We start from the raw sequence: 54020 nt of genomic DNA, 5'->3' as shown, positions 1-54020 counted from the left end.
CGTGAAGCGTGGCGTCGGGGACCCGCCCGCGGACCGCGGGCCACGCCTCGACCAGCAGGTCCACGCCCTTGTGGTCGCGGGCCTCGCACACCGTAATCGCCCGGTTCGCGCCGAGGTCGGGGGTCGCCTCGTCGAGTCGGTCGGCAACGTCGGGTTGGACGTAGGGGTGGACGGGGCGGACCGGCGTCTCGGGCGCGAACGACCGAACGTGGTCGGCGACGAACGACGAGACCGCCAGCGAGCCGTCCACGTACCGCCGGACGAGCGCCCGGACCACCGTCGCGTCGAGGTAGCGGTCGGCCCGGCGCGCGAGGGCCTTCGGCAGTGGGTCGGCGGCGAAGTCGTAGCTTTCGAGACCGAAGACGTTGTGGGCGGCCAACAGCACGACCACCGCGTCGGGATGGGCCGACTTGATGACCGGCGCGGCGTACACCGCGTCGGCGTTCTCCAAGACGTACACGTCCCGTTCGGGGAACGACGACCGGACCGCGGCCACCGCGTCCTCGACTAGCGTGCCCGAGAGCGGGCCGACCGAGACCGGGGAGAACAGAAGCGGGTCGGCACCGATGGCGTCCTGAAACCCCCGGTGAGCGGGGTGGCCGTAGGCGGCGTCGTCCTCGTCGTGGGCCGGGTGTCCGAACGCGGGGTACACCCATCCGACGCGAGGCGACTGGTTCATGGTATCATCTCCGTACTCCGTTATTTCAATCTTTGTATCACGGTCGAAACGTCGTCGTCGGCCGCCCGGACCAGTCGGACCACCGGGCCGAGGTCGAGACCGGTCCTGTCTTCGAGTTCCGCGACGAGGAGCGCGTCCTGTCGTTCGAGTGCGCCGAAGACGGCAATCGGGTACGTGACCGCCGCGGCGACTGCGCCGACCGGGACCGAGAGTCCCGTGGAGGCAGTCGCGGCCGCCGCGCCGAATCCGACCGCGAGCGTCCACGTCGCGGGGCGGAACACCGCGCGTGTGAACGGGTGGAGACCGAACCGCGAGTAGAGGAACCCACTGCCGAGAACGTCGCTGACGAAGACCGCGACGGTCGAAGCCATCGCCGCGCCCGCGATGCCGTAGGTCGGGACGAGCAGGTAGTTGAGCGCGACGTTCACCCCGGTCTGGGCGACGAGGACGTAGTTGACCACCCGGTTCGCGCCGAGACCCACCAGCGACCGGGCGTTGAGACCGAACAGGACCGCGAGGAAGTTGCCGACCACGAGTATCCGGAGCGCGGTCGCTCCGTCGCGGTAAGAATCACCGAACGCGAGACCGATGACCGACTCGGGGAACGCGAACAGGACGACGAACAGGGGGACCCCCGCGACCACCATCCACTTGGTCATCGCCTGATAGGTCCGGCGCATCTCGGCGCGTTCGCCCTGCTCTTGGAGTCGAGTCAGGACCGGCGGGAGCAGAAAGCCCACGGTGACGAGGACAGCACTGAAGAGGTTCGCCAACTGGAACGCGATGTTGTACGCGCCGATACCGGCCTTCGACCCGAAGTAGCCCAGCATGTAGATGTCCACGTTGGCGACCAGAAAGCCCATGCTCTGGAACAGCGCCAGCGGGAGCGAGAACGCCAGCACCGACCGGTACATCGGGGTCGGCGCGACATCGAAGTCGGGGAGCGTGCGCCGGGCGAACCAGAGCGCGGCGACCCCCGCCAGCGCGATGGCGGCGGTCTGTCCGGCCACCGCACCGGCCGCGCCCGCCCCGGCGACGACCAGCGCCGCGATTAGTCCGAACCGGGCCGCCGGACGGAGCAACTGGTTCACGTAGGCGTGAGCGCGGGCGTCGCGCGCGCCGCGGGCCAGCGACACCGCGATGCTCCCGAGGACCGAGAAGGGGACGCCGACCGCCGCGATGCGGAGCAGAACCGCCAGCGACGGGTCGTGGAACGCGCGGGTCGCAATCGTCGGCGCGAGCGCGAACACCGCCGCGCCCGCGAGCAGACCCGAGACGGTGCCGACGCCGACGGAGGCCCGGACCACGCCGCGGGCCTTCGCCGGGGTGTCCTCGTGGTGGGGAATCTCGCGCATCACGCCGTCGTCCATCCCCAACTTGGCGACGAGGGTGGCGACGTTCACGACGGTCAGCGCCAGAACCACGTCGCCGTAGGCCGCCTCCGTGAGCAGGCGAGCCATGGCGACTTGGGTGAGAAAGCCGAACCCGAGCGCCACGAACTTGCTCGCCGAGACCAGCACGCCGCCGGAGACGACGGTGGCCAGCGAGTCGGCCACGCCGTCGCCGTCGTTCCCTCCGGCGTCGTTCCCTCCGCCGTCGCTCATGGCTGGCGGGCGAGGCGACGAGTCGTTCGTCCGAACACGTCCGGGACAGGTCCGGCCACTGTTATGTAGTTTGCCGATTCGGTTCGCGGCGGGGACGGACGCGTGGCCGTTCGACGTGCGCGAAGGCAGAATTTTATTTCTGTTTTAGAAATAGGAAAATCGTTGTTTGGAGATTATATACAATGTTTAAAGATAGCTAAAGTTGTCCAAAAGACCCGGCGCGCGCTGGCGCGACCGCGAAGCGTGTCGCGCCATCGTCGCGCGAGGGACGAGCATCGCAGGGAGCGGAGCGACCGAGAAGCGCAGGAGGTTGGGGAGGACGAGGCGCGGTGCTGTGCGGTGCGGTCTTCATCGGTTCAAGCCTGAAGCTAGTCTCTGGCGTTACTCCGGTGTCTGCTGTCGCGGTTGCGGTGCGGTCTTCATCGGTTCAAGCCTGAAGCTAGCCACTCGGTCGCGTTCTAACGGTTCGCGGTTGCTGTGGGGTCCCGTCGCCTCAATCCTAAAACGGACCGCCAGCGTCACGTCCCAAGTGCGCAGTCGCCGCATCGACTCACCCGCAGTCGCCACACCAACTCACGACGAAACCGTCCACCTCCCGACCCCTCAAAATCTAAAAATCTATAAGCGGACCGCCACACCTCGGACACGATGAACTTGGGTCTGGTCGTGTTGGACACCCTCCGGCACGACGTGTACGACGACGTGATGGGCGACCTGTCGTCGCTGGCCGACCACACCTTCGAGCGGACGTACTCCACGTCGCGGTGGACGGTGCCCGCCCACGCCTCGCTGTTCACCGGCCTGTACCCCTCGGAGGTCGGGGTGGGCGCGCGGAGTCGCCACCTCACCACGCCGCGCCGGACGCTGGCCGAACGACTCTCCTCGGCGGGGTACGACACCGCGGCGCTGAGCAACAACGTCCACATCGACTCGTTTTTCGACTTCGACCGGGGGTTCGAGACGCTCCACCGCGGTCCCGCGCTCCGGGACCGACCGGAGGACGACCGGAGCGAGTTCGACTGGGAGGGGCTCTTTTCGCGACTCGACGGGAGTCGGTTCCGACCGGCGCGGGCGGTGTGGGAGATTCTGCGGAGCGACGCGCCCACCCTGCCGACGCTCCGGACCGGCGTCGAGATGTTCCGGTCGCCGCCGGTGAATCGGGCCACCAACGACGTGAGTTGGGCCTTCGACGCGATGGATGCGGTCGAGGACGCCGACGACCAGTTCCTGTTCGCCAACCTGATGGCGTGTCACTACCCCTACGACCCGCCGGAGGGGTACGCCGACTGCGAACCGCTCCATGTCCGGCCCCACGAGTTGGCGCTCCGCGAGGAACCCGTCAGCGACGAGGAACACGCCCGCCAGTGGGAGTGTTACCGCGGCGCGGCACGGTACCTCGACGACGAACTCCCCCGACTGCTCGACGCGGTGGACTGGGACCTGCTGTTCGTCGTCTCGGACCACGGCGAACTCTTCGGCGAACACGGACTTCGGGGCCACGAGTACGGCGTCTACGAGGAGTTGGTCAGAGTGCCCGCAATCGCAATCGGCGACGCCGTGCCAGAGGGGACGACGAGCGCCGTCACCAGTCTGCTCGACGTGCATCGGACCCTGCTCGAAACCGCGGGCGTGGACGTGCCAGACGACGTTCGCGGGCGCAACCTCTTCGAGGACGACCTGACCGACCGCGCGGCGTACGCCGAGAGTTCCGGATGCGGTCACTACTCGCCCGACGCGACCGGAGTCGCCGCCAAGATTCCCGCCTCGTGGGACGAACCCCACTACCTGCTCCGGACCGACGACGCCGCCTTCCGGGTGGACAAGGACGGGGAACGCGCGTTCGACCCGGAGACCGACGCCGAGTTGCCCGACCGGAAAACCGACCTCCGCGAGCGCGCCGAGCGTCTGCGCGCGGCGCGCGGCGACTACGCGGGCGAGGCGGGCCGAGAGGTCACCGACGAGATAGCCGACCGACTCGAACACTTGGGGTACGCGTGACCGACGAAACCCTCGCCGTCCGGTTCTTCACGCTGACCGACGCACAGGCGTCCGAACACATCTACATGGGCAACCTGAAGCGGGCGCTCGAAGACCGCGACGTGGTGGCGGTAGACGACTGGCGCGAGGCCGACGTGGTTCACCTCTTCGAGGTCAACTTCTTCACGCGCGACGCCCTGCTCGGCGGGGAACTCGCCACCCTCCTGCGCATCCTCCGGTCGGACACGCCGGTCGTGGTCTCGACCGACGACCTCTACTTCATCGACCGGCCGGAACTGACCGCCCGGCCGCGACTCTACGGTCTCAACCGCCGGACTCAGCGGTGGTTGTTCGAGCGTGCCGACCGCGTGGTCGCCATCTCCGAGAGCGTCGAGCGTGCGCTCCCCGTCCCTCACACCGACGTAATCCGCCACGGCGTCACCGACGAGTATTTCGCCGAATCGCCGGACGGCGATTCGGCGAGAGCGGAGTCCCGCGGCGGCGATTCGGCGTCCGCCGAATCGCCCGCCAGCGGACCGGGCGACGCCGAGCCGTTCGTGTTCCACGCGAGTCTCGCCTCCAAGCGCAAGAACCCGGAAGCGGTCCTCGAAGTTGCCGACCGACTCGACGCTCGCTTCGTCCTCGCGGGCGGCGGGTGGGAGGAGAAGGTGCCCGACCGACTCCGCGAGGCGAACGTCGAGGTCCGGGGGTACGTCCCCGAGACCGAACTGGTCGAGTTGTACCACCGCGCCGCGGTGTTCTACTTCCCGACGTTCCACGAGGGGTTCGGCCTGCCGGTCCTCGAAGCGATGGCCGCGGAGTGCGGAGTCGTCACGTCCGACGCCTACGCGGTCCCGGAAGTCGCGGGCGACGCCGCGGTTCTCGCCGACCCCCGCGACGTGGACGAACACCTCGCCGAGATTCGCCGACTGCTGGACGACGACGACGCGCGCCGGGAACTCGGACGCGCCGCGACCGAACGCGCCCGCGAGTTCTCGTGGGAGACGGCCGCGGCCGAGACCGAAGGGGTCTACCGCGACGTTTCGGTGACGTTCAACAGGAGTCGAAGCCGTCGGTAGGGAGGCCCCGACGCGTTGTCGCCGCGGTAGAGGCGGAAGTACAGCGTCTTCCGACCGGGGTCGGTCGGCGAGAACGAGACCGACAGTTCCTTGGTTCGCTCGGATTCGACCGGGACGGTCCGCGAAGTCAGCGTCCGGTTTTCCAGAGCCAGCGCGACGGTGTAGGTCCGGTCGCGGTGTTCGTGGTTGGAGATGCCCACGATGACCGTTCCGGACTGGCCGACGGTCAGGTTCGTGGGATAGCCCTCGGCGTCACCGTCGTCGTCGAGGACGTAGAACTCGGTGTACGGTTCGGTCGGGGTCGGCGGCGAGACGGCGACGGCCATCGCGCCGAGAACGGACGCGACGAGAGCCAGCGCGAGTAACCACGTGACGAAGCGATACCCGCGGCCTTCCACGTCGTCACCCTCCAGTTCGACCGAACGTCTCAATCCAGACAGAAACTACTATGCGACCGGTCTTCGGACATCCTCTGCGTCGGTCGATAATGCGAAGGGACGACATACTCCGGGACGTTCGTACCAAGTTGTCGAAACAGTCGGTAATAAATCTACTGTCGTCCCCTCTCGCGTTCGCGGTCGTCGCCGCCGGAGCGGGCGAGTGGCTACTGTACACCGACCGAATCACCTACGCGCTGTGGGGCCACTTCCTCGCGCTTTTCGCCTGCCTGTTCGCGCCGTTGCTCGTGGACGACGACGACCCCGCGATTCGGTCGTTCGTCCTCGTCCCCCTGTTCAGACTCGTGAACCTCGGCATGCCGGTATTCGTCGCCGACACGCTCTACTGGCTTCCGCTGGTGTACGGGTCGCTGTACCCCGGTATCTACGTCCTCGCTACCGCCGAGGACACGCCGACGCTCGGGTGGAACGTCCGGGTCGCGGCCGCGTTTCTCCTCCCGAGCGTCTTCCTCGGCGGAGTCCTCGGCCACGTCGAGTACGCGCTACTGGAACCCACCCCGCTGGTCGCTACGCTGACGCCGACGAACGCAGTCGCGGTGGCCGTCGTCATGGTCGGGTTCGTCGCGCTGGTGGAGGAACTCGTCTTCAGGGGTCTCGTCCAACCGACGCTGGTCCACCGAATCGGTACGTGGCCGGGACTGGCGGTGACGAACCTGTTGTTCGGCGCGATGCACTCGGCGTACGCCTCTCCCTCGACCATCGCGTTCGCGGCGGGTCTCGGTCTGGTGTTCAGCCTCGTCTACGAGGCGACGGAGAGTCTGCTCGTCACGACGGCCATCCACGGGACCTCGAACGTCTTTCTGTTCGCAATCGTGCCGCTGTACGGTCCGCTACTCCCGGTCGTGTGAGAACGAAGCGCGCCCGGCGAGGACCGTCAGTCCTGCGCTTGGGCGAGCATGCTGAAGAAGAACGAACTGAAGATGGTCTGGGTGCCGAGGACGATGGCCGTGAACGCGACCATGCTCCGGACCGCGAACGGAACCGTGTCGTAGCCACTCGTGGCCCACTGCGCGACGACGAGGGTCACGTACACGGTGCCGATGCTGTACAGCAGGAGACCCATGCTGGCCCCGTGTTCGAGTTTGAACTTGGCACGAATCCAGTTGGTGATGAAGTCGCGGGGGCGCTTGATGGGGTCGGCCGCGATGGAACTGAACACCGCGAGCGTCGCAATCTGGAAGCCGATGATGGTCAGCAGGCTCCCGGCAATCATGGAGTTGATGCCCAGCGTGGCGTTCCCGAGTCGGGCGTCGGCCAGCGTGAGCGCCATCGTGAGGACGCCGAACAGGAAGAACGCGAGACCCGGCACCGAGAAGAGATAGCTCGGCGCGTTGATGAGCATGAACTTGACGTGTCGCCACCCGTCGCGGAAACTGTCGAGGGTAGCCTCGCCCTCGCGTTCGTGGTAGGTTATCGGAACCTCCTCGATTCGCAAGCCCTTGGCGCTGGCCTCCATAATCATCTCGCTGGCGAACTCCATCCCGTCGCTCCGGAGGTCAAGTCGGTCCAGTACCTCGCGGTCGATGACGCGGAAACCGCTGTGAGCGTCGCTGACGCCCGCGTCGTAGAAGACGTTCAAGAACTTGGTGAGAAGCGGGTTCCCGACGTACTGGTGGAGCGGGGGCATCGCGCCGGACTTGATTTTGCCGTCGAGACGACTTCCCAGAACCATGTCGGCGTCTCCCTCCCGGACGAGTTCCAGCAGTTTCGGGAGTTCCTCGAAGTCGTAAGTCGTGTCGGCGTCGCCGATGACGACGTAATCGCCTCGTGCGCGCTCGAAGGCGTACTTGTACGCGTAGCCGTAACCCATCCCGTCGGGCGTGACGACTCGCGCGCCGAGTTCGGCCGCGATTTCGGGCGTTCGGTCGGACGAACTGTCGCTGACTATTATCTCGCCCGTAACGTCGAGTTCGACTAGCGCGGACTTCACCTGCTCGATACACTTTCGGACCCCGGCCTCCTCGTTCAGCGTGGGCATGACGACGCTGAGAGTCGGCCGCGGTCCGTTCTCCGAAGACACGAGAAGTTCGTCGGCCGTGGCCGTGCCCGGCGCGTCGCGTTCCGTGTCGGTCGTAGACGGGTTCGCGGTGCGGTTCGCTTGCATCTGGTCGGTCATGTTCGGTTCTCTATCTCGACACCTGCTGGTGGTTGCTCGCCGACCCGACTAGCTCCGGGCGTGAGCAGACCCCCGGTCGTGCCCGCCCGAAAAATATTGATTTTATTACAAATGGCATCCAACGTTTATCAGGCCCTAATTATCCGACTATGCTCTCGTTAGCATATTTAAATCTACTGGAACCATAAAATATTACATACTCTACCTGTTTCGTCACGTGATGTCCCCCGCGACGAGAGTTGTTCGGAACGATGGCGGAACGGCCGCCGCTGGCGAGGACCGTCGGGCCGGAAAGTGTGACAGCCGTCGTCTCCGTCTCGGAACCGAATGATTTTCGTCAGCGAACTCATAGGCCCAATCAGTGACACGCCTCCCAGACTGGCTCGGAACCGGGCACGAGCGCCGCGCTAAACTGTTCGCGTGCTTCGCGGTCGTCAGTCTCGCAGTTGCGACCGTCGGCGTTCTCGCGGCCCCGGACCAACCGCGCGTAACCGTCGCCGACGAATCGCCCGAGAACAACACTCTCGTCGCGTTGCAGGGGTACAAAAACGAGGGGAGAGCGGTCGAACTCTCGCCCGAGGGGGCAGTCGTCTGGGAGTACGACGACCCCGACGACGTGTTCGACGTGGAAGCGCTCGGTCCCGACCGAGTGCAGGTCTCGACCGCCGACGAGCGACCGGACGCCGAGTGTCCGGCGCGCTACCGCAACGACGGGTTCGAGAACTGCGTCCTGAACAGTCTCCGGGTCGTAGAGCAGTCGAACAACGAAGTCGTCTGGAACTACTCGTGGTACGACGCGGAACTCCACGAACACGAACTCCACGACGCCGACCACTACACCGTGGCGAACGGCACGGACCGGTGGGTCTTGGTGGACATGGGCAACGACCGCGTGTTCGCGGTGAACCGCCAACACGAAATCCTCTGGGAGTGGAACGCCACCGACACCTACGAGATGCCCGACAGGATGGGTCCGGAGAGCGACTGGACCCACATGAACGACGTTGACCGCCTCCGTCCGGGCGTCTTTCAGGTCAGCCTCCGGAACTTCGATACCGTCATCGAACTCCACGTCGAGAACGGGTCGAGTCCGGACGAACGCGACGTGACGGTGAAACCGGTCGTCGGCCCGAACCAGTTCGCCGGGAAGGGCGACGTACTCTACGAACAGCACAACCCCGACCGACTCGCCGACGGTCACTTGCTGGTCGCCGACAGCGAACACGACCGAGTGGTCGAACTGAACCGGTCGGGCGAAATCGTCTGGGAGTTCGGCGGGAGCGCCACCCTGAACTGGCCGCGGGACGCCGACCGCTTCTCGAACGGCCACACGCTCGTCACCGACTCCTACAACGACCGGGTGGTCGAAGTGGACGAGAACGGCGACATCGTGTGGGCCGTCGAGACCGGCGGACTCCCCTACGAGGCCGACCGACTCCCCGGCGAGGGGAGTAGCGACCGACCGACGGCCACCGACGCGGACCTCGCCGACGGCGGCCGGGAGTCCGTCGTGGAACGCTACCTCGGCTACGCCGTCGCCATCTCGAAGTACGTCCTCCCGACCGGGATGGGCGGACAGGTCGTCCCCCTCGTGTTGGCGGTCGTCTCGCTTCTCGGCGCGGCGATTGAGGGCGTCCGGTGGCGCGGAATTCGGGGGTAGGGCAGGGGACGAAATTTTTCGGCTCGCTTGCGGGGCCGTGGTACAGCAAGAGCATCTGGTCGTCGGTGCCACGGGTTCGGTCTCGAAAGGGCCGCCCGCTCGCGGTTCCGCGAGCGGGCGGGCTTTTTCCACCCACGGCGGTCGTTCGGCCGAGCGCTCACCGGTGGCTCTGGGGCCACTGCTCGGAACGACGCTCGCACGCTCGGCGCTGGAGACTGTTTTCTAAACGTTTGAGATAGAGATATACTGCTAAGAGAAATGACTACCCACGTCTAAGACTACAAAACTTGTCTCTGACAGGTGCCACAGAGGTTCTCTTCTTTCACGTCCACTTCGCGGACGGTCGGCGAGAAGTTCATCACGCACCGCTTGTTGTCGCAGTGTTCGAGACCGAGCGTGTGACCTATTTCGTGGACGACCTCCTTGCGAACCCGGTCGGAGAAGATTTCGGTGGCGCTCTGGTTCGAGAATCCGCCGTCGCTCGAAGTCTGGAGTCGGTAGGTCGAGATGACACTTCCGTTGCCGTCGAGGTACGCCAGACCGAAGACGTAGTTTCGGCGGCGGTAGAAGAGGTCTTTCGGCGTGATAGCGATGTTCTTCTCGCCGGAACCGATGCGGCCCGCGAGTTCGATGAACTCCTCGGCGCGGTACTGGTCGCGTTTCTCGTCGTGTGCCCCGGTGGGGACCGACTGGGAGTCGTGAATCGTGACTTCGCAATCGTAGACGGAACGCAGAGCAGTCGAGGCTTGCCGCTTGACCTGCGCGGACACGTCCCCGACCGGGACGACATCAACGAGCATGGGAAACACTATGCGGGAGCGGCCCATAAACTTCCCGCCATGCGACACCGGACCAATCGGGCGCTCATCGGTCGTCTCTCGGAGTTCGAACGCCTCGTGGAGGTGGGCGTCGGAAACCGGACCGACGTGGCGGCCGGACTCGCAGACGCCGGGAAACGAGTCGTTGCGACCGACGTACACCCCCGCGAAGTGCCCGATGGCGTCCGCTTCGAGCGTGACGACGTGTTCGACCCCGACCCGGCGGTCTACCGGGACGCCGAGGCGGTCTACGCGCTGAACCTCCCGCCGGAACTCCACCGGCCGACGCTGGAAGTCGCCCGACGCACGGACGCCGCCTTCCTGTTCACGACGCTCGGCGGCGACCAACCCGCGATTCCGGTCTCCCGCGAGACGATTCCGGGCGAGACGGTTTTCATCGCGCGGGAGTAACGGAGTGAGAACTGTCTGGAACGGCAAAACAGAACGTAACCGGGACGAGGGTTACTCGTCTTCGTCGCCCGGACGGCGGCCCTTCGAGACGACTTGGCCGTCGAAGACGATGCGTGAGACCCGTTTCCGTCTGTCGTCTTCGCTTTCGATTTCGCTCATTCGTGTTCACGAATACCTCCTATAGAGTGAAATAGGTTGACATTCGTACTCAAGACTCGAAAACGACCGGCGGGACCATTCACCCGCCACACCGCTTATTGCCGAACCAGTTCAAATCGGGGCGTGACCGTCGCTCCCGACCCCGCAGAGATTTTCGACCGGGCGGTCGAGGAGGGCGAGCGCCGCCTCGACCAGTCGCTACTCGAACTCGTCGCGACCAGTTTCATCGCCGGGTTCACCGTCGTCTTCGGCGTCGTGGCGCTCGGCATCGTGGAGGCGCTCGTCGAACCGCGCTACGGCCACGGTGCCGCCAAACTCGCGGGGTCGCTCGCGTTCGGTGTCGCGCTGGTCTTCCTCGTCGTCGGCCGGACCGAACTCTTCAACGAGAACTTCTTCGACCCGGTTGCGAAGGCAGTCGCGGCCGACGACTCGTGGCTGGTCGGCCCGCTCGTCCGCCTGTGGACCGTCACGTTCGCGCTCAACTTCGTCGGCGGTAGTCTCTTCGTCGCCGTCCTGTCCGTCGAGGGCGCGCTTCCGACCGGGACGCCGGACGCCCTCGTCGGTTTCGCCCACGAGTTCGTCCACCGCCGGACGCAGGCCGAGTTCGTGAAGGGCATCGTCGGCGGGACGCTGGTCACTCTGCTGTCGTACCTCCTCGAAGCGGTCGACAGCGTGGGGAGTCGAATCGCCTTGGCCTACGTCGTCGGCGTTCTCCTGACGCTCGGCGTCTTCGACCACGTTATCGTCACGATGCTCCACGTCGTCTTCGGCATGTTCCTCGGCGCGAGCATCGGTCTCGGCGAGTTGGCCGTGACGACGGCCGTCGTCACGGCCGGAAACCTCGTCGGGGGTCTCGGGTTGGTGACGCTCACGCACGTCGCCCAGTGGAAGGGTGCCCGCGAGTCCGACGGGTGACGACCGAGCGAACCGGCGTCGTCCGGTACCGCGCGACATCGCCGGGTAAGTGATACGTCAACACGACCCTAACCTTATACTCTCGAACCGTGTAGTCATCTCATGGGCACCTGCAAGCGATGTGGCGAGAGAATGACGGGCGACCGAAGTTGCTCGTACTGCGGCAACACCTACTGCCCGGAACATCAACTGCCCGAGAAACACGACTGTTCGGGCGTCAAAAACTGGGACACCGAGGGCGAGCGCTTCGACAGCGGATTCGGCAAGTCCGACGACTAGCTTCCCACCGCGACCCGCCGCGACGGACGACTCAGGATTTTCGAGCGGTCACGATTTCGGCGGCGTGCCGGTGGGGTTCGCCGCCGGAGTCGTCGTCGAAGACGAGCGCCGACTCGTCCAACACGTCCCAGTCGTCGTAGTAGCCCCGGAGTTCGCCCTGCTCGTAGAAGTGTTCGTTGTCGCCCCAGTCCGGCGGCGTCGGAACCTCGGGATGGTCCACGAACGCGAAGACGGCGTGGACGCCCCCCGGTCGGGTCGCCTCGTGGAAGTGGTCGAACTGCGCGGCGCGGTTCTCGGGCTGGAGATACTGGACGGTCCCGATGGAGTAGAACAGGTCCACCGTCTCGGGGAGTTCGAGGTCGTTCACGTCGCCGACTCGGGTCCGGACCTCGACATCCCGGTCGGCGGCGAGTCGCTCGGCCTTCTCCAGTCCTTCCGCGATTGGGTCGATGGCGTAGACCGTCGCGCCTCGCTCGGCGAAGAACACCGCGTCTCTCCCCTCGCCCGCGCCCACGTCCGCGACGACTGCTTCCTCGGGGTCGGCGAGGTGGCCGAGCGCCGTCTCCGCGAGGTCGTTGGGTTCCGTCCCCCAGTAGTAGTCGTCTCGGCCGTACAACTCGCCGAGTCTGTCGTGGTCCATGCGACGACTCCGACCGACCGAGCTAGAAGTGTTGCGGTTTCCGTCGGAAGACCCTTGAGCGCCGATTCACTACCACCTCGCATGCAAGCAGACGCGGTCGTGCTGGACATCGACGGAGTAGTCGTGGACGTGGCCGACTCCTACCGGCGGGCAATCGTGGAGTCCATCGCGCACGTCTACGGCGACACCATCGAGAAGGAGGCCATCCAGTCGTTCAAAGACGCTGGCGGGTTCAACAACGACTGGGAACTCACCTACGCCGCGGCGCTGTTCGTCCTCGCGCGCCGCGAGGGACTGGAGACGGACCTCGAAACGTTCACCGACCGAATCGCGGCGCGCCGGGCCGCCAGCGACGACGCCGAATCCGCTGACGGACTCGACGCCGCCGAAGCGGTCGTGGACGACGCGCTGTCGCCGGAGGCAAGCGAGCGCGCACGGGCCGACTGGGACCCCGAGCGACTCCGCGATGTCTTCCAGCGACTCTACCTCGGCGCGGACCTCTACGCCGACATCGAGGGCGCGGACTCCGACCCCGGCGGCGCGGACTCGGAACTCGACGCACCGGGATTCATCCACGACGAACCCGTCCTGCTCGAATCCGAGACGCTCGACGCCCTCGGCGACCGACCGCTCGGCATCGTCACCGGACGGCCCGCGGACGAGGCCGACATCGCCCAGCGACGGGCGAATCTCGACGTGCCCGACGACCGGCGGTTCACGATGGACGACTGGGAGCAGGGCAAGCCCCATCCCCACGCGCTGGTCACGCTAGCCGGGCGATTCGACGCGGACGCGGTGGTCTTCGTCGGCGACACCTTAGACGACGTGAAGACCGCCCGAAACGCCGACGACGAGGACCCCGGCCGCGAGTACGTCGGCGTCGGGGTGCTGACCGGCGGACTGACCGGCGAGGAGGGCCGCCGGAAGTACGACGAGGCGGGCGCGGACGCCGTACTCGACTCGGTGAACGACCTCCCGGACCTGCTGGAGTAGGGTTTTATCCGGCCGCCGTACGCTGACTTCGGACATGGATTGGTCCCGACTCGGGGGCGCGGTTCCCGACGCCCTCGTGATTTCGTTCGTCCTCGGTGCGATTCTCTCGCCGCCCGACCCGTTCACCCAGTTGCTGTACGTCGGCCCGACGTTCGTCGTCGCACTGCTGGCTCTCTCCCGGTACGGCCAGCGGTCCGTCGGTCCGTGGTGGCGTCGGTACCTCGTCTTCGTGGGCGGTACCGTCGTGGTTGCAATCGCCGGGGGCGCGCTAGCGCTCGCGGTCGGCCGCGCGGACGCCTCGGGCGTCCGCGCGGCGTTCACGCTGGCCGGGGTCGGGTTCGGCGCGTGGCTGGCGTACTTCGGCGGATGGGCCGCGCTGACGAGTCGAGACCCGTAGCGTCCGCGGCCGCACGGCCGCGGACGCAGGCCCACGACCGCTCGCGCCCGACGGTCGTTCCCGACGCGCGCCGGAATATCTGTACGTTGCTAAAAGCAATAAATAGTTGTCTTAGAAAGTTCTATAGAATTTCCCGCCGTGACCTCGCACGTTGCCGGAGTCAGGAAACCTTACTTTCCGTCCGCCCGGAGTAGCGGGTATGCGAATCGCACTGCTCGGCGGGACCGGCGACATCGGACAGGCCCTCGCGCTCCGGTGGGCGCGAGACACCGACCACGAGATTCTCGTCGGGTCCCGAGACCCCGAGAAGGCCCGCGGGAAGGCCGACGAGTACGAGACCGAACTCGACAGTCTGGGCGTCGAGCGCGAAATCAAGGGGTTCGCCAACGAGATGGCGGCCGACCGGGCGGACGTGGTGGTGCTGGCGGTGCCCGCGTTCCACGTCAAAGACACCGTAGAGGCCGTCGCCGACCGCATCGAGGACGCCGACGTGCTGGTCTCGCCTGCCGTCGGGATGAACCGCGACGAGGACGGCTTCCACTACAAGCCCCCGAAGGCCGGGAGCGTCACCGAACTGGTCGCCGACGTTGCGCCCGAGGGCGTTCCGGTCGTCGGTGCCTTCCACAACCTCTCGGCCGACCGGCTCGCCAACCTCGACGTGGAACTCGACCTCGACACGCTGGTCGTCGGCGACGACGAGGACGCGGTGGAGACCGTGCGCCAGTTGGCCGACCAAATCGACGGCCTCCGGGCGCTTCGGGCGGGTAGCACGGCCAACGCCGCGGAAGTCGAGAGCATGACTCCTCTTCTCATCAATATCGCGGTAGAGAACGAGGGTATGCACGACGTGGGCGTGACGTTCGAGTAGCGCGCCGGAACCGGCGCGGCCGACTTTTTTGAACTCACTCCGCCTCTACCGGCGGTTAAGCCGGTCTTACTCCGGTCGATAGGAACCCGCACACGAGAAATCAAGCGTTGAGACGCCTCGATACGCACCCTGTTACACCGACACGGTTATATGGGTGGTGTGCATTAGCATACCATGTATGGCGACCGCACCGACCGGCGACGACGTTTTCGACGAATTCCTGTCCGAGCGTGGCCACGAAACTGAGACTGTCGGCTGGCAGGAGGACTACAACAAGAAACAGTGTCCGGAGTGCGGCGGACTCCACGATACGTCCGCGAGCGAATGTTCGGTATGCGGTTGGCGACCGTAGTTTCGGTCGCGTCACTCTCGCTGTCGTACAGCGCGCGAGTATCTGACCTGCAACACGTTTTTTCGACGTTCGATGCGGCGCAAGCGGCGACAATCGGTTTCCGACTACGGACCCTACAGCACGTATGGTCCGATTCTCGACGCTCGTCATCCTCGCCGGAGTCGTCCTGTTGTTCGTGCCGATTCCGCCGATTGCGACCATCCTCGGAATCGTCACGATTGCGGTCGGCGTCCTGATGCGATGGCTCGGGTGACGCTCGCTCGGCGAACGCCCACGTCGAGAGCAGGTGCCATCGTCCCCATCGGGGGGTTCCGGACTTCATGCACCCGGCGGGGAAGGTCTCGAAGTAATCAGTAAGACATAATTATAAAATATTTGTTTTTACAGTCAGGAACCGTATTCAGGCGTTGTATCCGGTAGAATCGGCCGTTCGAGACGTTCGAGTCAGTGTCGATAGAAATATAGTGTAAGATTTCCGTAGTGGCACAAGAGAAATGCCTGAGTGCCAGAACTGTGGGTCGTTCGTGACGGACGCCTACGCGCGAGTATTCACCCCGCGCGAGGTAGACAACCCGCGAGTGTGCCCCGAATGCGAAGACAAGATTCGAGACGGAAGCGAAGTGCGCGAGGCGCGGTCGCCCAGAAACACTTCGTAACGCCCTGTAGACACCGTTCTCCTTCCGAAACGGCAGTCCCCGCGTAGCCCCGCGACCCTCCCGTCGAACGGTCGCTCCGATTCACATCGTTTTATGAGTGCGGGGACCATGGGGTGGTGTAATGAGTCAGGACACGGACGAACGTGTGACCCGACTGTTCGGTGGTCCCGGAAGCGGGAAAACCACCGAACTGCTCGACCGGGTCGAAGCTCTACTCGACAAGGACGGCGTCGGCGTCAACGACATTCTGCTGGTCTCGTACACCCGAGCGGCCGCTAACGAGGTCCGCGAGCGTCTCGCCGAACGCCGGGACCTCAACCCGCGTTCGCTTCAGGGGTCGGTCTGCACGATGCACGCGAAAGCCTACGAACTGCTCGACCTCTCGCGGAGCGACGTGGTGGGCGAGTCCGACAAGAAGGAGTTCTGCGAGGACTTCGGCATCGAGTTCGAAGACGAGTACAGTGGCGCAGGTCGTCGGACCGCACGCTCTACCACGCTCGGCAACAAGATAATCGCCACCAGCCAGTGGCTTCAGCGGACCCGCCGGGACGTGTCCGACTGGTACGACGTGCCCTTCCAGTGGAACGACGAGGAGGTTCGCCTGCCGCCGGACATCGACCCCAACGCTCAAGAGGGCAACAAGTACACTCCGACGTGGCCCAGCGACGACGACCGACTCGACGTGCCCGAGGCCATCCGCGGGTGGCGCAACTACAAGGGCGAGAACGACCTCGTTGGCTTCGCAGACATGCTCGAACGGGTCCGCCAGCGGTCGCTCCTCCCGAACGTCGATTACCTCGTCATCGACGAGTTTCAGGACATCACCAGCCTCCAGTACGACGTGTACGAGGAGTGGAAACCCCACATGGAGGAAGTCCTCATCGCGGGCGACGACGACCAAGTGGTCTACGCGTGGCAGGGCGCGGACCCCAAACTCCTGCTCGAAGAGGAAGGCAACGACGTGATTCTCGACACGTCCCACCGCCTCCCCTCCGAGATTCTGCAAGTCGTCCAACAGGAAGTGCGTCACATAGACGAGCGCCAAGAGAAGAACCTCTCGCCGCGCAAGGAGGGCGGGACGGTCGAACAGGTCGATAGCCCGTCGATGCTCGAGCTCGTCCGGAACGTCAGGTACACCATCGAGGAACACGACGGCACCCTGATGATTCTGTTCCGGGCGCGCTACCAGATGTTCCGGTTCATCGACGAGTTCATCGACGAGGGCATCCCGTTCAAGTGTCTGACCGACCAGCGGATGTGGACCGACCGACTCCAGCAGTACGTGGACGCCGTCGAGAAGGTCGAGAACGACGACCCCATCACGGCGCTTCAGGCCCGACGCCTCGCCGACATGCTTCAGGACTCTGCGTTCGGCACCAACGAACGCGACGAGTTGTTCGACGCGATAGACGACCGAAAGGAGGAAGCGGAGACGGACGACCTCGCGGAAATCGAGGTCGAACCCGACTTCGTGACCGACTTCGCGCCGTTCATGCCGGGTCCGGCCTCGGCCGCCGACATGGTGCGGAAGGTCACGAGTTTCCAGAAGAACTCGATGCGGGCCTACTTCCAGAGCGACTATCAGGGCATGGCCGCCGACCGGGTGCGCCTCGGCACCATCCACTCCGCGAAGGGCCGCGAGGCCGACCACGTGTTCGTCGCTACGGACCTGACCGAGAAGGTGGTAGAACAGATGGCCGCCACGGTGGACGGCGAAGTGGACGGCGAGGAGTTCACCTCCACGACCGACCCGGTGCCGGTGCTGACCGACAACGAGCGACGGGTGTTCTACGTCGGGATGTCTCGCGCGCGCGAACGTCTCGTCATCATGGAGAATCTGGTCGGCGGCGCGCCGACCCTGCCAATCGACGTGTTGCTCTACAACGAGCGAAACGAGAAGGACCTCGAAGACGCGCTGGCGGAAGTCTCGGAAGCGACGCCGCAGTGAGACGCGGGTAGCGTAGCGCACTGCGACCCCTTTCTCTCGATTTCGACCGGACGCACGAACTACTTCGACCGACCACCCGGCGCGCGCGAGCGCGACCCGCGAGTGGTCGCGCCCATCCGCGCGAGGGACGAGTAGCGCAGGCCGTAGGCCGAGCAACGCAGGCGGTTGGGGAGGTGTGAGGTTCGCGGTTGCGGTGCCGTGCGGTCTGATTGGTTCAAGCCTGTAGCTAGCTCTCTTTAAATCGCCTCTGTCGTTGCCGTCGCTTCCCTTCGAGAAACGCTAGCCATCCCGACGCAAGCAGTCGAAGCCACCGACAAAATCGCCGAAACGGCGTGACTCACTCCTCGTCGTCCGGCGTCTTCGCCACTTTCCCGACCGTCTTGCGCGCCACCGCGCCGGGAACGTCGGTCGGCGTCGTCAGGTACTCCTCTAACACGACCATCATGACCGCGACGACAAGGAATCCGCCGCCGAGGATGGTCTCGCCATCAAGGAGGAACTGGACGCCGAGCAGACCGACCGGAAGCGCGAAGACGAGCGTCGCCGCGAGTTGGAGCGTACCGATGATGCCCGGTTTGTTCATCACCTGTCGGTTCCGGGCGGGCGGTCAAAAACCCCGCGGGCGAACGTCGCGAGACGGCTTCATGTTTCCCTAAGCAATAGTAGTATTTGTTTGATAACTCTACATAATTCCTTAAGCATTGAAAAGGTAGTCGTTCGGAGGTTCGCGAGATGTTCAGAGACCGCGACAGCGCAACACCTCGTTCGGGACTGCGTGACCACCGACCGCGACCGCATTGCGACGGCACCGCGACTGCGACCGCAGGAGTATCTGGGAAGCTAGCTACTCCGTGAGCCAATCAGACCGCACCGCACGGACCTCACGCCTCCCCAACCTCGTCGGCCGCCGGAGGCGGCCGACTCCCTCGCGCGGATGGGCGCGCCACGGAGGCGCGCCCGCGCGCGCCGGGTGGAGTAAGATTGGGGCACGCCCCGGCCGCCGTTCACGGCCCGATACGCCGCACGAGACGCCGAGAAAGTCCGTAGCGTCGGCGGTGGTCGTCGTCCAGCGTCGAACGCTCGCGCGACCCCTCGCCGACTCCGCAATCCTTTTCACCCGACGAGACCCACAAATCTGGTATGTTTACCGGAATCGTTGAGGAGTCGGGCGCAGTGCGGGACGTGACCGTGACCGACGAGGGCCGTCGCCTCCGCATCGAGGGCGAGGAAGTCACCGGGGACCTCGAACGCGGCCAGAGCATCAGCGTCAGCGGCGTCTGCCTGACCGTCGAGGAGTTCGGCGACGACTGGTTCGAGGTGTTCCTCGCCAGCGAAACCGTCGCAAAGACCTACCTCGGCGAAGTCGAGGCTGGCGACCCGGTGAACCTCGAACGCGCGATGCCCGCCGACGGGCGCTTCGACGGCCACGTAGTGCAGGGTCACGTCGATACGACCGCCGAGGTCGTGGCCGTGCGCGAGGTCGGCGAGGACTGGGAGTACGAGTTCGCCGTCCCCGAGGGGTTCGGCAGATACGTCGTGGACAAGGGGTCGGTGACGGTGGACGGCATCAGTCTCACGGTGGCCGACCGCGGTGACGACGCCTTCTCGGTCGCCATCATCCCCGAGACCCGCCGCGTGACCAACCTCTCGGAGAAGGAACCCGGCGACCCGGTTCATCTGGAGGTGGACGTAATCGCAAAGTACGCCGAACGACTGCTCGACGACGCTGGCTTCGAAGTCGGCGGCGCAGAAGTCCTCGGGACGCCCGAGCGGTGACGAATCGGGATAGAGGGGGCTACTCGGAGTCGCCTTCGGGATACTGACTTTCGGTACGTCGTCCCTCCGAGGCGTCCGCGGCGCGCCGACTCTCCGAGTACCCCTCGGAGGTCTCGTAGTCCCCTGCGCCGTCGGTCGATTCCTCGAAGTCGGCCCGGTCGCGTCCGACGCTTTCGTCCGCGAAACTGACGCTCGTACCCATGTCCACCTGCCGGTAGGCGTTCCGGTAGTGCGAGAGTTTCCGGTAGAGCAGGTAGCCGAACACGCCGTCGTAGACGACGACGAACCCGAGGAACGCCACGCCCGGTGCGACAGCGAGTCCCAACGCGTCGAGGAGCGGGTTCAGGTACGTCACCAGCGAGTTGTAGGTTCCGTGGATGAACGCCGCGATGAGCAGGCCCTTGACCACGATGGGACCGGCGTTCTCCCGGTTGAACTTGGCGAGACCGAGATAGTAGCCAGCGAACGCCGAGTAGATGACGTGACCCGGACCGGCCAGCAGGCGGACCGCGGCGGTCTGGCCCGCCGACGCGATTTGCTGAGAGCCGATAGTGCCCACGTCGGCGATGCTCTGGGTGATGTAGATGGCGTTTTCGATGGTGGCGAAGCCCAGTCCAGCCATCGCGCCGTACACCGCGCCGTCGATAACCGCGTCGAATCGGTCGCTCCGGAAGGCGTAGAGCCGAATCGCCAGCCACTTCACCACCTCTTCGACCGGCGCGACGACTAGATAGAAGAACAGCACCATCCCGACGACCGGAACGAGCGTAATCGCGCCCGCCAGCGTGTTGATGATGGCGGCGAATCCCGCGAACAGCACGCCGAGCAGGAACGTCGCCACCAGAAGCGAGAGCGGTTCGGAAGTCGTCACGTCGGCGTACCAGATGTAGGCGGCGAGACCGAACGCCGGGACGACCGACATGAGGACGAACGCGCCGATTATCGGGTCGCTGATGGCCGCCAGTCCGGTCAGCGCGAACTGGGCGACGAGGATGACGAGCGCGAGTAGGACGACGATTACGTGGCCCAACCGACGTAAACTGCGATACACCCCGCCTGACAACTTGTCGAGCCAACTCCGGGACTCCCACGTGGCGATGTCGTAGAGGTCCGCCGAGTCGGTCGCACCTTCTTCTATCGGGTCGCGTTCCATCGCTCGACGTTACGAATCCCAGAACCAATTATCTGGCTCCCGAAGGACCTTTGATTCCTTAATTGTGATAATACACCATTAAGACTCTCAGGGGAACGCTTAACAACCAGAATCGGCCAGATATTTTGACAAGATGACGTACCGAAGCGAAAGTCGAGGACTCCTGTACACAGCACCGCCGAGCGGCGACGAGAACGACGAGAACGACGAGATTGCGCAAGCAGAGGAACCCGCCGAGGAAGAGCGCGAGATGCCCGACCTCGGAACGACGAGCGCCACCACCGACGCCAACTGGACCGGCACCGTCCCCGCCGACGACTGAGAGACTCTCCCGAATCGCTACACCGAAGGCACCGCCGCCCGACCGTTCTCATATGAGCTTCGACCCCCGCACGCGACGCGCGCTACGCGAGGCGGGCGTCTCCGAAGACGCTCTCCGAGAGGCGTCGGACGCCGCGGCGTCCGACGCCGAGCGAACGGCCGGGACGATTGAATCGTTCTTCGAGGACCGGGATGTCGTCTACTCCGACATGGACCTGACCCACAGCACTTCCGAGTATCCCGAACACGCGGTCGAGTACGCCGACCTGTTCACCCACAGCGCCGACGTACGCGGGTGGCTTCGGTTCGACTCGTGGGGCGTCTACGTCGAGGGCGGCCGGGTGCTGAGCGACGAGGTGGTCGAGTTGACCCTCGGCCCGACGGTCCACGAGCGAGTCCGGTTCGCAACCGACCGCGAGGAACTATGACCGGCGTCCGCATCCGCGGTATCTACACCACCGCGCTGACCCAGCGTCTCCGCGAGTCGTTCGAGGTGGTGCAGGCCTCGCCACCCATCCGGCGGCGCTTCGACGCGAACTTCCCGAGTAAGGAGTACGACGCCAGCGTCGGGACCACGGACGACCGGCAGGGCGCGGGCGTGACCGGCGACCCCGAGGCGGTCGAAGCGGTCGCCGAGAACCTCGCCGAAGTCGGCGTGGACGCCTTCCGATGGTCGGACCCGGCCCCGCGCGGGGCGGTCTTCGACGCCGCGGTGAGCGACACCCTCGGTGGCGGCGCAGTCGTGGACCTCGGCGACCGAGAGGGCTACCTCTCGTTCGGCAGAATCGACCGGCGAATCCACGAGGGCGACCGAGTTCGGGTGCAGGTCCACGACGCCGCGCCGCCGTGGGCCGACCACCGGCCCGACCTCGGCACCGAGATACAGGCGTTCGGCGGAGTCGCCAGCCTCTCGAAGGGCATCGACAAGGTGGTGGCCTCCGGCGACGAGGCGACCCGGACCGAACTCGCCCGGACGACCCAGATGCTCCCGACCGAGGTACCCGACGACTGGGGCGTCCGGTGGGAGTACGCCGCCGAGGACGCGGGCATGGACGCGATGGACGACGCCCTCGGCCGGGCAGTCGCGCAGGCCGAGACCATCGACGCCGCGCTCGCGGACGCGCCCGACTCGCCCGAGGACGCCGAGGGCGGCGACGTGCCCCGGAGACTCGCCGCGCCCGAGACGACGACGTGGTGCTGGTTCGGCCGCGAGTCCAGATTCGGCTTGGACGAGGCCCGCCGCGAGGTCACGACCACGATGCCGGGCCACCACCGGGTGAAGGCCGCCCGCGCCTCGGCCAGCGCCGCGGTGGACTTCGTGGAAGACCTCTGGGCCGAGACCGAGGGTCCGGCCGACGGCGACGACTTTCCGACGGGCGCGGCCCTCCGGCAGTTCGGGCCGAGCGAGGGCGACCGCCTCGAAATCCGCCACGGCAAGCCCGACGGCCGGTGTTTCTCGCTCGGCCGCGGCGAGGTCACGCAGTGTTCCCCCGGCGAGGGGAAGGTCACGGTCCGCAGACAGATGTCGGGCCGAGGGACCTACGACGCACTCGGCACGACGCGCGAGTCCGGCGACGTGGCGGTCACGAAGTTCCGCGAGGGCCGGTGGTGGTATCCGACGGTCTACCGGAGCGAGGACGGCGCGAAGAAGGGAACCTACGTCAACGTCTGCACGCCCGTCGAACTGTTCCCCGACGCGGCGCGCTACGTGGACCTCCACGTGGACGTAGTGAAGTTCCCCGACGGCGAAGTCGAACGCGTGGACGACGACGAGTTAGACGAGGCGGTCGAAGACGGTTACGTCGCTCCGGAGTTGGCCGAGAAAGCCCGAAGCGTGGCGGGTAGGGTCGAGCGCGCCCTGAAGTAGAAGTCGGAGCGTCAGCGAGTGAGTTTCTCTCGACTGACCTTCACGCCGGTCGGGGTGACGAGAATCTGGTCGTCGCCTTTCTGTACGATGTCGCCGTCTACCTCGCGGGCGACCTGCTGGAGTTCGTTGGTGATTCGCTCTACGGTCGTGTCTTCGGTCCGTAGGCGGGTGATGTCGGCGACCACGAGGTCGCCGTCGTAGATAGCGTCCTTGATGGCGATTACGTCCTGCTGGCCCTGTATCTCGGCGATGTGGACCTGCATCGCGGCGTCACCAGACGCCGTGTCGAAGTCGTCGAGATTGAGTTCCACGTAGTCCTCGGCAGTGTGTGCGTCCCGGTCGCCGAGGATTTTGTTCATGAAGCCCATAGGGATATGGGCCGAGCGAAGCGGTATAGTTCTTACGTCAGACGGAAGTCCGTCGTCGTCACGCCCGAACCCGTAAAATTCGTCACTGAATCAATTATATTATGCGTCTTATGGAAACACTTAACATGGTTCGGCGTAGTTTACTACCAGATGGCTGATAATAGAAACGGCGTTTCGAGACGTAACGTGCTGAAAATCGCTGGCGGGTCGATAGCGGCGGCCGGACTCGCCGGACTCGGGAGTGCGAGCGGCGAAGTCGAAGTCAACGTCGGATTCTCGTCCGAGCGCGGCCGACAGGAGACCCTCGACAAGGCGAACGAGACGGTCCGGGAGTTCGACTCCATCGATGTCGTGACCGCCAAGATGCCCGCAGTGGCGGCCAAGGGCCTCCAGAACAACCCCAACGTGCGCTACGTCGAAGAGAACGGCACGGTGGAAGCGCTGGCCCAGACCCTGCCGTGGGGCATCGACCGCGTGGACGCGGACGTGGCACACAGCAACGGTAACACCGGTAGCGGCGCGGACATCGCCATCCTCGACACCGGTATCGACTCCGACCACCCCGACCTGCAGGCCAACCTCGGCACCGGGAAAGACTTCTCGGGCAAAGGGACGTGGGAGGACGGCGACGGCCACGGCACCCACTGCGCCGGGATTGCGAACGCCGTCAACAACAGCGAGGGCGTCGTCGGCGTCTCGACCGAGGCCACTCTCCACGCTGGCAAGGTGCTTGGCGACGACGGAAGCGGGTCGTTCTCCGACGTTGCCGCCGGTCTCGAATGGGCCGCCAATCAGGGCTACGACGTAGCCAGCCTGAGCCTCGGCGCGAGTTCCGGGTCGACCACCGTCAAAGACGCCGTGGACTACGCCTACAACAACGGCGTGCTGGTGGTCTCTTCCGCTGGCAACTCCGGTCCGTGTAACGAGTGCGTCGGCTATCCGGCCGCCTACAGTAACGCCGTCGCAGTGTCTTCGACCGACAGCGACGACACCCTGTCGAGTTTCTCCTCGACCGGTTCCGAGGTCGAACTCGCCGCACCGGGCGGGAGCATCTACTCGACGTACGCGGGCGGCGGCTACGACACCCTCTCGGGCACGTCGATGTCCTGCCCGCACGTCTCGGGCGCGGGTGCCCAACTCATGGCCAACGGCGCGAGCAACACCGAGGCCCGGAGTACGCTCCAGAACACCGCCGAGGACCTCGGCCTGTCGAGCAACGAACAGGGCTACGGTCTCCTCGACGTTGAGGCCGCGCTCAACGGCGACAGCGGCGGTGGCGGCACGGGCGACACCGCACCGTCGGTCGATTCGCTCAGCGTCAACAACCGGAGCAACGGCGGTTGGGCGCGCTTCGAGGTCAGTTGGAGCGTCTCGGACGCCGACGGGGACCTCGCGTCGGTGGACCTCGCGCTCACCCAGTCCACTACGGTCGATTCCGCGACCACCTCGGTCAGCGGGTCCAGCGCGTCCGGGTCGGACAAACTGCAGGAGAAGAAGGGCAGTGGCACCTACGACGTGACGCTCACCGTCACGGACTCGAAGGGCAACACCGCCACCCAGACGACGACCGTCACGGCCTAATCGAGCGCCGGACCGTCACGACGCCGCGGCGTCGTTCTTTTTTGCGGAACGCTATCGGCATCAGTCCGACGGCCGAGGATGAGGATTCAGACATATTTGCCCATTCTTTAGCAATATATAGTTATGTAGTGAAAACGCAGAATTATGTGTCTCGGGAGCGCGCGACTCTCGGTCGCGCGCTCCCGACCTGCGCGCGAGGAAGGCCGGAGCGTCCATCGACGTTGAGGAGGAGGAGGAGAGCGCCGCCGATTCCTACGAGTACTGATACATCAAAAGAGGCGTAATTCGCCGTCAAGCCCTATAGAACGACTTAATTTCATTCTATTACAGAAATTATTAAGTGTATGGAGATATAATGAAATTATCGATGTCAGAGAAAAACAAGGGTGTTTCGAGGCGTAACGTACTGAAAGTCGCTGGCGGAGCCATGGCCGCGACGGGCGTGGCCGGTCTCGCTGGCGCGAAAGGCAAAGTCGAAGTCAACGTCGGGGTCCGAGGCAAGCGTGCCCGCCGTGCCGCAGAGAACGCGGCCGACCACGTGGTTCGTGACTTCGACTCCCTCGACGTGATGACTATCCGCGCGTCGGCGAAGGCCGTGAAGGGTCTCGCAAAGCGCAAGAACGTGCGCTACGTCGAGAAGAACGGCACGGTGGAAGCGCTGGCCCAGACCCTGCCGTGGGGCATCGACCGCGTGGACGCGGACGTGGCACACAGCAACGGCGACACCGGTAGCGGCGCGGACATCGCCATCCTCGACACCGGTATCGACTCCGACCACCCCGACCTGCAGGCCAACCTCGGCACCGGGAAAGACTTCTCGGGCAAAGGGACGTGGGAGGACGGCGACGGCCACGGCACCCACTGCGCCGGGATTGCGAACGCCGTCAACAACAGCGAGGGCGTCGTCGGCGTCTCGACCGAGGCCACTCTCCACGCTGGCAAGGTGCTTGGCGACGACGGAAGCGGGTCGTTCTCCGACGTTGCCGCCGGTCTCGAATGGGCCGCCGACCAAGGCTACGACGTAGCCAGCCTGAGCCTCGGCGCGAGTTCCGGGTCGTCCACCGTCAAAGACGCCGTGGACTACGCCTACAACAACGGCGTCCTCGTCGTCTCCTCGGCCGGTAACTCCGGACCGTGTAGCGACTGTGTGGGCTATCCGGCCGCCTACAGCAACGCCATCGCAGTGTCTTCGACCGACAGCGACGACACCCTGTCGAGTTTCTCCTCGACCGGTTCCGAGGTCGAACTCGCCGCACCCGGCGGAAGCATCTACTCGACGTATCAGGGTGGCGGCTACGACACCCTCTCGGGCACGTCGATGTCCTGTCCGCACGTCTCGGGCGCGGGTGCCCAGCTCATGGCCAAGGGGCAGACGAACACCGAGGCCCGGAGTACGCTCCAGAGTACGGCCGAGGACATCGGTCTCGGCAGTAACGAGCAGGGCTACGGTCTCCTCGACGTTGAGGCCGCACTCAACGGCGACACCGGCGGTGGCGGCGGCGACTGTCTCGACGCCACCCAGTGGCCGTCGGGAACCGGTTCCAGCGGTGCCGAGAACATCGACACCGTTGCCCTCGGCGGAGATGTCTCGAAGAGTTCGGCGGACAACGCCTACGAGGACTTCACCTGCGCGGGTCCGGTCACGGTCAGCCCCGGCGGGTCGTTCGACATCTCGCTCGACTACTCCGACGGCGGATTCGACAGCCACTACGCGAACGTCTACGTGGACTGGGACCAGAACAAAGACTGGTCCACCGCGACCGAGACGGTCGTCATGCAGGACGTGAGCGACGACACCAGCACGTACACCGCGACGGTCGACGTGCCCAGCGACGCCCCGACGGGCGAGACGCTCGTCCGCGTCCGCCTCAGTTGGAACGCCTTCGACGGCCCGTCCGCAACGGGCGAGTACGGCGAAGTCAACGACTTCACCGTCGAAGTCCAGTAGAGCGACGACACCGACGTAACGCGACGAGCGAGGAGTCAGGTTCCGACCCGTCCCGACTGCCGGGACGACTCATTTTTTGCCGCGCCGTCGATTGCGACGCGGGATTGTCAGTCCGTCACCAATCGGCGAACTCGACTTCTAGCGCAATAGAACGGTGGCGACGTTTCAGACGTTGAACTCGTACAGTTCGTCGCCGACATAGTGAACCGACGAGACGACTTTCCCCTCGCTACCCACCATGTCCGACCCTTCGGTCTGGGCGCGGCCGACGGCCAGCACCTTGCCGTGGGACTCCTCGGCGATGACCACGAGGTCGCCCGACGAGATGTCGTCGTCGGCCTCCACGATGCCGGGGCGCATCACGTCCGCGCCGTCGCTGACGAACGATACCGCCCCCGCGTCCACGGTGACGACGTGGGTCTCGGGCGGGTACTGGTTCGCGCCCCGGACCGTCAGGAAGGGTTCGTCCTCGTAGTAGAGAACCGCGGGGTTGCCGTCCACCAACACGAGGTCGAACTCGGAGTCCTCCAACTCCACGAGTTCGTAGGTGTCGGCGTCCAACTCGACGCCGAGTCGGTCGGCGAGTCGCTGTTCGATGTCGCCCACCTCGTCGCTCCGAAGGTGGTGACGAGATTTGACTTCCATACTCCAACGTATCGCTTCAAGGCTTAATACTCTCGCCTTTCGTACGAACCCGGATTTCAGATAAAGGTAAAAACCCGCCGGTCATACTCCCACCTATGAAGGCAAAGCGCGAGTACCGGGACCGCGAGGAGGTCGAAGTCGCGGTACTCGACGCCCTCGTCGACCGGAACGAGGAGGGGATGACGGTGTTCGAGATTCGCTCGCACGTCGAGTCCGACATCGACGAACTGGAGACCGCGCTGGCCAATCTCAAAGAAGACGACCTCATCACCGCCAACGACGGCGACCACCGGACGCTCATCAAACCCGACGAGCGCGTGATTCCGGACCCCGACGAGGAAGTCGAGGAACCGTCGTTCGTGGACAAGATTATCGAGCGACTACCGCTTTAGTGAAATTTCTTCGGAAGAGGAAGGACTATTCTCGGGAGGGTGACGTTTGGCGAGTTGCTGGCGACAGTAGAACGGTCGGCCAGAAGCTAGCTTCAGACTTGAGCCAAGGAGTTACCGCAACCGCTCCGCACCGCGAGGGCCTCACACCTCCCCAGCCGCTTGCGGTCCTCGGCCACGGGCCTGCGGTCCTCACCCCTCGCGCGGTTGGCGCGGCGACGAGCCGCCGCGCCAGCACGCGCCGAACAGAAAATCCGCCGGGCGCTCGCCGACGGAACGGACCTCGAAATGCGCCGGAGAACGGATGCTCCGCGCTCCCGGATTCCGACCTTTTAATCCCGTCCCGGCCCGAAACCGACGTAGAGATGACTGTCATCGAGGACGAGCAGACCGACCTCGGGGCCGAGTGGACCGAAGTCGGCGACCGGCGAATCCCCGCCGACTACGGCCGACCGGACCGCGCCCACGGCGCGGTCCGGCGGGTCGTCGGCGTCACCGAGATGCCCTACGGCGTGGTCGCCGTCCGCGGCGACGACCGGGTGGAGTACGTGGACAACGTGGTGTCCAACGACGTGCCGACCGAGGACGGCGAGGGTGCCTACGCCCTCCTGTTGGACCCCCAAGGCGGCGTGGAGTTGGACATGTACGTCTACGACGCTGGCGAGCAACTCCTGTTGTTCGTCCCGCCGGGCGAGGCCACCGACCTCGCCGAGGAGTGGCGCGAGAAGGTGTTCATCCAAGACGTGGAGATAGACGTTGCGAGCGACGACTTCGCCGTGTTCGGCGTCCACGGCCCGAAGGCGACCGAGAAGATAGCCAGCGTCCTCAACGGCGCGAGCGCACCGGAGCGACACCTCTCGTTCGTCCGCGGGCGGATGTCGGAGGTGGGCGTCACGGTGATTCGGACCGACGCGCCGACCGGCGAAGAGGGGTTCGAGGTGGTGTGTGCCACCGGCACGACGGTCAACGAAACCGGCGAAGAGCGCGCGAACGCCGAACTCGTCTTCGACGCGCTCCTGACCCAAGGATTGAACGCCGCGCCGTTCGGCAGGCGGACGTGGGAGTCGCTGACGCTGGAAGCGGGGACGCCGCTGTTCGAGACCGAGTTGCGGGGCCGGATTCCGAACGTCGTCGGTCTCCGGAACGCGGTGGATTTCGAGAAAGGATGTTTCGTCGGCCAAGAGGTCGTCTCGCGCGTGGAGAACCGCGGCCAACCGAGTCAGCGACTCGTGGGCCTGCGTCCCGAGGCGGTGCCCGAGTCGGGCGCGGCCGTCTTCCGCGGCGACGAGGCGGTCGGCGAGGTGACGCGGGCAGTCGAGAGTCCCACCGACGGCGGACCCGTCGCGTTCGCCGTCGTGGACTTCGAGGTGGGCGAGACCGGTGAGAGTGACCCTGCGCTCTCGGTCCGCGTCGGCGGCGAGGAAGTGGCCGCCGAACTCGCGGCCCTCCCGTTCGTGGAGGGGAGCGACCGGTCGGCCCGGATTCCGGAGTACTAGTTCCCCTCGATGGCGTCCACGACCATCGCGGCGGCGACGACGGCCTCCTTCGGCACGGTGGCGGCGTCGTCGATGGTCACGTCGTACTTGTCCTTGAGCGAGAACTGGCCCTCGATGGCCCCGACGTGGCGGCCGTCGTCGTCGGTAATCTCGTACTCGTGGGGAATCAGACTGAACAGGTCGTGGACGGCGCGCAGGAGCGACACCACCTTGCTCTTGGAGGCGATTTCGGCGATTCGATTCCCGGTGTCGGGGTCCCGAAGCGCCCACTTGTCCACGAACAGGGTGAACTGGTGTTCCAACACGACGACGGTCTCGTCGGTTTCGTCGTCTATCAGCGCGTAGTCGCCGCTGAAGTCGAGGACGCCGCCAGCCTTGACGGTGAACGCGGGATTCCCGTCGGCGTCCACGAAGGGGAACTCCTCTTTGAGTTTGAACATCTTCTGTTTGCCCTTCAGGACGAGTTCGCCGTCGCTGTTGGACGCCTCGTACTTGTTGCGAATCAGCGATTGAACGACGCGGTACTCGTCGTCGGTCAGGTCGAGGGCGGCGATGTCGGCGGCCATGCGCGGGAGTTGTGCGTTTCGCGGTAAATACTTTCTTGGGGAGGCGTCGGTTCGGGCGTGCTACTTCCCACCCCGATTGGGTAAGATTTATTGATTCGCTAAACGCCACGCAGAATACGCTATGTTGGAGACGGAGAGAGCCACGTACGAGATTACACGTCGGCAGAACGACTACTTCTGGCTCGAAGTGCTGGAGGGAGGCGACCAAGGCATCCGGGTCTCGGTGCCAATCAGCGACGAAACTTACGACAACGACGTTCGAGAGGAAGTCAAACGTCTCGACGAAGGGCAAATCGTGGAAGCCGTCCTCGTGAGCGAAGACGAAACGAGACCGGACTGGAAGTTCGAGGAAGTACGTCTCGCCGAGGACGAGCGAAATCCGTCGCGGGTTCGAGCGAACCCGTAACTTGACCTGCTCCGTCTCTTCGTCTCCGTTCGTCGGTCCGTCAGTCCAGTCGTGAGTGACTTTGCCATCGTTAAAGAAATAAAAATACGTCCTAAGGAACGAACTATCAGTCTAAAAGAAACCTCAACCGTACTCCCGAGCGACCACGCCGACGATTGTCTTCGTGAACCCGAGGACGATGGGACCGACGAAGATGCCCGTGAATCCGAACACCACCAGTCCGCCGAAGATGCCCACGACGAGGATAGCGGGATTGAGGTTCGCGCTTCGCCCGCCGAGGACCGGGCGGAGGTAGTTGTCGGTGAGGTTGACGACGCCGAACCCGTAGACCAGCAGTCCGACCCCGCCGAGCAAGTCGCCGGTGGCGAGCAGAAACACCCCGGCGGGAATCCAGATGAACATCGACCCGACGAACGGGAGCAGACCGAGGACGACGGCGAACACCGTCCAGAAGAGGACGTTCGAGAACCCGAGGACGAGTAGCGCGAGACCAGTGAGGACCGCCTGTACGACCGCGATGACGCCCTGCGTGATGAGGACCGCGTAGGTCAGGCGGTCCAAGTCCGCGAGTAGGCGGTCCTGCACGTCGGCGGGAAGCGGCGTCACCTCGCGGAACCACGCCACGGCCGAGTCGCCTCCGACCAGCAGATAGTAGAGCAGGAACCCCAGAATCGTGACGCCCACCGCGGCGGTAGAGGCCCCGCCGACGACGGCGACCGACTGCTCCAGAATCCGGCCCGCGCCCGACCGGACCGCACCCACGAGGTCCTGACCGAGGTCGCTGGCGAGCAGTTCCTGTAGAAATCCCACGTCGATGTCACCCGACTGGACGGCCTCGACCACCGCCAGCGCCTGTTGGAGGACGACTTGGAGCATCAGGACGAACGGCAGGACGAACAGCACGGTGGACCCGACCATGAGGACCACCGCCGACTTCCGGGGACCGATTCGCGGCGCGAGGCGGCGCTGGAGGGGATAGAGCGCGTAGGTCAGCAGAATCGCCAGCGCGACGTAGGTGAAGAACGGTCGCACGACGAGGAGCGAGAGGTAGACGGAGAGTGTGAGCAAGAAGAGAGCGAACGCTTTCTGGGCGTCCATGCCCGACGAGTACGACGACCGGCGAGAAAAGTTCCCCGGCGGTCACTCGGTGGTCTCGAAGGCCTCGACGGTCTCCGAGGAGACCGTCTCGGGAGCGAACAGGGTGACGACATCGCCCGCTTCGATGACGGTATCGCCCTTCGGCGTGAGTACCGCGTCACCGCGTTCGATGCTGATGACCAGCGAGTCGTCGTCGAGGATACCCGAGTCGTTGGCCGCTTCCAGCGTCGTTCCGGTGACGGCGGCGTCTTCGGGGACGGTGAACTCGATGACTTCGGCACCGCCGGTCAGACTCTGCACGTCGGCGAACGACTGGCGCGAGGCGTCGTCGTCCGACCCGAAGGGGTGGTAGGGGTGGAACAACTCGTCCTGTACGATGTCCTCGCGTTCGAGGTCCAGACCGAGACTCGACAGTTCGCGCGCGATGCGAGTGATGTCGTCGGTTCCGGTGCCGACGGCGGTGACGACGAGGTTCTCGCGTCCGGCCATCAGTTTGCGGACGTTCACGACGCCCGAGACTTGCAGGGCCTCCTGTGCGAGTCGGTGGCGGTCGGCGACCGCCACCGTGCAGGTGAACTGGTTGACGATTCTGCTGTCGGTCCGCTCGTAGTCGATGTCGGCGTGGTAGCCTTGGATGATGCCCGCCTCCTCCATCTGGCGGATTCGGTGGCGAATCGTGGCCGGGGTCACGTCCACTTCCTCGGCAATCGTCGGGGCCGTCGTGTTCCGCGCGTCGTCGGCCAGATGATAGAGGATGCGTTTGTCGATTTCGTCTATGCGATAGCTCATGTCCGCGTCTACTGCCGGAGTCGATAAAAGCCCCGCCTTTCGGGGTCCACACTCCGAGGAACGGTCTCGTGCGAACTGACGGGGAGCGAGTACGAATCAGGTATGGAAAATATAGGAGGCCATAATTTGGGTATCGAAAATAGACGGCGGCAGATTTATCCGATAACGGTTCGTGTGTTGCCCTATGTCCGAACTAGAGGACATCGGTTCGACGCCGTTCGACCGGATGGCGTCGCACATGGAACACGAGGATTTGGTCTGCTCCGAGTGCGGATACGACGACGAAGACGGCAGTTGGCGGGCGCGGACGACGGGCGGACAGGTCCTGTACACCCACGTCTGTCCGAGTTGCGGGGCAATCCGAAAACGGACCTATCACCTCGACCGTGACTGACTGCCAGTTACGAGTCGACGGGACCAACGAAGTCCCACCGAAGCGTCGGTTCCGAGTCGGCGTCTACCGGTGGCCGTACCCGAATCCGATAGAGGTAGGGACCGTGCGGGCAGTCGTCACACCCCTCCGGACAGGGTTGTTCTTTGAGGACTTCCGTGTGGCCGTCGCGTTCGCGCACGTCGAGAATCCGCTCGCCCGGACGCTCCTCGACGAGGGCCGCTGGCGACGGGGCGGGTGTCGAGAGCGACTGTGCGTAGGAGATGACCGCCCGCAGTTCGCGGCCGTCGAGGGCGGCGAGTCGGGACGCGAGGTCCGCCGGAACGTCCGAAGGCGGGTCGCGCCGAGCGTCGTCAGAGCTGTCGTCGTCTCGTGACATACCCGCTTATGCCGAGTTTATCCACTTACAGTTACCGATTCGAAAACCACATTTTTAAGCCATTTGGGTATCCGAATACCATCCATGTACATCATCGTCGTCGGGGCCGGTGACATCGGCTCCCAACTGCTCGGACTGCTCACGCGCGAACGCCACGACGTGGTCGTCGTAGAGAAAGACGAAACGGTGGCGAACAGGGCGGCCGAGAACTACGACTGTCTCGTGTTGAACGACGACGCGACCACGATGGAGACGCTCCGAGAGGCAGGCGGCGAACAGGCCGACGCCATCGTCAGCACCACCGGGTCCGACGCCACCAACGTCATGGTGATGTTGCTCGCCGAAGAGCTAGAGATTTCCTCGCAGGTGTCGGTCGTCCACAACCCCGAACACGAGAGCCTGTTCCGGCAACTGAGTGTCAACGTCCTCGAAAACCCCCAGAACCTCATCGCGGAGTATCTCTACCGGGCGGTCCAGCGACCCTCGGTGCAGGACTTCATGCATCTGGCCGACGGCGCGGAAATTTTCGAGATTACGGTCGGGAAGGAGAGTCCGCTGGCCGGTCGCACCCTCGCCGAAGCGACCGACGCCGACGTGCTTCCCGACGGCGTTCTCGTGGTCGCTATCGAGCGCAACCAGTCGGTCGTCCTGCCGAAGGGCGACACCGTTCTCCGGTCGGGGGACCTCGTGACCGTCTTCTCGAAGCGCGGATTCGCGGCCCCGATTATCGAGGTGTTCGCTGGGGAGCGAGCGGCCGCGAACGTCTGAGCGCGACCCCGCGAGTCGGTCGGCGTAGTCACCCGTCTTTCCGATTACACTCCCGTTAAGTGCCCTCAATCCCTGTTACCTGTTGATGAACGAGACGGCACAGCGCACGCAAACGCATTCTCTGGGGACACGAAAACGATGAGCAAAGACTACATCGACGTGAAGGGGGCGGAGGAACACAACCTGAAGGACCTCGACGTATCCATCCCGCGCGAGCAGTTCAACGTGGTGACGGGACTGTCGGGGTCGGGCAAGTCGTCGCTCGCGTTCGAGACCGTCTACGCCGAGGGCCAGCGCCGGTACATCGAGAGCCTGTCGGCCTACGCCCGCAACTTCCTCGGCCAGATGGACAAGCCGCAGGTCGAGAACGTCGAGGGCCTCTCGCCCGCCATCTCCATCGACCAGAAGAACGCCGCCAACAATCCCCGCTCGACGGTCGGCACCGTCACGGAACTCCACGACTACTTCCGCCTGCTGTACGCCCGCATCGGGACGCCCCACTGCCCGGAGTGCGGTCGGGAAGTCGGCGAGCAGAGCGCCCAGAACATGGTCCGGCGCGTCCTCGAACTCCCCGAGGGTACCCGCGCCAAAATCGCCGCGCCGGTCGTCCGCGACCAGAAGGGCGCGTTCGAGGACCTCTTCGACGAGTTAGTCTCGGAGGGCTACTCCCGCGTCGAGGTGGACGGCGAGGAGTTCGACCTCACGATGGACCGGCCCGACCTCGACAAGAACTACGACCACGACATCGACGTAATCGTGGACCGGGTGAAGGTCTCTCCGGAGGCCCGAAGCCGAATCACCGACAGCGTGGAGACGGCCTTGGAGGAAGCCGACGGCGTGCTGAAGGTCGTCCTGCCCGACCCGCCGAGTTCGGCCGCGGCCGAACTCGGCGGCGCGACCGCTCGGTCCACGGGGGACCTCGCTGGCGAGTCCGACGACCGCCTCGTCGTGGAGTTCTCCGAGGAGTTGGCCTGCACCCACTGCGGCATCGACTTCCGGGAGATAGAGACCCGAAGCTTCTCGTTCAACAGTCCCCACGGCGCGTGCCCGGAGTGCGAGGGCATCGGCGAGACCAAGGAGGTGGACGAGGAGTTGGTGGTCCAAGACCCCTCGAAACCCCTCAAGCACGTCTTCGAGCCGTGGAGCTACAACCGGACTTACTACCGCAGGCAACTCGACAACGTGGCCGACCACTTCGGCGTGAGCGTGGACACTCCCTTCGAGAACCTGCCCGAGGACGTGCGGGAGGCGTTCGTCTGGGGCACCGACGAGAAAGTCCACTTCGAGTGGACGACCAAGAACGGCACCCGCGAGAAAGACGAGCGATTCGAGGGGGTCATCCCGAACCTCGAACGTCGATACGTCGAGACGGATTCGGACAGCACCCGCGACCACATAGAGGAGTACATGGCGGTCACGGAGTGTCCGGAGTGTGAGGGGACCCGCCTCAACGACCAGAGCCGGTCGGTCCTCGTGGACGGCACTTCGATTACGGAGGTCAACGAGATGTCCATCGGGGACGCCTTGGACCACTTCGAGGGGTTGGAGAAAACGCTGGACGACCGCGAGACCAAAATCGCCGAGGAGATTCTGAAGGAGATTCGCGCCCGTCTCGGCTTCATGGAGGAGGTCGGACTGGAGTACCTGACGCTGGACCGCGAGGCTTCGACCCTCTCGGGCGGCGAGAGCCAGCGCATCCGACTCGCCACCCAAATCGGGTCGGGTCTCGTCGGCGTCCTCTACGTACTGGACGAGCCATCTATCGGGCTTCACCAGCGGGACAACGACCGACTTCTCAATACGCTCGAAGAGTTGCGGGACCTCGGAAACACCCTGCTCGTGGTCGAACACGACGAGGCGACGATGCGCCGGGCCGACAACGTAATCGACATGGGTCCGGGACCGGGCAAGCGCGGCGGCGAAGTCGTCGTGCAGGGCGACGTGGACGAAGTGATGGACTGCGAGGAGTCGCTGACCGGCGACTACCTCACGGGCCGAAAGGAGATTCCCGTGCCAGACGACCGGCGGGACACCGACGAGCGTCTCACGGTCGTCGGCGCGCGCCAGCACAACCTGAAGGACCTGAACGTGGCCCTCCCCGTCGGCCAGTTCACCGCGATTACCGGGGTCTCCGGGTCCGGGAAGTCCACCCTGATGCACGACATCCTCTACAAGGGACTCGCCCGCGAGATGAACGACAACACCTCGGTAGACCCCGGCGACCACGACGCCATCGAGGGAATCGAGAACGTCGAGAAAGTCCGACTCATCGACCAGTCGCCCATCGGCCGGACCCCGCGGTCGAACCCCGCGACGTACACCGGCGTCTTCGACTACATCCGCGAGTTGTTCGCCGAGACGAAACTCGCCAAACAACGCGGCTACGAGAAGGGTCGGTTCTCGTTCAACGTCAAGGGCGGCCGGTGTGAGGAGTGTGGCGGACAGGGGACCGTCAAAATCGAGATGAACTTCCTGTCGGACGTGTACGTCCCCTGCGAGGAGTGCGACGGGGCGCGGTACAACGACGAGACGCTGGACGTGACCTACAAGGGCGCGACCATCGCGGACGTGCTGGACATGTCCGTCGAAGAGGCCTACGACTTCTTCGAACACGACCAGCGCATCGCCCGACGACTCGGCCTGCTGAAGGACGTGGGGCTGGACTACATGAACCTCGGCCAACCCTCCACGACCCTCTCGGGCGGCGAGGCCCAGCGGGTCAAACTCGCCGAGGAACTCGGGAAGAAGGACACCGGCGACACGCTCTACCTGTTGGACGAACCCACCACGGGTCTCCACAAGGCCGACGAGCGAAAACTCATCGAGGTCCTCCAGCGACTCGCCGACAAGGGCAACACCGTGGTCGTCATCGAACACGAACTCGACCTCGTGAAGAACGCCGACCACGTAATCGACCTCGGACCCGAGGGCGGCGAGAACGGCGGCGAAGTCGTCGCGTCCGGAACTCCCGAAGCAGTCGCCCGCGACGAGGACTCGCACACCGGGCGATACCTCCGGGACATGCTCCCCGACGTGGAACTGGACGGACCGCGGGCGGACCGCCGGGCCGCGCCAGCCACCGACGACTGACGGTTCGTTCTTAACTTGCCCGTTTCAGCTCGAATATCGTCGGCTTAACTCCGGGAATTCGTCTGTTACCACCAAAAAATGACAGTTAGTTTATAGTCAAGGCGGGCTAAGTACTGGATAACAAAGTGTGGGCCGGATGAAACTGGCGTACCGTGATGGGATGGGTGGCGGTGGCACCGACGCAACAAGGGATTGAGCGACTTCGGTAGTATGAGTTCGGCTGATAAATCACCGGGGCAAGAAACACTGTCCGAAGACCTCATCTTCGACGTGTTGAAGAACCGGCGACGGCGATACACGCTGCATTACCTCAAACAGCAGGACCGTCCGGTCGAGCTGAGCGAACTCGCCGAACAGGTCGCGGCGTGGGAGAACGACACGACCGTCGAGGGGTTGTCGGCCAACGAGCGTAAATCGGTCTACACCTCCCTGTATCAGACGCATCTCCCGAAACTGGCGGACGCGGGTATCGTAGATTACAACCAGAACCGAGGGGTAGTAGAGCTATCGGAGAACGCGGCCCAACTGGAAGGGTATCTCCGGCCGCAGGACGACTTTCCGTGGATTCGGTACTACCTCGGTCTCGCGGTCGTGAGCGCGGTTCTCGTCCTCGGGGACCTGCTCGGCGTCCCGCCGTTCGACGCGATTCCGGACGAGATTTGGGGCATTCTCATCGTCGCCGCGTTCGCGGTTTCGGCGGCGACTCACTACCTGCGACGACGACAACTCGCTCAGCAAGAGGCACCCCCGAACGTCGAGGGGTAGACCTAACACGTCGAAGGGAGCATAGAGCGGAGAATACTTGGGCCGGAGGGTAGTACGCCCGAGCGATGTACGACTTCGTAGTCGTCGGAGCGGGTCCCGCCGGGTCGCGGTTCTCCCGACGGGCGGCCGAACGGGGGTACGACGTGCTGGTACTCGAACGCGGCGAGGTCGGTAAGCCGCTTGCCTGTTCGGGCCACGTCAGCACCGACATCTGGGATTTCACACCCGAGGGTGCGCGCGAGGACCTCCTCCAGAACGAGGTGTACGGCGCGCGCTTCCACGTCGGCGGACCGGAGAGCGCCGACTACCAGTTCTACAAGCGCGAGGTCGTCTCGAACGTCATCGACCGCGTAGGACTCGACCGACGACTCGCCGAGACCGCACGGGAGGCGGGCGCGGACCTCCGGGAGAACCACAGCGTCTCGGGCGTCGAGGAGTACCGCGACCACGTGGAGGTGACGGTCAACGCGCCCGACGGCACCGAGACGTTCGAGGCCCGGATGGTCGCCGGATGCGACGGTCCGGTCTCGCGGGTCCGGTCGGAACTCGGCCTGCCCGACCCCGGCGAGAAACTACAGGGCGTGCTGGCGTTCTCGGAGGAAGACGACCCCGGCGACTACGTGGACGTTCACCTCACCGCGCCGCGCTTTTTCGCGTGGCGCATCCCGCGCGGGGACTCGGGCGTCGAGTACGGACTCGCGGCCCCGCCGGGGTCGGACCCGACCGCGAAGGAGTTGTTCTCGGAGTTTACCTCGGAGTACGACGTGGAAACCACTCACTTCTGCGCCGGGATGATTCCGGTCGGTCCCGCCGAGAAGGTGACGAGTCGCCGCGGGTTCCTGATTGGCGACGCCGCCGCTCAGACCAAGCCGTTCACCGGCGGCGGCATCCTCTACGGCATGACCGCCGCGGACCACGCCGCCCGCGAAATCGACCCCGAGCGTCCGGGGACGCTGGCCGCCTACGAGGACGCGTGGCGCGACGACTTGAGTACCGAAATCAAACTGGGCCACTGGATACGGAAGGCCTACTCGTTGCCGGAACCGGTCCAGCACGCCGGACTGGCGGTGTTCGAGGGCGAAATCGGCGTCCACATGGACAAGCCGACCTCGTTCTTCTCGAAGGAGCATCTGAAGAAGTTGTTGTCGCGAGCATGAGAAACGGCGATTCGAAATACCACGGACCGCGACTTCGAGCAACTCTGTGAGGACGAGGACTTCGAGTACGTCAATCCCGTTCCAGAGACAGTTCTGGAGGAATTTCACGCCGTAGGCACGTAAGCCGCGACGGTAATCCCAACAAACACGTACCGCCCGCGACACCTCCCGGTATGCTCGTTCGAGACGCCATGACGACCGACGTGGTGACGGCGGCGGCCGACGCCTCGGTCCGCGAGGCGGTCGGCCGGATGCTCCGCGCGGGCGTCGGGAGCGTCGTCGTCACCCGCGAGGGGAACCCGGCGGGGATTCTGACCGAGACCGACGCGCTGAAGGCTGGCTATCACGCGGAACGGCCGTTCGGCGAGATTCCGGTCTCGAAGGCGGCGACCGACTCGCTGGTGACGACCTCGCCGGGGACGACGATTCGCGGCGCGGTCCGCCAGATGCGCGAGAACGACGTGAAGAAGCTGCCGGTGGTGGACGGGATGGAAATCGTGGGGATGCTGACGATGACCGACGTGGTGCGCGCACAGGAGAACCTCGTAGACGAGGCGGTTCGACTGGAGGAACGACGGCAGGGGTGGACGAGCGAGGGGAAGTCGTGGGGCGGGGACGACGACTGAAGTGGACCAACTGTGTTTTCACTATTTTTACCGGAGTAGTGTACTCACGCTATATCAGAACTAACACTGTTTTGTGACCGTCTACATTAAATAGACTAAAAGAAATCGCAGAGAGATAGCATGAGTGGAGTGACGGAAATAAAGCCGAGAATGTACACGGAGGACCTCTCGGAGGAAGAACGGCGCGAAGAGTACTCGCTGTCGGAAGAAGACGTAGCAGAACTCCGGGCCCGAATGTTCGGGACGGCAGACGTAGAAGACGAATAGGCTCCGCTCGATTTTCGTCGGTAACTCGGGGAGTCGTCACACCCGCTCTGGCAACCACCCGCCGTCCACCTCGACGTTCTCGCCGCTGACGTACCCGCTGTCCTCGTCCACGAAGAACAGCATCGCCTGAATCACGTCCTCGAAGTCGGCGGGTCTGCCCCGCGGGAGTTCGTCGGGGAACTCGTCGGAGTTCTCGACCACGTAGGGCGAGACGGCGTTGACCGTGATGCCCTCGTACTGGGTGTCGTTGGCGAGCATCCGGGTGAACATCAGCACGCCCTGCTTGGCGATGAAGTACGGCGCGTTCTTCGGACTCACGAGACCCTTCTCCGCGCTGGCGTACCCGACGTTGACGATGCGACCCCACGCCTCCTCGCGCATCTCCGGCAGGGCGCGCTTACAGCAGAGGTAGGTTCCGTTGACGTTGGCTTGGAGGACGGTGTTCCACTGCTCGAAGGAGATGTCCTCCCAGTGGCGCGGCGCGAAGGGACCGACGTTGTTGACCAGCACGTCCACGCCGTCAAGTTCGTCTTCCACGGCGTCGAACATCGCGTCCACGTCGTCGGGGTCGGCCACGTCGCCCTGTACGGTCGTCGCCGCGGGTGCGCCGCGTTCGCGGGCGGCGTCCGCGACTTCCGCGGCGGCGTCGGCGCTGGAACGGTAGTGGACCGCCGCCGACGCGCCTCGCTCGGCGAGCGCGAGCAACAACTCCCGGCCGACGCCCTTCGCGCTTCCGGTCACGAGCGCTGTCCGTCCGGTCAGGTCAGGTCGTATCATGGCTTGGAGTTTGGCGTCGGCGTATTTCTGCGTTGAGGCTTCGGCGCGGAGAGCCGCGGAGTAACATTATCCGTTTCTTTAGAATTAAAATTCGTTGCTCAGAATGTATTTCCATTTCTTTCGCCCGTGTTCAGGATTCCGGTCGGCCGTCGCTTCTGAAACGAAGCGACGGCCGACCGGAGGGCCGCGACCGGCGGACGGGGACGGACCGCGGCGACTGGCCCATCAAAAATCGTCGCGGCCACATACCATTAATATCGAGACGGTACACCATTCAGTATGGCATTAGAAACCATACTGCTCGCGGTCGGACCGGGAGACGCCGACCGCACCGAGGAACTGGCCCGAGCGGTCGTAGACGTAGCGGGACCGTCGGGCGCGAACGTCGTGTTGGCCCACGTCTTCACCGACGAGGAGTTCGACGGCGTGGTGAGTCAACTCGACTACGACCCGGCGGGCGACATCGACCCCGACGAGGTGGCCACGCGCCACGCCACGGTTCGGCACCTCACCGACGCCTTCGACGACGCGGGCGTCTCGTACCACGTCCGGGGCAGAGTCGGCGACCACGGCGAGACCATCGTGGAGTTGGCGAACGAAGTCGGCGCGGACCGCGTGGTCGTCGGCGGACGCAAGCGCTCGCCCACCGGGAAGGCCGTCTTCGGAAGCACGGCCCAAGAGGTGATGCTCAACGCGCCCTGCCCCGTCACGTTCGTCCGCGGCGACTGACTTTCCGGGGCGTTTTTTCGGGTGTCGTCTGCGAGTTCTGTAGTCGCTGTCATCGGAGTCGTCGCTGGTGGTTCTGTGGTCGGTGTTGTTGTGGTCTCTGTAGTCGCGGTTTCTGTGGTTGCAGTCTGTGTCGTCGGCGTCGTCTCTGTCGTCGGTGTTAGAATTGCTGTTCCTGTCGTCGCTGTCGTCGGAGTCGTCGCTGTGGTTGCGGTCTCTGTCGTCGGAACCGGAGAAGCGGAAGCCACCGTCCCTTTCATCCACCGGCGGACGAACCGCGTCCGCCGAGGTCACACTCGCTTACTCGCGGTTGCACCGTTCGCAGTCGCGGCGCGGAGCGCCGCGCACCGCTCGCGCAGACACCCAAACCGGCCGTTGGTGGGCCGGGCGCTACTGGCGGTTGGTGGGCCGGGCGCTACTGGCGGTTGGTGGGCCGAGCGCTACTGGCGGTTGGTGGGCCGAGCGCTACTGGCGGTTGGTGGGCCGAGCGCTACTGGTGGAAGTCGCACCGAGCGTTCGCCGGTGGTTGGTCGGGCCGGGCGTCGCGGCGTCGAACTCCGGGTTTCGCGCGTCCTACTCCCGAGACCGGGCCTTCCACTCGCGCTCCTGTCGGCGCTCGGCGACGTGGCGGCGGCCGTCGGCCACCGACTCGCGGGCGTCGGTACCGAATTGCTCGGCGTGGGCCAGCGGCCCGTCCTGAAACGCCTCCAACACGCCGTAGGACCACGTGTCGCCGACCACCCCGCGCGGGAGCAGGTCGTCGCGCAGGCCGTCGGCGAGTTCGTCGTATCCGGCCTCCCGCAGGGCGTCTTCGGCCTCCGCGAGGTGGTCCATCGCGTGGCCCGTCGCGTGGTGGAACTGGACGAGGTGGCCGTGCGCCCGGTGTAGCCACTCTACGCCGAGTTCGACTTCGTGGAGCGCCTCGACTTCCGCGTCCGAGAGGTCCGACCCTGCGGAGTCGGGACCAGCGGGGTCGGCGTCGGGCGCGTCGTCGCTGTCTGAACCCATGTACCTCGTTACCACCCACCGTTTGTTAACCCTATCGCGGTCCCTCGACTGCCGTCGTGGTGAGCCGCCGACAGAACAGCGCCACGAAGTGTCATACTCGTCGCCGAGTAAATGCTTGTAGTTAAGTGCGGCCGGACCGTCCTACCGGGGTGAATGGCGTACTACGCGGGCGTTGACCTCGGTGCGACGAACGTCAGGGCGGCAGTCGCCGACGACGAGGGGGACGTGGTGAGCGTCCACCGCTCGAACACACCCAACGGACCGACCGGCATCGCAGTGACGGAGGCCGTGCTGGAGTGTCTCCGCGAAGCGTGCGACGCCGCTGACCTCGACCCGACCCGGATACGGGCGGCGGGCATCGGCTCTATCGGACCGCTGGACCTCGCGGAGGGCGTGGTCGATAACCCGGCGAACCTCCCGGACACTATCGACCGAATCCCGCTGACCGGTCCCGTCGGCCAACTCATCGACAGCGAGAGCGTCTACCTCCACAACGACACGAACGCGGGCGTCATCGGCGAGCGATTCTACAGCGACCGCAACCCCGACGACATGGTGTACCTGACCATCTCGTCGGGTATCGGCGCTGGCGTCGCCGTGGACGGACAGGTCCTCTCGGGATGGGACGGCAACGCGGGCGAGGTGGGCCACATGGTCGTGGACCCGCGGGGCCGACGCACCTGCGGGTGCGGCCGAGAAGGTCACTGGGAGGCGTACTGCTCGGGCGAGAACATCCCCAAGTACGCCGAACTGCTGGCCGAGGACGCCGGGAACCTCGACACCGAACTCCCGCTGGACGACCCCGACTTCTCCGCGGTGGACGTGTTCGAGGCCGCAGGCGAAGACGAGTTCGCAGACCACGTAATCGACCAACTCGCCCACTGGAACACGCTCGGCGTGACCAACGTCGCGCAGGCGTACGCGCCGCTGGTCGTCTACGTCGGCGGCGCGGTGGCGTTACAGAACGAAGAACTCGTCGTGGACCCGATTCGAGAGCGACTCGACGACCTCGTGTTCAACAACGTTCCCGACGTGCAGTTGACCACGCTCGGCGACGACGTGGTTCTGAGGGGGGCCATCGCCAGCGCTCTGACCGGGGGCACTGGCGACCGGACGAATTCCGTGGTCTGACGCGGCGTCTGCCCTCCCTTTTATCCACTTGCGTCCCGTTGATACAGCCATGCACCGCCGCGATTTTCTTCGGGGGGTTACGGGGTCGGTCGCACTCGGGTCGGTCGGAGTCACCGCTGTCGGAACCGCGGCGGCCCATCCCGGACCGTACCGACCGTTGGGGAACGTGCCGGTCACGAACGCGAAGGAGACCGTCCCCGACCCGAGTGGGGACTTCGCCTACGTCGCCGCGACCGGCGGGTTCGCCACGGTGGACGTGCAGGTCCCGAGCGACCCTCGGGTCGTCTTCGAGAAGCGGAACCTACTGGCCGACCGCGAGACGGGTCCGCTCCGGTTGGTTCAGGACGTGAAGGTCGAAGGCGACCGACTGGTGGTCGCCGGACCCGCGAACCCGCTTCAGGGCGACGTGTTGCAGGGGTTCTTGCTCTACGACGTGAGCGACCCCGCGAACCCACAGCGAGTCGCGTTCCACGAAACCGAGTTCCCGATTCACAACTGCTTCGTCCGGGACGGAATCGTCTATCTCACCGGCAACGGCGTCGAGACCAACGCCCTCGTGATGGTAGACGTGACCGGCGACGACCCCGTGGAGGTCGGGCGCTGGTCGCTCGCCGACCGCGACGGGCGGTGGACCGACGTGCCCTCGGGACTCTGGGCCATCCACGACGTGTGGGTCCAAGACGGCCGGGCCTACCTCGCCTACTGGGACGCCGGAACCTACGTCCTCGACGTGAGCGACCCCGCGAACGTCTCGTTCGTCAACCGAATCAAGGGCCGGTCGCTCGACGCGCTTCTGTCCGTCCCGAGCGAGAACGCCCGGACCGAGAGCATCCGCCTGCCGGGCAACGCCCACTACGCGACGACCAACGACGACGGCACCCTCCTCGGAATCAACCAAGAGGCGTGGGAGGCGGGCGGAGAGGGGACGCCCGGTGCGGTCGAACTCTGGGACATCTCCGACGTGAAGAACCCGAAGCGGCTCTCGACTATCGGCCCGCCGCCCACGTCCGACCCCACCATCGGCGGGACGTGGACCACCTCCCACAACTTCGACATCGTGGGCGACCGCCTGTTCACCTCGTGGTATCAGGGCGGCGTGAAGATACACGACATCTCCGACCCCGCGAACCCAAAGGAGTTGGCGTGGTGGCGAAAACCCGACGAGACCTCCTTCTGGACCGCCAAGCGCGCGACCGACGGCTTCTTCGTCGCCAGTAGCATGGGTCGCCGGAGCAACGGCAAGGGCGGTCTCTACACCTTCCCGATAGAGGACGCCACCGACAAACCACAGAAGGACCCGCCGTCGCTGACGACCGAGGCCGACGGAAGCGCGGCCGAGACGACCAGCGAACAGGCGGCCCTCGCGGGGGACACGACCGCCCAGTCCGAATCCGACGCCGCCACGGGAAGCACGCCGGGGTTCGGCGTCCCGGCCGCCGTCGCCGCACTCGTCGGGGCGGGCGCGTGGCGACGACTTCGGAAATAAACCCAAAGTCCTACCACCCCCGCACACCCTACTCACTCACAATGACCGACGAGGACGACTCCCTACAGGCCCGCGTCGAGCGGTGGCTCACCGGGCAGATGCCCATCATCAGCATGCACGGCGGCGAGAGCGCCGTCCGGAAGGCCGACCCGGAAAGCGGCGAGGTGGTCGTCGAACTCGGCGGTGCCTGCTCGGGGTGTGCTATCAGCCCTCGGACCGCCCAGAACATCAAACTCGACCTCGCCAAGGACTTCGAGGAGGTCGAGGACGTGACCGTCCGAGTCGCCGACGACGGCACGAGCGGATGGGACGTAGACCAACCCGAGAGCGTCATGGGCATCGACCGCAACGAGGGCGGCCGCGGGGGTCGAGGCGAGGGGTCGCCCAACAGCGACCACTTCTAATTCCGGGGACAGCGCCGTCGCTACGGCGGGGCCAGTCCCGAAGAAGAGAAAGCTATAGAGTTACGAGACGCCGTCGGGTTTCTCGGCGTCGTCTTCGACCTGCCGCTTCATCGAGTCGCGGCGGGCCTTGGCGTCACGGCCCGTGGCTTCCAGCAGGAAGTCGTTTTTCTTGTCCACGGCGTCGGCGGCGGCGTCGGCGTGACCCTCGGCGATGACCTCCTCGGCGTCTCGCTCCTCGAAGTGGACGGCGAGTTTGTCCTTCTTACCGCTGTACTCGGCCGCGCCCGCGAGGATGCGGTCGAAGACGGGGTTGTCGGGGTCCTCGACGACGTAGAGTTCGTGGCCGTTGTGTTCTTCGGTGCCGGTGACTTCGCCGAAGTACTCCTCGACTTTGGCCTTCATGTCCGGGATGCGGTCATCCAGATGTTCGCCGCGTCGCATCTTGTACTCCTTCATGGTAATCTCCCTTTGGTCAGGGTGTCCTAAACCCTTTTCGCGTCGTTCTTCCTCTTGAATCCGGCGTTCCCTTCGCTTTAATCTGCCTTTCTATTCCTGCGCGAGGTACCCCCGAGCGCACTCGGGACAGATGTCGCCCGCGCGGAGCGACGACCCGGAGACGGTCTCACGGTAGTCGCACTCGGGGCAGACGAACTCGGCGTCCACGTCGGGGTCCTCGGACGGTCCGGAGAACGTCGGTGCCTCCGCACCGGCCGAGATGCCCGAGGAGAGTTCGGTGTCGTTTCCGCCGCCGTCGCGGGCCTCCAAGGTGTCGCCGTCCGCGTTGACGAACTCGACTTCCTCGCTCTCGTCGTCGGCCACTCCCTGTGAGGATTCCGGGGTGAGACCGCCGCCGAACTCCACGTCCGAGCGGGCGCCGTCGTCGGGTTCGGCGTCGAATCCCTCGTCCTCTCGGCCGACTTCCGGCCAGTCGCCGGGACCGCTCTCGTCGGTCTCTGCCGGATGGGTGGTCTCGGCGTCGGGCCACTCGCCGGGCGTGCGCCCGTCGTCGCCGGACCCGCCGTCGTCGTCCAGAATCACGCCGTCGTCGTCCGCGGCGGAGGGCGACTGCTCGAAGTCGTCCGCGGCGGTGTCGCTCCGGGTCGCGCCACCGGTCGCGTCGGCCGAGGCGGACGACGGCGAGTCGGCCGAGGACGACGAGTCCGACGACCCCGACGAGTCGGTCAGGATTTCGGCGTCGTCTCCGCTCGCGTCTACCCCTGCGTCGGGGGTCGTGCCGACGCCTGCGCTCGCGCCCACGCCCGAGTTCGCACCCGCACCAGCGCCCGCGTTCACGCCCGAACTCGTTCCCCCGCTTGCGTCCGTGTCCGGGCCTGCGTCCGTGCCCGCGCCTGCGCCTGCGCTCGCGCCGGGGGCAGTTCCCGCGTCCCGCGAGGAGGGACTCACTGCGGGGTCTTCCTCCGCGGCTTCGAGGTCCGGGGCGGGCGATTCGAGGGCGGTGACTTCCTTGTTCTCGGTGACGACCTTTCGGTCGCCACACCGCTCGCACTCCTCGAACTCCCGGACCGTGACCACGACTTCGCTTCCCTGCTCCTCGCGTTCACGTTCGATTTCTGCCTCCCCGTAGCTGTGGCCGAGGAGCGAACACCTGAGACTCATTGTACTTTTCCTTACGTTCATGCATGGTAAACCCTGTGTTTCCGCGTATGACGGGCGTCAGACGGCGTGGGCGAGTGGGGACGACTCGGCTACGAAATCAGTCCGACGAGCGACCCGAAGAGGTTCGCCTTCACGATTCCGCGGAGCGCGACGTGAAGGAGTAGCCCGACGACCACCGAGTAGGTGAAGTTCGCCATCGTCCCGGTCAGGTAGTAGGAGGTGTCGCGCTGGTCCATGTCCGACTTCCGGACGATGGACTTCGCCGCGAAGATGACGCCGAGCGCGGTGTACGCTTCGAGGAGCATCAGCGACAGGACGAGGACGTTCTCCGCCTTGCCGATGGCTTTCCCGGTGTCCCCCGCGTCGCGTCCCTCGTCGGTCGTCTCGGTAGTGCCGCCGTCCGTCTCGGTGCTGGTGTCGCCCGCCGGGTCCTCGTCGGGAGCGACGACTTCGCCGCTCTCGTCACGGCCGTCGCGCGCGTCGTCGCCTTCCGAAGGTCGTTCGACGCCCGCGTAGTTCAGCGTCCAATCCACGACCCACGTACTCGTCCGGAGCAGGACCGCGAGCGTGGCGACGACGAGGACGAGCGTCCAGAGGCTGTAGTCGAGGGCGTCCACCAACACCGGCGCGTTTCCGGCGAGTTCGGTGGCCGCCTGCGTCTCGTTCATGCTTCTCCCTCGTCGGCGTCGAGACTCGGATAGCCACTCACCGTCCCGGCGAGTCGCCGTTCGAGGGCGAGTACCTTCGGTCCCTTCGTGTTGGCCAGCACGTTCGAGACCGCCTGCGGCGAGACGGCGAGCGAGTCGGCGACCGCTTTCTGGCTATCGAGTTCCTCGTACTTCGAGAGAACCTCGACCTGTCGCTCGGTCCACTCCGCCCGGAACATGTCGAGCAAGTTGATTTGGCCCGACAGCAGGTCGTCCACGACCGGAACCGTCCCCCGCAACTCGAAGGTGAGGTCGGCGTCCTCCAACTCCGCGAGCAAGGCGTCGGCTCTGGCGAACGCCGGGCCGTCCATCGCGGCGACATCGGCGCTCGCCGCGTTGACATCGATTTCGCCGACGACCGCCGCGAGGCGAATCTGTTGGGGGTGGAGCGCGAGCGCGAGGCGGCGCTGAATCTCCACCACGGGAGGGACCGCGTTCAACACGCCGCCGATTTCGTCTACGCCCTTCAACACCGCGAACGGGGCCCGAAGTGACTCATCGAACTCGTCGTTAATCGTCGCAAGCGTCGATTGGAGGCGGTCCCGAAACGCTTCTCTATCCTCGATTCGGCGCGAGTCCACCACGTCGCCGAGGACGACGCAATATTTTTGTACCATGAATGTTCGAGTCAACCCGTTCCGGTTTAGAATCGCTTACTAAACCCGAATCGGTTGATTCTGTGGACCACCATTATATAAATCCTTCGTAGGTCGAGGCGCTCGGAGTCCGTCGAGAAGGTTCGGCGAACCCAGAGAACCGACGCGCTCGTGACGACGGGGGTGCGACCGCCCGTCGCGTCGGTTCGCCGAAGCGGTGAGCGCACGAGGCGCTCACCAGTTAGCTCCCGCAAAATCGAGTGGACTCGCTGGGATTTGAACCCAGGGCCTCTTCCTTGCGAAGGAAGCGATCTACCGCTGATCTACGAGCCCGCGAACGCAGTAGTTCGTAACGCGCCCACTTATTAGAACCTTATGTTTCGCGGCGGGCGTGGGGGAGAGTGTTCAGCAAGGCGTAGCCGTCGCCGTCTCTCGACTACGCGACGGGAACAGCGCCGGAACAGACTGCCTCGAAACTCCCGCTCGTCGGTTGGGCCGTCGAGCGGGAGACCGCCGTAATTCCGTCATGGACAGATATTCATATGTCTAGAAAAGTTCTAGCATTCTCTAAGCAATGTTTAGACACTCCCGTAGCTCACACCCGGAGGAGTCGAACGCGCCCGGCGACCAGACCGAGCGCGAACCCCGTGAAGTGAGCGACCAGCGCCACGCCCGGTGACGCCGTGAGCAGGGTCGCGCCCGCGGCCAGTCCGAACAGAAGCGCGACCCGCGCGCGTCCGCCGAGCGGAAGCCACCCCATCACCGCGTCGGTGACGGGGTTGCCCGCGATCAGGTACCCCAGCAGGCCGAAGACGGCACCGCTCGCGCCGAGGACGGGCGTTCCCGGTCCGACGAGTCCCGAGACGACCACCTGCGAGACGCCCGCGAGCATCCCCACGGTGGCGAAGAAGGCGTGATAGCGCCACGTCGTCGTCACGCGCTCTACGGCGAACCCCACCAACACGAGAACGATAGCGTTCGAGACGAGATGCGTGACGTTGGCGTGGGCGTAGACGCTCGCCAGCAGGGTCCACGGCCGGACCGACACCGGCGACGCGAGGACGAACAGCCCGAACGCGAGGCTCCGAGAGACGAATCTCACGGCCGTCTGGAGCGCGAAGACGACCAGAAACACCGCGAGCGTCTGTACCGTCGGGCTTCCGGCGAGGAGGGACCCCGAGTCGAGTTCGTCCGACTGGTAGCTCACGACTCGGTTCCTCCGCTCCGTCGAAACGTCTGCGTCGGCCGTCGCACGCACGTCCGTTCGTCGGGAGCGGTCAAAAAGACCGGGGAGCGTCGCGCGTGCGCGGCTATCGAAGCGAAGAAATGGAAAAACGTCCGCCGGTCGAACGGCGGGGTCGCGTACTCCTCGAACTGACAGGAACGGAGAACCGTCCCTCAGTCCTCGAGGACGATTTCGATGCTCACGTCGTTCGGAACCTGAATCCGCATGAGCTGACGGAGCGCGCGTTCGTCGGCGTCGATGTCGATGAGACGCTTGTGGACGCGCATCTCCCAGTGTTCCCACGTCGCGGTCCCCTCACCGTCGGGGGACTTGCGGGTGGGAATCTCCAGCGTCTTGGTCGGAAGCGGGATGGGTCCCGAGAGCGAGACGCCCGTCTTGTTCGCAATCTCACGAACGTCGTCGCAGATGTCGTCTAAGTCTTCGGGACTGGTTCCCGCCAGTCGGACGCGTGCTTGCTGCATGCGTTATGGCTCGTTGACGCTGAGGACCTTGCCAGCCGCGATGGTCTGACCCATGTCACGGATGGCGAAGCTGCCGAGTTCCGGAATCTCCGACGACGGCTCGATGCTGAGCGGCTTCTGCGGTCGAACCGTGACGACCGCGGCGTCGCCGGACTGGATGAAGTCGGGGTTCTCCTCTGCGACCTCTCCGGAGGCCGGGTCCATCTTCTTGTCGATGGATTCGATGGTACACGCGACCTGCGCCGTGTGAGCGTGGAAGACCGGCGTGTAACCGTCCGTGATGACGCTCGGGTGCTGCATCACGACAATCTGGGCCTGGAACGTCTCGGCGACGGACGGCGGGTCGTCGGCGGGACCACAAACGTCACCGCGACGGATGTCGTCCTTGCCGATGCCGCGGACGTTGAACCCAACGTTGTCGCCGGGTTCGGCCTTGGGCACCTCTTCGTGGTGCATCTCGATGGTCTTGACCTCGCCGCCCACGTCGCTGGGCTGGAACGAAACGTTGTCGCCCGTGTTCAGGATACCCGTCTCGATACGTCCGACGGGGACAGTACCGATTCCGGAAATCGTGTACACGTCCTGAATGGGCAGACGGAGGTCGGCCTCCGTCGGCGGTTCGGGCGCTTCGAGACCGTTGAGAGCCTCGAGGAGAATCTCGCCGTCGTACCAGTCCGTGTTGTCGGACTCCTCGGCGATGTTGTCGCCCTCGAACGCGGAAATCGGGATGAAGCTCGCGTCCTCGGTGTTGAACTGAACCTGCTTGAGCAGGTCCTGAACCTCGCCGACGACTTCCTTGTAGGTGGACTCCTTGTAGTCCACAACGTCCATCTTGTTGATGCCGACGATGAGTTCGTTGATACCGAGCGTACGGGCCAGGAAGACGTGTTCCTGAGTCTGGGGCGCGACACCGTCGTCGGCGGCGACGACGAGGACGGCGTTGTCGGCCTGAGATGCGCCCGTAATCATGTTCTTCACGAAGTCGCGGTGGCCCGGACAGTCGACGATAGTGAAGTAGTACTCGTCGGTGTCGAACTCCTGGTGGGCGATGTCGATGGTGACACCACGCTCTCGCTCTTCGGCGAGGTTGTCCATGACGTAGGCGAACTCGAATCCGCCCTTGCCCTTCTCTTCGGCTTCTTCTTTGTGCTGTTCGATGACGTGCTCGGGTACGCTCCCCGTCTCGTAGAGGAGTCGCCCGACCAGCGTACTCTTTCCGTGGTCAACGTGGCCGATGATGGCCAAGTTCTGGTGCGGTTTGTCTTCGCTCATTTGTATCTCACGCGCAGACGCGCTCTGTCGGAATCTTTTGGCAGAAGCGGTTAAAACCATTTCGATACGCTATGCTGTCCACCCCGCCGCCGGACAGCGGTTATTGCTAGACTATCGCACGATTTCCCCCGAGCGACGAAAAGTCGTTCGGAAGCGATGGTCGAAATGGGTGGTCGAAACGACCGGCCGAAGCGACCGGCGTCTCGGTCGTCCGGAACTCAGTGGTCCAGAAGGTTCACGTCCGCGAGGACCGCAGTCGCCGTCTCGGGACCGCCCGCGCCCCGGCCGCTCAGGTTGAGACGCCCCGCGTGGTCGGTCTCCAGTTGGACGATGTTTCGCGTGCCAGAGACCGCGAGCGTCCCGTTCTCCGGGACGAGTCGCGGCCCGACCCGGACGCCCGCGGGCGTGGCCTCGCCGATGAGTCGAATCGTCCGGCCGTCTTCGGCGGCGAGTTCGAGCGCGTTGCCCGGCAGGTCCGCGATGCCCTCGACTTCGGCGTCGTCGAGCGAGTACTCGCGGTCCCCGAGGACGTTCGCCAAGATGACGCACTTCAGGGCCGCGTCGGTTCCGTTCACGTCGAAAGAGGGGTCGGCCTCCGCCACCCCGAGGTCTTGGGCCTCCGCGAGGACGTGTTCATAGCCCAGTCCCTCCGCGGCCATCCGCGTGAGGACGAAGTTCGCGGTCCCGTTGAGGACGCCGCGCGCGGCCGAGATGGTGTCGGGACCGTAGCTTTCGATGGTCGAGAGGACCGGAATCGCGCCGCCGACCGTGGCCTCGAACCGGACTCGTCCCTCGCTGTCGCGTTCCAGTTCCCGGAGGTCGGCGTATCGCTCGGCGACCGGTCCCTTGTTCGCCAACACGACGTGCCGGTCGCGTTCGAGCGCAGTCCGCACGTGGTCGAAACCGGGTTGGGCGTCACCGAGCGTCGTCGGCGTGGCCTCGACCAGCACGTCGTACTCGGCGTCGAGGGCGTCTTCGGGGTCGGCCGACCCGACGCGACCCGCCTCTTCCTTCTCGGAGAGCGCGGCGGCCACGTCGATACCCTCCTCGTCAACCGCCGCGGTAGACGAGTCTGCGAGTGCCGTGACCTGATGGCCGTACTCGCCCGCGAGGTCCGCGACCGATTGGCCGACCGCGCCAGCGCCGAGGATTGCTAGTCTCACGCCGACCCCTCCAGTTCCGTGAGGGGTTCGACCACGCGGAGGTCCTTGCGTTCGGCCACCTCGCGGACCGCGCGGACCACCTCGCCGGTCGCGCCGGTCTCGGCCGCGAGTCGGAGGCGGGCGCTGGCTACCTCGCTGGTGCCGCCGGGCGCGGACAGGGACACGTCCGAAACGGAGGCGTCGGCCTTCGACTCGATGGACGAGAGCGTGTCGGAGAAGTCGCTCTCGATGACGTTGCCGACCAGCAGAATCGACACTTCCTCGCCGTAGCGTTCCGCGCCCGCCTGAATCACGTTGACGCCCGCGTCCCGGAGGGCGGCGACGAGAGAGTCGAACCGGTCGGGCGGACATTCGAGGTCAACCTCGACCGGAATGTGGCCTCGCGGGGTCAGTGACCCGCGTTCGTGGAACACCGAGAGCAGATTGCCGCCGTTGTCCGCGATTGGTTCGAGCGCACCCAGCAGTTCGCCGGGTTCGTCTACCAGTTCGAGGCGGACGGTGTACGCCCGCAAATCGGTCGTAGCGTCGTCACTCATGGTGGTACTCTCTCACGCGTCGTCGGGTATAAGGCTTCAGGCGGTCACAATACTGGCCGAGCGACCCCACGTCGGTCGGAGTCGGGTCGGGAGGCCGTATTTGTCACGGGTGGAAGGTACCAATTACCACACTTATAGACGGTATATAACCATGTCGCCGAACGGCGAGACCCGAGGCATGGAAGCGAGCGACGACGCTCCCGAGCGAAGACGGACCGAGGCGACCAACCACGTCTGCGTGTTCTGCGGCGAGAAGTTCGACGTGGGCGACCGAACGACTTGCCCGTCGTGCGAAGCGACTGTCGTCCTGCGTGGCACGCGATAGCGATACAGAAGAGAGACCGAACGCCGTCGCTCGTTCGAGACGGACCGACTACTCGTTGGCGGAGGCCGTCGAGACTTCGGGCGAGTGCCTGCGACTCGCCGACACCAGCGCCCAGACCCCGACGAGGACGCCGACCCACAGGAGCGCGACGATACCAATCCAGAGGAAGACGACCACGGGAGGCATGGGGCCGGATACCACGACGGATGATTTGGTTATACACCACCTACGTCGTCGTAAGCGCGGAGACCCGAGTCTCAGGGTCGGATTGAACGGAGAAAAACGAACGAAGAGAGGAAAGACGGCGACCGATTAGAAGTAGTCGATTGCCTCGGGCAGTTCGAGTTTCATGCCCTTGCGCTCGCGAATTTCCATGATGGTCTCTTCCTGCAGGTTGTCGGCCATGACCTCGAATCCGGCGTTCTCGGTGTTCCACGAGGCACGACCCTCGGTGGCACTCCGGATGTCCGAGGAGAACCCAATCATCTCGTCGACCGGCGCGATGCCTTCCACGACCATCAGGTCGCCCTCCTGGTACATGTCGTCGACGCGACCACGGCGACCCTGAATCTCGCCGGACGCCGCGCCCATGTGTTCGTTGGGCACGTCGATGCGCACGTCCTGCATCGGTTCCAACAGCGCGACCTTACCCTGCACGAGGGCGTTGTGGACCGCGTTGCGGACGGCCGGGATGACCTGCGCCGGACCGC

General features: G+C 65.1%; 61 protein-coding genes and 1 tRNA gene (2 of these 62 only partly in view). 34 read left to right on the top strand and 28 right to left on the bottom strand.

Features of this window, described 5'->3' with window-relative positions; genetic code table 11:
- Nucleotides 1-679: the 5' portion of a glycosyltransferase family 4 protein gene (locus P2T60_RS00860; protein ID WP_276280666.1), read on the bottom strand. Its footprint begins 455 nt before the window's first position; the window shows 679 of its 1134 coding nt (coding positions 1-679); its start codon is at nt 677-679; its stop codon lies off the left edge, out of view.
- A 20-nt stretch (nt 680-699) separates the two neighbouring features.
- Nucleotides 700-2283 carry a flippase gene (locus P2T60_RS00855; RefSeq protein ID WP_276280665.1) on the bottom strand — a complete coding sequence of 528 codons (1584 nt, stop codon included), beginning with the start codon at nt 2281-2283 and terminating at the stop codon, nt 700-702.
- A 648-nt stretch (nt 2284-2931) separates the two neighbouring features.
- Here P2T60_RS00855 and P2T60_RS00850 point away from each other — a divergent pair.
- Together P2T60_RS00850 and P2T60_RS00845 are read left to right on the top strand one after the other, a co-directional pair.
- Entirely contained in the window at nt 2932-4281 is a 1350-nt protein-coding gene (locus tag P2T60_RS00850) for a sulfatase (RefSeq protein WP_276280664.1), read from the top strand.
- A complete protein-coding gene (locus P2T60_RS00845; RefSeq protein WP_276280663.1) occupies nt 4278-5339 on the top strand; it encodes a glycosyltransferase family 4 protein in 1062 nt (353 codons plus the stop codon). Before P2T60_RS00850 ends, P2T60_RS00845 begins: the two co-directional genes overlap by 4 nt.
- On the opposite strand, the gene P2T60_RS00840 is transcribed toward P2T60_RS00845, so the two are convergent.
- Nucleotides 5291-5737, bottom strand: coding sequence for a DUF1616 domain-containing protein (locus P2T60_RS00840; protein WP_276280662.1), 447 nt, complete (start codon nt 5735-5737; stop codon nt 5291-5293). The genes P2T60_RS00845 and P2T60_RS00840 overlap by 49 nt on opposite strands.
- Before the next feature lie 89 nt (nt 5738-5826).
- On the opposite strand from P2T60_RS00840, the gene P2T60_RS00835 reads away from it, so the two are divergent.
- On the top strand, nt 5827-6645 hold the full coding sequence (locus P2T60_RS00835) for a CPBP family intramembrane glutamic endopeptidase (RefSeq protein WP_276280661.1): 819 nt from the start codon (nt 5827-5829) through the stop codon (nt 6643-6645).
- 26 nt (nt 6646-6671) lie between these two features.
- Here P2T60_RS00835 and P2T60_RS00830 read toward each other — a convergent pair whose 3' ends face one another.
- Nucleotides 6672-7913 (bottom strand): glycosyltransferase family 2 protein, encoded by a 1242-nt coding sequence (locus tag P2T60_RS00830; protein ID WP_276280660.1) that lies wholly within the window; start codon nt 7911-7913, stop codon nt 6672-6674.
- A gap of 361 nt (nt 7914-8274) precedes the next feature.
- On the opposite strand from P2T60_RS00830, the gene P2T60_RS00825 reads away from it, so the two are divergent.
- A complete protein-coding gene (locus P2T60_RS00825) occupies nt 8275-9573 on the top strand; it encodes a hypothetical protein (protein ID WP_276280659.1) in 1299 nt (432 codons plus the stop codon).
- A 278-nt stretch (nt 9574-9851) separates the two neighbouring features.
- Here P2T60_RS00825 and P2T60_RS00820 read toward each other — a convergent pair whose 3' ends face one another.
- The gene (locus P2T60_RS00820; protein ID WP_276280658.1) at nt 9852-10373 is read right to left on the bottom strand and encodes an archaemetzincin family Zn-dependent metalloprotease; all 522 of its coding nucleotides are present in this window, start codon (nt 10371-10373) and stop codon (nt 9852-9854) included.
- Between the two features lie 39 nt (nt 10374-10412).
- On the opposite strand from P2T60_RS00820, the gene P2T60_RS00815 reads away from it, so the two are divergent.
- The 3 genes from P2T60_RS00815 to P2T60_RS00805 all read left to right on the top strand — a co-directional run bounded on the left by P2T60_RS00815 (nt 10413) and on the right by P2T60_RS00805 (nt 12155).
- Nucleotides 10413-10802: a UPF0146 family protein gene (locus P2T60_RS00815; RefSeq protein ID WP_276280657.1), complete on the top strand. Its 390-nt coding sequence runs from the start codon at nt 10413-10415 to the stop codon at nt 10800-10802.
- Between the two features lie 282 nt (nt 10803-11084).
- On the top strand, nt 11085-11876 hold the full coding sequence (locus P2T60_RS00810; RefSeq protein WP_276280656.1) for a formate/nitrite transporter family protein: 792 nt from the start codon (nt 11085-11087) through the stop codon (nt 11874-11876).
- Nucleotides 11877-11978: 102 nt separating this feature from the next.
- A complete protein-coding gene (locus P2T60_RS00805; RefSeq protein ID WP_276280655.1) occupies nt 11979-12155 on the top strand; it encodes an AN1-type zinc finger domain-containing protein in 177 nt (58 codons plus the stop codon).
- A 31-nt stretch (nt 12156-12186) separates the two neighbouring features.
- On the opposite strand, the gene P2T60_RS00800 is transcribed toward P2T60_RS00805, so the two are convergent.
- Nucleotides 12187-12795, bottom strand: a complete 609-nt coding sequence (locus P2T60_RS00800; RefSeq protein ID WP_276280654.1) for a class I SAM-dependent methyltransferase — start codon at nt 12793-12795, stop codon at nt 12187-12189.
- Nucleotides 12796-12876: 81 nt separating this feature from the next.
- On the opposite strand from P2T60_RS00800, the gene P2T60_RS00795 reads away from it, so the two are divergent.
- The 7 genes from P2T60_RS00795 to P2T60_RS00770 all read left to right on the top strand — a co-directional run bounded on the left by P2T60_RS00795 (nt 12877) and on the right by P2T60_RS00770 (nt 18009).
- Nucleotides 12877-13788 carry a TIGR01548 family HAD-type hydrolase gene (locus P2T60_RS00795; RefSeq protein WP_276280653.1) on the top strand — a complete coding sequence of 304 codons (912 nt, stop codon included), beginning with the start codon at nt 12877-12879 and terminating at the stop codon, nt 13786-13788.
- Between the two features lie 34 nt (nt 13789-13822).
- Nucleotides 13823-14185: a DUF7534 family protein gene (locus P2T60_RS00790; RefSeq protein ID WP_276280652.1), complete on the top strand. Its 363-nt coding sequence runs from the start codon at nt 13823-13825 to the stop codon at nt 14183-14185.
- A 199-nt stretch (nt 14186-14384) separates the two neighbouring features.
- The gene (gene npdG, locus P2T60_RS00785; RefSeq protein ID WP_276280651.1) at nt 14385-15053 is read left to right on the top strand and encodes an NADPH-dependent F420 reductase; all 669 of its coding nucleotides are present in this window, start codon (nt 14385-14387) and stop codon (nt 15051-15053) included.
- A 178-nt stretch (nt 15054-15231) separates the two neighbouring features.
- Nucleotides 15232-15405 (top strand): HVO_0416 family zinc finger protein, encoded by a 174-nt coding sequence (locus tag P2T60_RS00780; protein ID WP_276280650.1) that lies wholly within the window; start codon nt 15232-15234, stop codon nt 15403-15405.
- 124 nt (nt 15406-15529) lie between these two features.
- Nucleotides 15530-15658 (top strand): transporter, encoded by a 129-nt coding sequence (locus P2T60_RS00775; RefSeq protein ID WP_276280649.1) that lies wholly within the window; start codon nt 15530-15532, stop codon nt 15656-15658.
- A gap of 241 nt (nt 15659-15899) precedes the next feature.
- A complete protein-coding gene (locus tag P2T60_RS21815; RefSeq protein ID WP_420028692.1) occupies nt 15900-16061 on the top strand; it encodes a DUF7563 family protein in 162 nt (53 codons plus the stop codon).
- Between the two features lie 121 nt (nt 16062-16182).
- The gene (locus P2T60_RS00770) at nt 16183-18009 is read left to right on the top strand and encodes a UvrD-helicase domain-containing protein (protein WP_276280648.1); all 1827 of its coding nucleotides are present in this window, start codon (nt 16183-16185) and stop codon (nt 18007-18009) included.
- Nucleotides 18010-18346: 337 nt separating this feature from the next.
- On the opposite strand, the gene P2T60_RS00765 is transcribed toward P2T60_RS00770, so the two are convergent.
- Complete coding sequence (locus tag P2T60_RS00765; protein WP_276280647.1) at nt 18347-18592, bottom strand: DUF7533 family protein; 246 nt, start codon at nt 18590-18592, stop codon at nt 18347-18349.
- A 557-nt stretch (nt 18593-19149) separates the two neighbouring features.
- Here P2T60_RS00765 and P2T60_RS00760 point away from each other — a divergent pair.
- On the top strand, nt 19150-19785 hold the full coding sequence (locus P2T60_RS00760; protein WP_276280646.1) for a riboflavin synthase: 636 nt from the start codon (nt 19150-19152) through the stop codon (nt 19783-19785).
- Nucleotides 19786-19804: 19 nt separating this feature from the next.
- Here the strand turns inward: P2T60_RS00760 and P2T60_RS00755 are convergent, their stop codons facing one another.
- Complete coding sequence (locus P2T60_RS00755) at nt 19805-20938, bottom strand: PrsW family intramembrane metalloprotease (RefSeq protein ID WP_276280645.1); 1134 nt, start codon at nt 20936-20938, stop codon at nt 19805-19807.
- A 133-nt stretch (nt 20939-21071) separates the two neighbouring features.
- Here P2T60_RS00755 and P2T60_RS00750 point away from each other — a divergent pair, with 133 nt between their 5' ends.
- From P2T60_RS00750 to P2T60_RS00740, 3 genes are read left to right on the top strand one after another with little or no spacing between them, the layout of a single operon-like run.
- Nucleotides 21072-21260, top strand: a complete 189-nt coding sequence (locus P2T60_RS00750; protein WP_276280644.1) for a hypothetical protein — start codon at nt 21072-21074, stop codon at nt 21258-21260.
- A 52-nt stretch (nt 21261-21312) separates the two neighbouring features.
- The gene (locus P2T60_RS00745) at nt 21313-21687 is read left to right on the top strand and encodes a DUF7532 family protein (protein ID WP_276280643.1); all 375 of its coding nucleotides are present in this window, start codon (nt 21313-21315) and stop codon (nt 21685-21687) included.
- Nucleotides 21684-23126 (top strand): ribonuclease FAU-1 family protein, encoded by a 1443-nt coding sequence (locus P2T60_RS00740; protein ID WP_276280642.1) that lies wholly within the window; start codon nt 21684-21686, stop codon nt 23124-23126. The genes P2T60_RS00745 and P2T60_RS00740 overlap by 4 nt, the downstream gene beginning before the upstream one ends.
- Nucleotides 23127-23137: 11 nt before the next feature.
- Here P2T60_RS00740 and P2T60_RS00735 read toward each other — a convergent pair whose 3' ends face one another.
- Entirely contained in the window at nt 23138-23494 is a 357-nt protein-coding gene (locus P2T60_RS00735; protein WP_276280641.1) for a cell division protein SepF, read from the bottom strand.
- A gap of 150 nt (nt 23495-23644) precedes the next feature.
- Here P2T60_RS00735 and P2T60_RS00730 point away from each other — a divergent pair, with 150 nt between their 5' ends.
- Nucleotides 23645-25075, top strand: a complete 1431-nt coding sequence (locus P2T60_RS00730) for a S8 family peptidase (RefSeq protein ID WP_276280640.1) — start codon at nt 23645-23647, stop codon at nt 25073-25075.
- A gap of 367 nt (nt 25076-25442) precedes the next feature.
- On the top strand, nt 25443-27023 hold the full coding sequence (locus tag P2T60_RS00725) for a S8 family serine peptidase (RefSeq protein WP_276280639.1): 1581 nt from the start codon (nt 25443-25445) through the stop codon (nt 27021-27023).
- Between the two features lie 165 nt (nt 27024-27188).
- Here P2T60_RS00725 and P2T60_RS00720 read toward each other — a convergent pair whose 3' ends face one another.
- Nucleotides 27189-27668 (bottom strand): RNA-binding protein, encoded by a 480-nt coding sequence (locus P2T60_RS00720; RefSeq protein WP_276280638.1) that lies wholly within the window; start codon nt 27666-27668, stop codon nt 27189-27191.
- Nucleotides 27669-27763: 95 nt separating this feature from the next.
- Between P2T60_RS00720 and P2T60_RS00715 the strand changes: the two genes are divergently transcribed.
- Nucleotides 27764-28060 (top strand): DUF6432 family protein, encoded by a 297-nt coding sequence (locus P2T60_RS00715; protein ID WP_276280637.1) that lies wholly within the window; start codon nt 27764-27766, stop codon nt 28058-28060.
- Nucleotides 28061-28422: 362 nt separating this feature from the next.
- On the top strand, nt 28423-29553 hold the full coding sequence (gene ygfZ, locus P2T60_RS00710; RefSeq protein ID WP_276280636.1) for a CAF17-like 4Fe-4S cluster assembly/insertion protein YgfZ: 1131 nt from the start codon (nt 28423-28425) through the stop codon (nt 29551-29553).
- On the opposite strand, the gene P2T60_RS00705 is transcribed toward ygfZ, so the two are convergent.
- A complete protein-coding gene (locus tag P2T60_RS00705; RefSeq protein WP_276280635.1) occupies nt 29550-30119 on the bottom strand; it encodes an LURP-one-related family protein in 570 nt (189 codons plus the stop codon). The genes ygfZ and P2T60_RS00705 overlap by 4 nt on opposite strands.
- Before the next feature lie 121 nt (nt 30120-30240).
- On the opposite strand from P2T60_RS00705, the gene P2T60_RS00700 reads away from it, so the two are divergent.
- Nucleotides 30241-30525: a hypothetical protein gene (locus tag P2T60_RS00700; protein WP_276280634.1), complete on the top strand. Its 285-nt coding sequence runs from the start codon at nt 30241-30243 to the stop codon at nt 30523-30525.
- A gap of 123 nt (nt 30526-30648) precedes the next feature.
- On the opposite strand, the gene P2T60_RS00695 is transcribed toward P2T60_RS00700, so the two are convergent.
- Together P2T60_RS00695 and P2T60_RS00690 are read right to left on the bottom strand one after the other, a co-directional pair.
- Entirely contained in the window at nt 30649-31623 is a 975-nt protein-coding gene (locus P2T60_RS00695; protein ID WP_276280633.1) for an AI-2E family transporter, read from the bottom strand.
- Between the two features lie 42 nt (nt 31624-31665).
- Nucleotides 31666-32412: an Lrp/AsnC family transcriptional regulator gene (locus tag P2T60_RS00690; RefSeq protein ID WP_276280632.1), complete on the bottom strand. Its 747-nt coding sequence runs from the start codon at nt 32410-32412 to the stop codon at nt 31666-31668.
- A gap of 184 nt (nt 32413-32596) precedes the next feature.
- Here P2T60_RS00690 and P2T60_RS00685 point away from each other — a divergent pair, with 184 nt between their 5' ends.
- Nucleotides 32597-32806 carry an HVO_0649 family zinc finger protein gene (locus P2T60_RS00685; RefSeq protein WP_276280631.1) on the top strand — a complete coding sequence of 70 codons (210 nt, stop codon included), beginning with the start codon at nt 32597-32599 and terminating at the stop codon, nt 32804-32806.
- Nucleotides 32807-32813: 7 nt separating this feature from the next.
- Here P2T60_RS00685 and P2T60_RS00680 read toward each other — a convergent pair whose 3' ends face one another.
- Nucleotides 32814-33182 (bottom strand): hypothetical protein, encoded by a 369-nt coding sequence (locus tag P2T60_RS00680; RefSeq protein WP_276280630.1) that lies wholly within the window; start codon nt 33180-33182, stop codon nt 32814-32816.
- Between the two features lie 84 nt (nt 33183-33266).
- On the opposite strand from P2T60_RS00680, the gene P2T60_RS00675 reads away from it, so the two are divergent.
- From P2T60_RS00675 to P2T60_RS00655, 5 genes are all read left to right on the top strand, one after another.
- Complete coding sequence (locus P2T60_RS00675; RefSeq protein ID WP_276280629.1) at nt 33267-33950, top strand: potassium channel family protein; 684 nt, start codon at nt 33267-33269, stop codon at nt 33948-33950.
- Nucleotides 33951-34088: 138 nt separating this feature from the next.
- Nucleotides 34089-37040, top strand: a complete 2952-nt coding sequence (uvrA, locus tag P2T60_RS00670) for an excinuclease ABC subunit UvrA (protein WP_276280628.1) — start codon at nt 34089-34091, stop codon at nt 37038-37040.
- Nucleotides 37041-37250: 210 nt separating this feature from the next.
- Nucleotides 37251-37805 (top strand): DUF7344 domain-containing protein, encoded by a 555-nt coding sequence (locus P2T60_RS00665; protein WP_276280627.1) that lies wholly within the window; start codon nt 37251-37253, stop codon nt 37803-37805.
- Between the two features lie 65 nt (nt 37806-37870).
- On the top strand, nt 37871-38962 hold the full coding sequence (locus P2T60_RS00660; RefSeq protein ID WP_276280626.1) for a geranylgeranyl reductase family protein: 1092 nt from the start codon (nt 37871-37873) through the stop codon (nt 38960-38962).
- Between the two features lie 173 nt (nt 38963-39135).
- The gene (locus P2T60_RS00655) at nt 39136-39588 is read left to right on the top strand and encodes a CBS domain-containing protein (RefSeq protein WP_276280625.1); all 453 of its coding nucleotides are present in this window, start codon (nt 39136-39138) and stop codon (nt 39586-39588) included.
- Nucleotides 39589-39891: 303 nt separating this feature from the next.
- Here P2T60_RS00655 and P2T60_RS00650 read toward each other — a convergent pair whose 3' ends face one another.
- Nucleotides 39892-40632: an SDR family NAD(P)-dependent oxidoreductase gene (locus tag P2T60_RS00650; protein ID WP_276280624.1), complete on the bottom strand. Its 741-nt coding sequence runs from the start codon at nt 40630-40632 to the stop codon at nt 39892-39894.
- A 279-nt stretch (nt 40633-40911) separates the two neighbouring features.
- Between P2T60_RS00650 and P2T60_RS00645 the strand changes: the two genes are divergently transcribed.
- Nucleotides 40912-41361, top strand: a complete 450-nt coding sequence (locus P2T60_RS00645; RefSeq protein ID WP_276280623.1) for a universal stress protein — start codon at nt 40912-40914, stop codon at nt 41359-41361.
- Between the two features lie 570 nt (nt 41362-41931).
- On the opposite strand, the gene P2T60_RS00640 is transcribed toward P2T60_RS00645, so the two are convergent.
- Nucleotides 41932-42366 carry a hypothetical protein gene (locus P2T60_RS00640; RefSeq protein WP_276280622.1) on the bottom strand — a complete coding sequence of 145 codons (435 nt, stop codon included), beginning with the start codon at nt 42364-42366 and terminating at the stop codon, nt 41932-41934.
- Between the two features lie 153 nt (nt 42367-42519).
- Between P2T60_RS00640 and P2T60_RS00635 the strand changes: the two genes are divergently transcribed.
- From P2T60_RS00635 to P2T60_RS00625, 3 genes are read left to right on the top strand one after another with little or no spacing between them, the layout of a single operon-like run.
- Nucleotides 42520-43497: an ROK family protein gene (locus P2T60_RS00635; RefSeq protein ID WP_276280621.1), complete on the top strand. Its 978-nt coding sequence runs from the start codon at nt 42520-42522 to the stop codon at nt 43495-43497.
- Nucleotides 43498-43546: 49 nt separating this feature from the next.
- Nucleotides 43547-44983: an LVIVD repeat-containing protein gene (locus P2T60_RS00630; RefSeq protein WP_276280620.1), complete on the top strand. Its 1437-nt coding sequence runs from the start codon at nt 43547-43549 to the stop codon at nt 44981-44983.
- Nucleotides 44984-45024: 41 nt separating this feature from the next.
- Nucleotides 45025-45387: a NifU family protein gene (locus P2T60_RS00625; protein WP_276280619.1), complete on the top strand. Its 363-nt coding sequence runs from the start codon at nt 45025-45027 to the stop codon at nt 45385-45387.
- A gap of 60 nt (nt 45388-45447) precedes the next feature.
- Here the strand turns inward: P2T60_RS00625 and P2T60_RS00620 are convergent, their stop codons facing one another.
- The 10 genes from P2T60_RS00620 to P2T60_RS00575 all read right to left on the bottom strand — a co-directional run bounded on the left by P2T60_RS00620 (nt 45448) and on the right by P2T60_RS00575 (nt 52985).
- Nucleotides 45448-45843, bottom strand: a complete 396-nt coding sequence (locus tag P2T60_RS00620) for a DUF5611 family protein (RefSeq protein WP_276280618.1) — start codon at nt 45841-45843, stop codon at nt 45448-45450.
- Between the two features lie 90 nt (nt 45844-45933).
- On the bottom strand, nt 45934-47004 hold the full coding sequence (locus P2T60_RS00615; protein WP_276280617.1) for a DUF7093 family protein: 1071 nt from the start codon (nt 47002-47004) through the stop codon (nt 45934-45936).
- An 89-nt stretch (nt 47005-47093) separates the two neighbouring features.
- The gene (locus tag P2T60_RS00610) at nt 47094-47672 is read right to left on the bottom strand and encodes a hypothetical protein (protein WP_276280616.1); all 579 of its coding nucleotides are present in this window, start codon (nt 47670-47672) and stop codon (nt 47094-47096) included.
- The gene (locus P2T60_RS00605) at nt 47669-48328 is read right to left on the bottom strand and encodes a SatD family protein (RefSeq protein WP_276280615.1); all 660 of its coding nucleotides are present in this window, start codon (nt 48326-48328) and stop codon (nt 47669-47671) included. The genes P2T60_RS00610 and P2T60_RS00605 overlap by 4 nt, the downstream gene beginning before the upstream one ends.
- 240 nt (nt 48329-48568) lie before the next feature.
- Nucleotides 48569-48640, bottom strand: a tRNA-Ala gene (locus tag P2T60_RS00600).
- A gap of 262 nt (nt 48641-48902) precedes the next feature.
- Nucleotides 48903-49514, bottom strand: a complete 612-nt coding sequence (locus P2T60_RS00595) for a rhomboid family intramembrane serine protease (RefSeq protein WP_276280614.1) — start codon at nt 49512-49514, stop codon at nt 48903-48905.
- A gap of 191 nt (nt 49515-49705) precedes the next feature.
- Nucleotides 49706-50014, bottom strand: coding sequence for a 30S ribosomal protein S10 (gene rpsJ, locus P2T60_RS00590; protein WP_115794767.1), 309 nt, complete (start codon nt 50012-50014; stop codon nt 49706-49708).
- A gap of 3 nt (nt 50015-50017) precedes the next feature.
- Nucleotides 50018-51286 (bottom strand): translation elongation factor EF-1 subunit alpha, encoded by a 1269-nt coding sequence (gene tuf / locus P2T60_RS00585; RefSeq protein WP_276280613.1) that lies wholly within the window; start codon nt 51284-51286, stop codon nt 50018-50020.
- A gap of 218 nt (nt 51287-51504) precedes the next feature.
- A complete protein-coding gene (locus P2T60_RS00580; RefSeq protein ID WP_276280612.1) occupies nt 51505-52449 on the bottom strand; it encodes a homoserine dehydrogenase in 945 nt (314 codons plus the stop codon).
- Nucleotides 52446-52985 carry an amino acid-binding protein gene (locus P2T60_RS00575; RefSeq protein ID WP_276280611.1) on the bottom strand — a complete coding sequence of 180 codons (540 nt, stop codon included), beginning with the start codon at nt 52983-52985 and terminating at the stop codon, nt 52446-52448. The genes P2T60_RS00580 and P2T60_RS00575 overlap by 4 nt, the downstream gene beginning before the upstream one ends.
- Nucleotides 52986-53136: 151 nt before the next feature.
- On the opposite strand from P2T60_RS00575, the gene P2T60_RS00570 reads away from it, so the two are divergent.
- Nucleotides 53137-53310: a hypothetical protein gene (locus P2T60_RS00570; RefSeq protein WP_276280610.1), complete on the top strand. Its 174-nt coding sequence runs from the start codon at nt 53137-53139 to the stop codon at nt 53308-53310.
- Between the two features lie 48 nt (nt 53311-53358).
- On the opposite strand, the gene P2T60_RS00565 is transcribed toward P2T60_RS00570, so the two are convergent.
- On the bottom strand, nt 53359-53496 hold the full coding sequence (locus P2T60_RS00565; RefSeq protein WP_276280609.1) for a hypothetical protein: 138 nt from the start codon (nt 53494-53496) through the stop codon (nt 53359-53361).
- 126 nt (nt 53497-53622) lie between these two features.
- On the bottom strand, nt 53623-54020 hold the end of the coding sequence (locus P2T60_RS00560; protein ID WP_276280608.1) for an elongation factor EF-2. 1789 nt of this gene lie beyond the right edge of the window; only the last 398 of its 2187 coding nucleotides appear in the window; the start codon falls outside the window, past its right edge; the stop codon is at nt 53623-53625.

This window comes from Halorussus caseinilyticus (assembly GCF_029338395.1).
GTDB classification, from domain to species: domain Archaea; phylum Halobacteriota; class Halobacteria; order Halobacteriales; family Haladaptataceae; genus Halorussus; species Halorussus caseinilyticus.
Note: the sequence above shows the minus strand (reverse complement) of the source record. Positions and strands in the feature narration are given on the sequence as shown.

Excerpts from the sequence above, each read along its gene's own strand:
- P2T60_RS00855 (WP_276280665.1), bottom strand. The coding sequence starts at position 2,283 with ATGAGCGACGGCGGAGGGAACGACGCCGGAGGGAACGACGGCGACGGC.
- P2T60_RS00850 (WP_276280664.1), top strand. The coding sequence starts at position 2,932 with ATGAACTTGGGTCTGGTCGTGTTGGACACCCTCCGGCACGACGTGTAC.
- P2T60_RS00835 (WP_276280661.1), top strand. The coding sequence starts at position 5,827 with ATGCGAAGGGACGACATACTCCGGGACGTTCGTACCAAGTTGTCGAAA.
- P2T60_RS00830 (WP_276280660.1), bottom strand. The coding sequence starts at position 7,913 with ATGACCGACCAGATGCAAGCGAACCGCACCGCGAACCCGTCTACGACC.
- P2T60_RS00820 (WP_276280658.1), bottom strand. The coding sequence starts at position 10,373 with ATGCTCGTTGATGTCGTCCCGGTCGGGGACGTGTCCGCGCAGGTCAAG.
- P2T60_RS00815 (WP_276280657.1), top strand. The coding sequence starts at position 10,413 with ATGCGACACCGGACCAATCGGGCGCTCATCGGTCGTCTCTCGGAGTTC.
- P2T60_RS00805 (WP_276280655.1), top strand. The coding sequence starts at position 11,979 with ATGGGCACCTGCAAGCGATGTGGCGAGAGAATGACGGGCGACCGAAGT.
- P2T60_RS00800 (WP_276280654.1), bottom strand. The coding sequence starts at position 12,795 with ATGGACCACGACAGACTCGGCGAGTTGTACGGCCGAGACGACTACTAC.
- P2T60_RS00795 (WP_276280653.1), top strand. The coding sequence starts at position 12,877 with ATGCAAGCAGACGCGGTCGTGCTGGACATCGACGGAGTAGTCGTGGAC.
- P2T60_RS00790 (WP_276280652.1), top strand. The coding sequence starts at position 13,823 with ATGGATTGGTCCCGACTCGGGGGCGCGGTTCCCGACGCCCTCGTGATT.
- npdG (WP_276280651.1), top strand. The coding sequence starts at position 14,385 with ATGCGAATCGCACTGCTCGGCGGGACCGGCGACATCGGACAGGCCCTC.
- P2T60_RS00780 (WP_276280650.1), top strand. The coding sequence starts at position 15,232 with ATGGCGACCGCACCGACCGGCGACGACGTTTTCGACGAATTCCTGTCC.
- P2T60_RS00775 (WP_276280649.1), top strand. The coding sequence starts at position 15,530 with ATGGTCCGATTCTCGACGCTCGTCATCCTCGCCGGAGTCGTCCTGTTG.
- P2T60_RS21815 (WP_420028692.1), top strand. The coding sequence starts at position 15,900 with ATGCCTGAGTGCCAGAACTGTGGGTCGTTCGTGACGGACGCCTACGCG.
- P2T60_RS00770 (WP_276280648.1), top strand. The coding sequence starts at position 16,183 with ATGAGTCAGGACACGGACGAACGTGTGACCCGACTGTTCGGTGGTCCC.
- P2T60_RS00765 (WP_276280647.1), bottom strand. The coding sequence starts at position 18,592 with ATGAACAAACCGGGCATCATCGGTACGCTCCAACTCGCGGCGACGCTC.
- P2T60_RS00760 (WP_276280646.1), top strand. The coding sequence starts at position 19,150 with ATGTTTACCGGAATCGTTGAGGAGTCGGGCGCAGTGCGGGACGTGACC.
- P2T60_RS00755 (WP_276280645.1), bottom strand. The coding sequence starts at position 20,938 with ATGGAACGCGACCCGATAGAAGAAGGTGCGACCGACTCGGCGGACCTC.
- P2T60_RS00750 (WP_276280644.1), top strand. The coding sequence starts at position 21,072 with ATGACGTACCGAAGCGAAAGTCGAGGACTCCTGTACACAGCACCGCCG.
- P2T60_RS00745 (WP_276280643.1), top strand. The coding sequence starts at position 21,313 with ATGAGCTTCGACCCCCGCACGCGACGCGCGCTACGCGAGGCGGGCGTC.
- P2T60_RS00740 (WP_276280642.1), top strand. The coding sequence starts at position 21,684 with ATGACCGGCGTCCGCATCCGCGGTATCTACACCACCGCGCTGACCCAG.
- P2T60_RS00735 (WP_276280641.1), bottom strand. The coding sequence starts at position 23,494 with ATGGGCTTCATGAACAAAATCCTCGGCGACCGGGACGCACACACTGCC.
- P2T60_RS00730 (WP_276280640.1), top strand. The coding sequence starts at position 23,645 with ATGGCTGATAATAGAAACGGCGTTTCGAGACGTAACGTGCTGAAAATC.
- P2T60_RS00725 (WP_276280639.1), top strand. The coding sequence starts at position 25,443 with ATGTCAGAGAAAAACAAGGGTGTTTCGAGGCGTAACGTACTGAAAGTC.
- P2T60_RS00720 (WP_276280638.1), bottom strand. The coding sequence starts at position 27,668 with ATGGAAGTCAAATCTCGTCACCACCTTCGGAGCGACGAGGTGGGCGAC.
- P2T60_RS00715 (WP_276280637.1), top strand. The coding sequence starts at position 27,764 with ATGAAGGCAAAGCGCGAGTACCGGGACCGCGAGGAGGTCGAAGTCGCG.
- ygfZ (WP_276280636.1), top strand. The coding sequence starts at position 28,423 with ATGACTGTCATCGAGGACGAGCAGACCGACCTCGGGGCCGAGTGGACC.
- P2T60_RS00705 (WP_276280635.1), bottom strand. The coding sequence starts at position 30,119 with ATGGCCGCCGACATCGCCGCCCTCGACCTGACCGACGACGAGTACCGC.
- P2T60_RS00700 (WP_276280634.1), top strand. The coding sequence starts at position 30,241 with ATGTTGGAGACGGAGAGAGCCACGTACGAGATTACACGTCGGCAGAAC.
- P2T60_RS00695 (WP_276280633.1), bottom strand. The coding sequence starts at position 31,623 with ATGGACGCCCAGAAAGCGTTCGCTCTCTTCTTGCTCACACTCTCCGTC.
- P2T60_RS00690 (WP_276280632.1), bottom strand. The coding sequence starts at position 32,412 with ATGAGCTATCGCATAGACGAAATCGACAAACGCATCCTCTATCATCTG.
- P2T60_RS00685 (WP_276280631.1), top strand. The coding sequence starts at position 32,597 with ATGTCCGAACTAGAGGACATCGGTTCGACGCCGTTCGACCGGATGGCG.
- P2T60_RS00680 (WP_276280630.1), bottom strand. The coding sequence starts at position 33,182 with ATGTCACGAGACGACGACAGCTCTGACGACGCTCGGCGCGACCCGCCT.
- P2T60_RS00675 (WP_276280629.1), top strand. The coding sequence starts at position 33,267 with ATGTACATCATCGTCGTCGGGGCCGGTGACATCGGCTCCCAACTGCTC.
- uvrA (WP_276280628.1), top strand. The coding sequence starts at position 34,089 with ATGAGCAAAGACTACATCGACGTGAAGGGGGCGGAGGAACACAACCTG.
- P2T60_RS00665 (WP_276280627.1), top strand. The coding sequence starts at position 37,251 with ATGAGTTCGGCTGATAAATCACCGGGGCAAGAAACACTGTCCGAAGAC.
- P2T60_RS00660 (WP_276280626.1), top strand. The coding sequence starts at position 37,871 with ATGTACGACTTCGTAGTCGTCGGAGCGGGTCCCGCCGGGTCGCGGTTC.
- P2T60_RS00655 (WP_276280625.1), top strand. The coding sequence starts at position 39,136 with ATGCTCGTTCGAGACGCCATGACGACCGACGTGGTGACGGCGGCGGCC.
- P2T60_RS00650 (WP_276280624.1), bottom strand. The coding sequence starts at position 40,632 with ATGATACGACCTGACCTGACCGGACGGACAGCGCTCGTGACCGGAAGC.
- P2T60_RS00645 (WP_276280623.1), top strand. The coding sequence starts at position 40,912 with ATGGCATTAGAAACCATACTGCTCGCGGTCGGACCGGGAGACGCCGAC.
- P2T60_RS00640 (WP_276280622.1), bottom strand. The coding sequence starts at position 42,366 with ATGGGTTCAGACAGCGACGACGCGCCCGACGCCGACCCCGCTGGTCCC.
- P2T60_RS00635 (WP_276280621.1), top strand. The coding sequence starts at position 42,520 with ATGGCGTACTACGCGGGCGTTGACCTCGGTGCGACGAACGTCAGGGCG.
- P2T60_RS00630 (WP_276280620.1), top strand. The coding sequence starts at position 43,547 with ATGCACCGCCGCGATTTTCTTCGGGGGGTTACGGGGTCGGTCGCACTC.
- P2T60_RS00625 (WP_276280619.1), top strand. The coding sequence starts at position 45,025 with ATGACCGACGAGGACGACTCCCTACAGGCCCGCGTCGAGCGGTGGCTC.
- P2T60_RS00620 (WP_276280618.1), bottom strand. The coding sequence starts at position 45,843 with ATGAAGGAGTACAAGATGCGACGCGGCGAACATCTGGATGACCGCATC.
- P2T60_RS00615 (WP_276280617.1), bottom strand. The coding sequence starts at position 47,004 with ATGAGTCTCAGGTGTTCGCTCCTCGGCCACAGCTACGGGGAGGCAGAA.
- P2T60_RS00610 (WP_276280616.1), bottom strand. The coding sequence starts at position 47,672 with ATGAACGAGACGCAGGCGGCCACCGAACTCGCCGGAAACGCGCCGGTG.
- P2T60_RS00605 (WP_276280615.1), bottom strand. The coding sequence starts at position 48,328 with ATGGTACAAAAATATTGCGTCGTCCTCGGCGACGTGGTGGACTCGCGC.
- rpsJ (WP_115794767.1), bottom strand. The coding sequence starts at position 50,014 with ATGCAGCAAGCACGCGTCCGACTGGCGGGAACCAGTCCCGAAGACTTA.
- tuf (WP_276280613.1), bottom strand. The coding sequence starts at position 51,286 with ATGAGCGAAGACAAACCGCACCAGAACTTGGCCATCATCGGCCACGTT.
- P2T60_RS00575 (WP_276280611.1), bottom strand. The coding sequence starts at position 52,985 with ATGAGTGACGACGCTACGACCGATTTGCGGGCGTACACCGTCCGCCTC.
- P2T60_RS00570 (WP_276280610.1), top strand. The coding sequence starts at position 53,137 with ATGTCGCCGAACGGCGAGACCCGAGGCATGGAAGCGAGCGACGACGCT.
- P2T60_RS00565 (WP_276280609.1), bottom strand. The coding sequence starts at position 53,496 with ATGCCTCCCGTGGTCGTCTTCCTCTGGATTGGTATCGTCGCGCTCCTG.